The organism is Streptomyces flavochromogenes (assembly GCF_000717595.1).
GTDB lineage: Bacteria > Actinomycetota > Actinomycetes > Streptomycetales > Streptomycetaceae > Streptomyces > Streptomyces flavochromogenes.
In genome coordinates this window covers 222,961-279,676 of record NZ_JNZO01000012.1, presented here as the reverse complement: position 1 = coordinate 279,676, position 56,716 = coordinate 222,961, and the positions used below count along the sequence as shown (strand labels likewise).

Annotated in this window: 54 protein-coding genes, 4 tRNA genes and 1 pseudogene (2 of these 59 running past the window's edge); 34 read left to right on the top strand and 25 right to left on the bottom strand. The window is 70.6% G+C overall.

Going from position 1 to position 56,716, the window contains the following annotated elements; genetic code table 11:
- From IF00_RS0116655 to IF00_RS0116640, 4 genes are all read right to left on the bottom strand, one after another.
- Positions 1–1,568: the 5' portion of a 2-oxoacid:acceptor oxidoreductase subunit alpha gene (locus IF00_RS0116655; RefSeq protein WP_030318782.1), read on the bottom strand. Its footprint begins 370 nt before the window's first position; 1,568 of the gene's 1,938 nt are visible here — the first part of the coding sequence; its start codon is at positions 1,566–1,568; the stop codon falls past the left edge of the window.
- A gap of 350 nt (positions 1,569–1,918) precedes the next feature.
- Complete coding sequence (locus IF00_RS0116650) at positions 1,919–2,578, bottom strand: response regulator transcription factor (protein ID WP_030318780.1); 660 nt, start codon at positions 2,576–2,578, stop codon at positions 1,919–1,921.
- Between the two features lie 199 nt (positions 2,579–2,777).
- Complete coding sequence (locus IF00_RS0116645; protein ID WP_030318778.1) at positions 2,778–4,061, bottom strand: sensor histidine kinase; 1,284 nt, start codon at positions 4,059–4,061, stop codon at positions 2,778–2,780.
- Positions 4,062–4,419: 358 nt separating this feature from the next.
- Positions 4,420–5,613, bottom strand: coding sequence for a sensor histidine kinase (locus tag IF00_RS0116640; RefSeq protein ID WP_030318776.1), 1,194 nt, complete (start codon positions 5,611–5,613; stop codon positions 4,420–4,422).
- 301 nt (positions 5,614–5,914) lie between these two features.
- Between IF00_RS0116640 and IF00_RS0116635 the strand changes: the two genes are divergently transcribed.
- The 14 genes from IF00_RS0116635 to IF00_RS0116570 all read left to right on the top strand — a co-directional run bounded on the left by IF00_RS0116635 (position 5,915) and on the right by IF00_RS0116570 (position 19,085).
- Positions 5,915–6,325 (top strand): NADH-quinone oxidoreductase subunit A, encoded by a 411-nt coding sequence (locus tag IF00_RS0116635; RefSeq protein WP_030318775.1) that lies wholly within the window; start codon positions 5,915–5,917, stop codon positions 6,323–6,325.
- Positions 6,316–6,957 (top strand): NADH-quinone oxidoreductase subunit B, encoded by a 642-nt coding sequence (locus IF00_RS0116630; RefSeq protein ID WP_037638346.1) that lies wholly within the window; start codon positions 6,316–6,318, stop codon positions 6,955–6,957. The genes IF00_RS0116635 and IF00_RS0116630 overlap by 10 nt, the downstream gene beginning before the upstream one ends.
- Complete coding sequence (locus IF00_RS0116625) at positions 6,954–8,507, top strand: NADH-quinone oxidoreductase subunit C (protein ID WP_030318771.1); 1,554 nt, start codon at positions 6,954–6,956, stop codon at positions 8,505–8,507. The genes IF00_RS0116630 and IF00_RS0116625 overlap by 4 nt, the downstream gene beginning before the upstream one ends.
- A complete protein-coding gene (locus tag IF00_RS0116620) occupies positions 8,504–9,472 on the top strand; it encodes a complex I subunit 1/NuoH family protein (RefSeq protein ID WP_030318769.1) in 969 nt (322 codons plus the stop codon). The genes IF00_RS0116625 and IF00_RS0116620 overlap by 4 nt, the downstream gene beginning before the upstream one ends.
- A complete protein-coding gene (locus IF00_RS0116615) occupies positions 9,472–10,047 on the top strand; it encodes a NuoI/complex I 23 kDa subunit family protein (protein WP_030318768.1) in 576 nt (191 codons plus the stop codon). Before IF00_RS0116620 ends, IF00_RS0116615 begins: the two co-directional genes overlap by 1 nt.
- A gap of 20 nt (positions 10,048–10,067) precedes the next feature.
- Positions 10,068–10,640, top strand: a complete 573-nt coding sequence (locus IF00_RS0116610) for an NADH-quinone oxidoreductase subunit J family protein (RefSeq protein ID WP_051820313.1) — start codon at positions 10,068–10,070, stop codon at positions 10,638–10,640.
- Positions 10,640–11,029 (top strand): NADH-quinone oxidoreductase subunit NuoK, encoded by a 390-nt coding sequence (nuoK, locus tag IF00_RS0116605; protein ID WP_030318764.1) that lies wholly within the window; start codon positions 10,640–10,642, stop codon positions 11,027–11,029. Before IF00_RS0116610 ends, nuoK begins: the two co-directional genes overlap by 1 nt.
- The gene (locus tag IF00_RS0116600) at positions 11,026–13,017 is read left to right on the top strand and encodes an NADH-quinone oxidoreductase subunit 5 family protein (RefSeq protein WP_030318763.1); all 1,992 of its coding nucleotides are present in this window, start codon (positions 11,026–11,028) and stop codon (positions 13,015–13,017) included. The genes nuoK and IF00_RS0116600 overlap by 4 nt, the downstream gene beginning before the upstream one ends.
- Positions 13,018–13,044: 27 nt before the next feature.
- Positions 13,045–14,598: a complex I subunit 4 family protein gene (locus tag IF00_RS0116595; RefSeq protein WP_030318761.1), complete on the top strand. Its 1,554-nt coding sequence runs from the start codon at positions 13,045–13,047 to the stop codon at positions 14,596–14,598.
- Positions 14,595–16,133 (top strand): NADH-quinone oxidoreductase subunit N, encoded by a 1,539-nt coding sequence (locus IF00_RS0116590; RefSeq protein WP_030318760.1) that lies wholly within the window; start codon positions 14,595–14,597, stop codon positions 16,131–16,133. The genes IF00_RS0116595 and IF00_RS0116590 overlap by 4 nt, the downstream gene beginning before the upstream one ends.
- A 37-nt stretch (positions 16,134–16,170) precedes the next feature.
- Positions 16,171–16,626 (top strand): large conductance mechanosensitive channel protein MscL, encoded by a 456-nt coding sequence (locus IF00_RS0116585; RefSeq protein WP_030318758.1) that lies wholly within the window; start codon positions 16,171–16,173, stop codon positions 16,624–16,626.
- A gap of 186 nt (positions 16,627–16,812) precedes the next feature.
- On the top strand, positions 16,813–17,676 hold the full coding sequence (htpX, locus tag IF00_RS0116580) for a zinc metalloprotease HtpX (RefSeq protein WP_030318756.1): 864 nt from the start codon (positions 16,813–16,815) through the stop codon (positions 17,674–17,676).
- A complete protein-coding gene (locus IF00_RS0116575; RefSeq protein WP_030318754.1) occupies positions 17,673–18,071 on the top strand; it encodes a YccF domain-containing protein in 399 nt (132 codons plus the stop codon). Before htpX ends, IF00_RS0116575 begins: the two co-directional genes overlap by 4 nt.
- The gene (locus IF00_RS0116570) at positions 18,072–19,085 is read left to right on the top strand and encodes a hypothetical protein (RefSeq protein ID WP_030318753.1); all 1,014 of its coding nucleotides are present in this window, start codon (positions 18,072–18,074) and stop codon (positions 19,083–19,085) included.
- Here the strand turns inward: IF00_RS0116570 and IF00_RS0116565 are convergent.
- The 4 genes from IF00_RS0116565 to IF00_RS0116550 all read right to left on the bottom strand — a co-directional run bounded on the left by IF00_RS0116565 (position 19,051) and on the right by IF00_RS0116550 (position 22,063).
- A complete protein-coding gene (locus IF00_RS0116565) occupies positions 19,051–20,289 on the bottom strand; it encodes an APC family permease (RefSeq protein WP_030318751.1) in 1,239 nt (412 codons plus the stop codon). The two genes, IF00_RS0116570 and IF00_RS0116565, sit on opposite strands and share 35 nt — an antisense overlap.
- Before the next feature lie 60 nt (positions 20,290–20,349).
- Positions 20,350–20,973, bottom strand: a complete 624-nt coding sequence (locus IF00_RS0116560; protein ID WP_030318749.1) for an alpha-ketoglutarate-dependent dioxygenase AlkB family protein — start codon at positions 20,971–20,973, stop codon at positions 20,350–20,352.
- Complete coding sequence (locus IF00_RS0116555) at positions 20,970–21,467, bottom strand: methylated-DNA--[protein]-cysteine S-methyltransferase (RefSeq protein ID WP_030318747.1); 498 nt, start codon at positions 21,465–21,467, stop codon at positions 20,970–20,972. Before IF00_RS0116555 ends, IF00_RS0116560 begins: the two co-directional genes overlap by 4 nt.
- Positions 21,468–21,571: 104 nt before the next feature.
- On the bottom strand, positions 21,572–22,063 hold the full coding sequence (locus IF00_RS0116550) for a YajQ family cyclic di-GMP-binding protein (RefSeq protein WP_015035522.1): 492 nt from the start codon (positions 22,061–22,063) through the stop codon (positions 21,572–21,574).
- A gap of 170 nt (positions 22,064–22,233) precedes the next feature.
- On the opposite strand from IF00_RS0116550, the gene IF00_RS0116545 reads away from it, so the two are divergent.
- A tRNA-Tyr gene (locus tag IF00_RS0116545) sits at positions 22,234–22,315 on the top strand.
- 70 nt (positions 22,316–22,385) lie between these two features.
- Here IF00_RS0116545 and IF00_RS0116540 read toward each other — a convergent pair.
- Positions 22,386–23,042, bottom strand: coding sequence for an SDR family oxidoreductase (locus IF00_RS0116540; RefSeq protein ID WP_030318745.1), 657 nt, complete (start codon positions 23,040–23,042; stop codon positions 22,386–22,388).
- A 2-nt stretch (positions 23,043–23,044) separates the two neighbouring features.
- Positions 23,045–24,325 (bottom strand): amidohydrolase family protein, encoded by a 1,281-nt coding sequence (locus tag IF00_RS0116535; RefSeq protein WP_030318743.1) that lies wholly within the window; start codon positions 24,323–24,325, stop codon positions 23,045–23,047.
- Between the two features lie 207 nt (positions 24,326–24,532).
- Here IF00_RS0116535 and IF00_RS0116530 point away from each other — a divergent pair.
- The 9 genes and pseudogenes from IF00_RS0116530 (at position 24,533) to IF00_RS0116490 (ending at position 29,912) form a co-directional block, all read left to right on the top strand.
- Positions 24,533–24,605 (top strand) — tRNA-Thr (locus tag IF00_RS0116530).
- 43 nt (positions 24,606–24,648) lie between these two features.
- Positions 24,649–24,721: transfer RNA gene (locus IF00_RS0116525), tRNA-Met, on the top strand.
- Positions 24,722–24,807: 86 nt separating this feature from the next.
- A complete protein-coding gene (gene rpmG, locus IF00_RS0116520) occupies positions 24,808–24,972 on the top strand; it encodes a 50S ribosomal protein L33 (RefSeq protein ID WP_003956487.1) in 165 nt (54 codons plus the stop codon).
- A gap of 82 nt (positions 24,973–25,054) precedes the next feature.
- Positions 25,055–25,507 (top strand): MaoC family dehydratase N-terminal domain-containing protein, encoded by a 453-nt coding sequence (locus IF00_RS0116515; protein ID WP_030318741.1) that lies wholly within the window; start codon positions 25,055–25,057, stop codon positions 25,505–25,507.
- Positions 25,508–25,509: 2 nt separating this feature from the next.
- Positions 25,510–25,842: pseudogene (locus IF00_RS0116510) on the top strand (MaoC family dehydratase); the annotation flags it as partial.
- 70 nt (positions 25,843–25,912) lie between these two features.
- Positions 25,913–26,482: a TetR/AcrR family transcriptional regulator gene (locus IF00_RS0116505; protein ID WP_030318738.1), complete on the top strand. Its 570-nt coding sequence runs from the start codon at positions 25,913–25,915 to the stop codon at positions 26,480–26,482.
- 100 nt (positions 26,483–26,582) lie between these two features.
- Entirely contained in the window at positions 26,583–28,028 is a 1,446-nt protein-coding gene (locus tag IF00_RS0116500; protein WP_030318736.1) for an MFS transporter, read from the top strand.
- A gap of 70 nt (positions 28,029–28,098) precedes the next feature.
- Positions 28,099–29,157: a UDP-N-acetylmuramate dehydrogenase gene (locus tag IF00_RS0116495; RefSeq protein ID WP_030318734.1), complete on the top strand. Its 1,059-nt coding sequence runs from the start codon at positions 28,099–28,101 to the stop codon at positions 29,155–29,157.
- Between the two features lie 41 nt (positions 29,158–29,198).
- The gene (locus IF00_RS0116490) at positions 29,199–29,912 is read left to right on the top strand and encodes a hypothetical protein (RefSeq protein WP_030318732.1); all 714 of its coding nucleotides are present in this window, start codon (positions 29,199–29,201) and stop codon (positions 29,910–29,912) included.
- Here the strand turns inward: IF00_RS0116490 and IF00_RS0116485 are convergent.
- Positions 29,857–30,888, bottom strand: coding sequence for an adenosine deaminase (locus tag IF00_RS0116485; RefSeq protein WP_030318730.1), 1,032 nt, complete (start codon positions 30,886–30,888; stop codon positions 29,857–29,859). The genes IF00_RS0116490 and IF00_RS0116485 overlap by 56 nt on opposite strands.
- A 118-nt stretch (positions 30,889–31,006) precedes the next feature.
- Positions 31,007–32,233 (bottom strand): pyridoxal phosphate-dependent aminotransferase, encoded by a 1,227-nt coding sequence (locus IF00_RS0116480; RefSeq protein ID WP_030318728.1) that lies wholly within the window; start codon positions 32,231–32,233, stop codon positions 31,007–31,009.
- Between the two features lie 207 nt (positions 32,234–32,440).
- Here IF00_RS0116480 and IF00_RS0116475 point away from each other — a divergent pair.
- From IF00_RS0116475 to IF00_RS0116430, 10 genes are all read left to right on the top strand, one after another.
- Positions 32,441–32,513: transfer RNA gene (locus IF00_RS0116475), tRNA-Trp, on the top strand.
- Positions 32,514–32,616: 103 nt separating this feature from the next.
- Complete coding sequence (gene secE / locus IF00_RS0116470) at positions 32,617–32,904, top strand: preprotein translocase subunit SecE (RefSeq protein WP_030318724.1); 288 nt, start codon at positions 32,617–32,619, stop codon at positions 32,902–32,904.
- 44 nt (positions 32,905–32,948) lie between these two features.
- Entirely contained in the window at positions 32,949–33,845 is an 897-nt protein-coding gene (gene nusG, locus IF00_RS0116465; protein ID WP_030318722.1) for a transcription termination/antitermination protein NusG, read from the top strand.
- A 158-nt stretch (positions 33,846–34,003) separates the two neighbouring features.
- Complete coding sequence (rplK, locus tag IF00_RS0116460; protein ID WP_030318720.1) at positions 34,004–34,438, top strand: 50S ribosomal protein L11; 435 nt, start codon at positions 34,004–34,006, stop codon at positions 34,436–34,438.
- Positions 34,439–34,516: 78 nt separating this feature from the next.
- Positions 34,517–35,245: a 50S ribosomal protein L1 gene (gene rplA / locus IF00_RS0116455; protein ID WP_030318718.1), complete on the top strand. Its 729-nt coding sequence runs from the start codon at positions 34,517–34,519 to the stop codon at positions 35,243–35,245.
- A gap of 115 nt (positions 35,246–35,360) precedes the next feature.
- Complete coding sequence (locus IF00_RS0116450; protein WP_030318716.1) at positions 35,361–36,281, top strand: SCO4651 family lipoprotein; 921 nt, start codon at positions 35,361–35,363, stop codon at positions 36,279–36,281.
- A gap of 284 nt (positions 36,282–36,565) precedes the next feature.
- On the top strand, positions 36,566–37,096 hold the full coding sequence (rplJ, locus tag IF00_RS0116445) for a 50S ribosomal protein L10 (RefSeq protein WP_030318714.1): 531 nt from the start codon (positions 36,566–36,568) through the stop codon (positions 37,094–37,096).
- Positions 37,097–37,205: 109 nt separating this feature from the next.
- Positions 37,206–37,589, top strand: coding sequence for a 50S ribosomal protein L7/L12 (rplL, locus tag IF00_RS0116440; protein WP_030318713.1), 384 nt, complete (start codon positions 37,206–37,208; stop codon positions 37,587–37,589).
- Between the two features lie 549 nt (positions 37,590–38,138).
- Positions 38,139–41,621, top strand: coding sequence for a DNA-directed RNA polymerase subunit beta (gene rpoB, locus IF00_RS0116435; protein WP_030318711.1), 3,483 nt, complete (start codon positions 38,139–38,141; stop codon positions 41,619–41,621).
- A 107-nt stretch (positions 41,622–41,728) separates the two neighbouring features.
- Positions 41,729–45,628, top strand: coding sequence for a DNA-directed RNA polymerase subunit beta' (locus IF00_RS0116430; protein ID WP_030318709.1), 3,900 nt, complete (start codon positions 41,729–41,731; stop codon positions 45,626–45,628).
- Between the two features lie 66 nt (positions 45,629–45,694).
- On the opposite strand, the gene IF00_RS0116425 is transcribed toward IF00_RS0116430, so the two are convergent.
- The 13 genes from IF00_RS0116425 to IF00_RS0116365 form a co-directional block, all read right to left on the bottom strand.
- Entirely contained in the window at positions 45,695–45,958 is a 264-nt protein-coding gene (locus IF00_RS0116425; RefSeq protein WP_030318708.1) for a hypothetical protein, read from the bottom strand.
- Positions 45,945–46,211, bottom strand: a complete 267-nt coding sequence (locus IF00_RS0116420) for a hypothetical protein (protein WP_030318706.1) — start codon at positions 46,209–46,211, stop codon at positions 45,945–45,947. The genes IF00_RS0116425 and IF00_RS0116420 overlap by 14 nt, the downstream gene beginning before the upstream one ends.
- 24 nt (positions 46,212–46,235) lie before the next feature.
- Complete coding sequence (locus tag IF00_RS0116415; protein WP_030318703.1) at positions 46,236–47,147, bottom strand: peptidoglycan-binding protein; 912 nt, start codon at positions 47,145–47,147, stop codon at positions 46,236–46,238.
- A 74-nt stretch (positions 47,148–47,221) separates the two neighbouring features.
- Positions 47,222–47,626: a hypothetical protein gene (locus IF00_RS0116410; protein WP_030318702.1), complete on the bottom strand. Its 405-nt coding sequence runs from the start codon at positions 47,624–47,626 to the stop codon at positions 47,222–47,224.
- A 40-nt stretch (positions 47,627–47,666) separates the two neighbouring features.
- A complete protein-coding gene (locus IF00_RS0116405; protein ID WP_030318700.1) occupies positions 47,667–48,236 on the bottom strand; it encodes a hypothetical protein in 570 nt (189 codons plus the stop codon).
- On the bottom strand, positions 48,236–49,342 hold the full coding sequence (locus tag IF00_RS0116400) for a hypothetical protein (RefSeq protein ID WP_030318698.1): 1,107 nt from the start codon (positions 49,340–49,342) through the stop codon (positions 48,236–48,238). Before IF00_RS0116400 ends, IF00_RS0116405 begins: the two co-directional genes overlap by 1 nt.
- A gap of 14 nt (positions 49,343–49,356) precedes the next feature.
- Positions 49,357–50,493: a hypothetical protein gene (locus IF00_RS0116395; protein ID WP_030318696.1), complete on the bottom strand. Its 1,137-nt coding sequence runs from the start codon at positions 50,491–50,493 to the stop codon at positions 49,357–49,359.
- Between the two features lie 31 nt (positions 50,494–50,524).
- Positions 50,525–51,712 (bottom strand): hypothetical protein, encoded by a 1,188-nt coding sequence (locus IF00_RS0116390; RefSeq protein ID WP_030318694.1) that lies wholly within the window; start codon positions 51,710–51,712, stop codon positions 50,525–50,527.
- 44 nt (positions 51,713–51,756) lie between these two features.
- Positions 51,757–52,947 (bottom strand): hypothetical protein, encoded by a 1,191-nt coding sequence (locus IF00_RS0116385; protein WP_030318692.1) that lies wholly within the window; start codon positions 52,945–52,947, stop codon positions 51,757–51,759.
- Positions 52,948–53,063: 116 nt separating this feature from the next.
- Positions 53,064–53,987 (bottom strand): phage distal tail protein, encoded by a 924-nt coding sequence (locus IF00_RS0116380; protein WP_030318690.1) that lies wholly within the window; start codon positions 53,985–53,987, stop codon positions 53,064–53,066.
- A gap of 47 nt (positions 53,988–54,034) precedes the next feature.
- Positions 54,035–55,291 (bottom strand): phage tail family protein, encoded by a 1,257-nt coding sequence (locus IF00_RS0116375; RefSeq protein WP_030318689.1) that lies wholly within the window; start codon positions 55,289–55,291, stop codon positions 54,035–54,037.
- Positions 55,288–56,496 (bottom strand): phage tail protein, encoded by a 1,209-nt coding sequence (locus IF00_RS0116370; RefSeq protein WP_030318686.1) that lies wholly within the window; start codon positions 56,494–56,496, stop codon positions 55,288–55,290. Before IF00_RS0116370 ends, IF00_RS0116375 begins: the two co-directional genes overlap by 4 nt.
- Before the next feature lie 29 nt (positions 56,497–56,525).
- Positions 56,526–56,716, bottom strand: the end of a protein-coding gene (locus IF00_RS0116365) for a hypothetical protein (RefSeq protein WP_030318685.1). 724 nt of this gene lie beyond the right edge of the window; only the last 191 of its 915 coding nucleotides appear in the window; the start codon falls outside the window, past its right edge; it ends in the stop codon at positions 56,526–56,528.

The following is a 56,716-nucleotide window of genomic DNA, read 5'->3' as shown; positions in this document are numbered from 1 at the left end:
GTGCGGACCATGAACTCGTGGTTGGCGGGGTCGTACGAGATGTTCCCGGTGCCGTCCTGCTTCTCGATGCCGCCGATGCGGTGTTCGAGACCGGGGGTGCCGGGCACCGCCCACGGGCGGGCCAGGGTCTCCGGGTCGCGCTTGTACGGCCAGAAGACCTCGGTGCCGTCGGCCAGCTCGTGGTTCGGGCCGGTGGCGAACCGCGTCCGCAGGTCCGGGAGTTCGTCGACGTCCGGGATGCGCCAGGGCTCGGAGCCGTTGGCGAGGTAGCCGTCGGAGAGCAGGAAGACCGGCGTGCGGTACGTGAGGGCGATCCGGGCCGCCTCGATCGCCGCGTCGAAGCAGTCGGCGGGCGTCTTCGGGGCGACGATCGGGACCGGCGCCTCGCCGTTGCGGCCGTACATCGCCTGCAGCAGGTCGGCCTGCTCGGTCTTGGTGGGCAGCCCGGTGGACGGGCCGCCGCGCTGGATGTCGACGATCAGCAGCGGCAGCTCCAGGGAGACCGCGAGCCCGATCGTCTCCGACTTGAGCGCCACACCGGGGCCGGACGTGGTCGTCACGCCGAGCGCGCCGCCGAAGGCGGCCCCCAGGGCGGCGCCGATGCCGGCGATCTCGTCTTCCGCCTGGAAGGTGCGGACGCCGAAGTTCTTGTGCTTGCTGAGCTCGTGGAGGATGTCCGAGGCCGGGGTGATGGGGTACGAGCCCAGGTACAGCGGCAGGTCCGCCTGGCGTGAGGCGGCGACCAGGCCGTACGAGAGGGCCAGGTTCCCCGAGATGTTCCGGTACGTGCCGGTCGGGAAGGCCCTGGTCGCGGGGGCGACCTCGTACGAGACGGCGAAGTCCTCGGTGGTCTCGCCGAAGTTCCAGCCGGCCCGGAAGGCGGCGACGTTGGCCTCGGCGATCTGCGGCTTCTTCGCGAACTTCTGCCGCAGGAAGGTCTCGGTGCCCTCGGTCGGCCGGTGGTACATCCAGGAGAGCAGCCCGAGCGCGAACATGTTCTTGGAGCGCTCGGCCTCCTTCCGGGACAGGCCGAACTCCTTGAGCGCCTCGACGGTCAGCGTGGTCAGCGGCACGGGGTGGACCCGGTAGCCGTCCAGCGAACCGTCCTCCAGGGGCGAGGTCGCGTAGCCGACCTTGGCCATGGCGCGCTTGGCGAATTCGTCGGTGTTGACGATGATCTCGCCACCGCGCGGCACGTCCCCGATGTTGGCTTTGAGGGCGGCGGGGTTCATCGCGACCAGCACGTTCGGGGCGTCGCCCGGAGTCAGGATGTCGTGGTCGGCGAAGTGCAGCTGGAAGGACGAGACGCCCGGCAGGGTTCCGGCGGGTGCCCGGATCTCGGCCGGGAAGTTCGGCAGCGTGGAGAGGTCGTTCCCGAAGGACGCCGTCTCCGAGGTGAAGCGGTCACCTGTCAGCTGCATACCGTCACCGGAGTCACCCGCGAAGCGGATGATCACCCGATCGAGACGGCGCACTTCCTTCTCGGTGCCGTGGTGCGGCTTCGCCGGGGCGCTGCGCTGCTCCCCGAGCAATGCCTCACCGGCCTCGCTACTGACCTGGCTGGTCACTGAACTGGACCTCCCTCGCGGCAAGGGGACTCTCCGCCGGAGGCGGGAGAAGGCTCGGGATGCGGTCGGCCGATCACCGTCCGTCCCGAAGCCCACCCTACGACGGTAAGGAGGGCCCTCCCGGGACTTCTCACATCATGGACCTCTTTTTGAGACGCCCTCTTGCCCTGAATTGTCACATTCTGTCGCCACCCGGAGTGTTCCGGAAAGCCGGATTCCGCCTCATTCTTTGGACCTAGGGCCCCCTGGGGGCCTTCAACCGGCCGCCTTCCGGGTGGCGACCCGGGTCGTGACTCGGGTCGCGACTCCCGGAGGGCGGCTTTCACGCCATCTGACAGAGTGTCAGATGATCAGGATTTCAGATACGTCAACACCGCCAGTACCCGTCGGTGATCGCCGTCACTCGGTGAGAGTCCCAGCTTCAGGAAGATGTTGCTGATGTGCTTCTCCACCGCGCCGTCGCTCACGACCAGCGCCTTCGCGATCGCGGAGTTCGTCCGCCCCTCCGCCATCAGACCGAGGACCTCCCGCTCGCGCGGGGTCAGATTCGCGAGCACGTCCTGCTGACGGCTCCGGCCCAGCAGCTGCTGCACGACCTCGGGGTCCAGCGCCGTACCGCCGCCGGCCACCCGCACCACGGCGTCCACGAACTCCCGGACCTCCGCGACCCGGTCCTTCAGCAGATAGCCGACACCACGACTGGAACCGGCCAGAAGTTCGGTGGCGTACTGCTCCTCCACGTACTGCGACAGCACGAGCACACCGAGTCCCGGATGCTCCTTGCGCAGCCGCACGGCCGCGCGGACCCCCTCGTCCGTGTGCGTCGGGGGCATCCGCACGTCGGCGACGACGACATCGGGCAACGCGCCCTGCGCCGCGAGCCCGGCCACGGTCTCGACGAGCGCCTCACCGTCCCCCACACCGGCGACCACGTCATGCCCGAGATCGGTGAGAAGCCGGGTCAGTCCCTCCCGCAGCAACACGGAATCCTCCGCGATGACCACCCGCACGCGCCCGACCTCTTGATCCACACCCACGCCCAACAGCCCCCATGCCTTCTTGCCCGAGTACTTCCTGCGACTCGGCCAGCATCGCAGGGTCGCCTCGCGTTGTGCTCATTCCCGAGAGGAGAGCCCGCCGACGGCCCTCCCCGCAACAGGACGGCGCCCCGGGGCCCGAAGGCCACGGGGCGGCAAGCCCGGCGCGGTGTCACGCCCGCCAGGGCAGCTCCGCCGTCACCGTCGTGGGCCCGCCCTCCGGCGAATCCACCGCGAGCACTCCGTCCACCGCACCCACCCGCTCGGTGAGCGAGGACAGACTCCGCCCGGCCACGACGTGCGCCCCGCCCACCCCGTCGTCCCGCACCTGAAGCATCAGCCGGTCGCCCGTGCGCCACACGTCCACCCAGGCCCGCCGGGCCCGGGCGTGCGCCGTGACGTTCCGCAGCAGCTCCGAGACGGTGAAGTACGCGATGCCCTCGATCGCCGCGACCGGCCGCGCCGGCAGGTCGACGTCCACCGACACCGGAACCGCGCACCGCGAGGCCACCGCCGACAGCGCCGCGTCCAGACCCCGGTCGGTGAGGACGGCCGGGTGGATGCCCCGGGCGAGGTCCCGCAGCTCCTGGAGGGCGAGCTTCACCTCGCCGTGCGCCTCGTCGACGAGGACCGCCGCCGCCTGCGGATCCTGTGCGAGCTTCTCCTTCGCGAGCCCGAGATCCATGGCGAGCGCGGCGAGCCGGGCCTGCGCCCCGTCGTGCAGATCGCGTTCGATGCGCCGCAGGTCCGCCGCCGCGGTGTCGACGACCACGCCCCGGTCCGACTCCAGTTCGGTGACACGGGAGGCGAGCCGGGAGGGCCCGAGCAGCCCGGAGACCAGGAGGCGGTCGACGGCGACGAATCCGCGCAGGAGCCAGGGCCCGGTCATCACGAAGAGCAGCCCGACGAGGCTGGTGACGGCGATCTCGAAGGGGGAGTCGAGGTAGAGGTTGTGGGTCCCGTCGCCGTACAGCTGAATGCCGTCCTGCCCGACGTACGCCGGGAAGACCCACTGCCACAGCGGATACGTGAAGAGGCCCCAGCCCCAGGTCCAGAAGGCCACGGTCACGGAGAACGAGAAGATCGCCCACGGCATGTGCACGATCGCGTACAGCAGGTGCCGCCAGGACGCCCCGCTCTTCAGCATGGCACCCATCCAGGAGAAGGCCCCGCCGGTCCGGCCCCGCACGGGTTCGGGCGCCCGCACGTCGACATCGAGCAGGGCGCGCGCCCGGGCCCGTTCGACGGCCCCGAAGCCCCGGCACATGGCGAGGGCCCCGGCGAGGATCGGCACACCCAGGAAGGTGATGAGCAGCCCGGCGCCGGCCGAGACGAACGCGATGGAGAGCGCGAACCAGCAGACGCTCAGCGGCAGCCCGATCAGCACGTAGAGCAGCGCACGCCACGTGCGGCCCTCGAACGGCGCGCGGATCGCGGCGGGGAGGTGGGAGGCCATCGCTGGGGTCCTTCTCTGCTCGGGGAGGGGGCGGGCGGTACGTATCCCAGCGTTCCGCGCCGGGCCTCCCGGGACCATGAGGCGGGTGGGCGTCTGGGGGCGGGGGTTTTCCCTACCCCGGGGGTACGGGAGGGAGTGCGGCGGCCGAGCGAGCGGTGCTCCGCGGCCGGTGCGAGGCCCCGACGGGCGGGAGGCCGGATCGCGGTGGAGGGGCCGCCCGCGCCGGGCCGGCCAGGCCGGCGGGAGCGCACTCCCGGCGGCCCGGCGGCGGGCTCGACGCGACGGCCGGCCCGCGCACCCGGCTACCGACGCTCGGGTCCGCACCCCGTCCCTGGGCCCGCGGAGGCGGGCCGGGCCGTCACGCCCCCGGGCGCGACCGCCACGGCAGTTCCGCCGTCACCGTCGTCGGGCCACCCTCCGGGGAGTCCAGGACGAGCAGGCCGTCCACCGCCCCGAGCCGTTCCGCGAGACCCGCGAGACCCGTGCCGCCGTCGAAGCGGGCGCCGCCCGCCCCGTCGTCCCGCACCTGGAGCAGAAGCCGGTCCTTCGCGCGCCACACCTCCACGGACGCCGAACGCGCCCGCGCGTGCTTCGAGACGTTCTGGAGCAGCTCCGACACCGTGAAGTACGCGATGCCCTCGATCGCCTCCGCCGGCCGCTCCGACAGATCCACCGTGACCTTCACCGGCACCGTGCAGCGCGCCGACACCGACGAGAGCGCGGCGCTCAGCCCGCGGTCGGTGAGGACGGCCGGGTGGATGCCCCGGGCGAGGTCCCGCAGCTCCTGGAGCGCGAGCTTCACCTCGCCGTGCGCCTCGTCGACCATCGCCGCGGCCGTCTCGGGATCGTCGAGGAGCTTCTCCTTCGCGAGGCCGAGCCCCATCGCGAGCGCGACGAGCCGCGCCTGCGCCCCGTCGTGCAGGTCCCGCTCGATGCGCCGCAGGTCCGCCGCCGCGGTGTCGACGACGACACCCCGGTCCGACTCCAGCTCGGCGATCCGCCGCTCCAGTTCGTCGGAGGGGGAGAGGAGACCCCGCACCATGCCCCGGTCGGCGTTGGCCATGCCCCGGGACAGGAACGGCAGTACGGGCCAGAGAACGATGAGGGAGACGAGCGCGATCGTGAAGGTCACGATCCCCCAGGGCAGCCGGATCAGCCCGTACAGCTGAGTCCGCCAGGCCACCGGGTCCTTCAACGTGCTCCACAGCCAGCCGAAGAAGCCGCCGCGCGACGGCAGCGGGGACGGCTCGGCGATCTCGACCCCGAGCAGCGCCCGGGCCCGCGCCCGCTCCGACCGGCCGATGAGGCGCGCGCCGCCGAGCCCGAGGGCGAGCAGCGGGAGTCCGATCACGGTGACGGACAGGCCGACGCCGAGGAGCACGCTCACGACCGCGTAGACGAAACCGACCAGCGCGGTGAAGAGATTGGAGAGGAGGAAGGCGATCTCCTTCCAGGTCTCCTTCCCGTAGGCGGTGCGCTGGGGCGGACGCGGGCGAGGGGGCGAGGCGGAGGCGGCCCCGGAGGATGCGGCGGGATCAAGATCGGCGGTCATGTTCTCCAGCCTGCCGGTCGAGGGCCGCGCGACGCCATGGGGGAGGTGGGTGAGCGGCAGGGGGGATATCCCCACCAGGTCCGCAAGGAGGACTGCGCCGGGCCCGTACGACGACCGCACCAGCTCCCTGAGAGCACTGCATGAGGGCTGCACGAGGACTGTACGTGCACTGCATGAGTACGGCACGAAGCCTGTACGAGGACCGTGCTCACGCGACTGCTTACGGTCCCTTTAGCAGGGCCTAGACTCGCGAGCGTACAGAAGTGACTCATGAGACACCGAGACCGAGGGGCGGACGGACGTGCGGGAACAGACCGTTGTCGCGACCGGCGCGACGGGCGCGGCGGACTACTTCCAGACGTACTCCGTCGTCGGCCTGCTCGCCGTCGTCGGAGTGCTCTTCGTCGCCGTGGCGTTCGGCGCGGGCCGACTGCTGAGGCCTGTCGTGCCGACGCCCGAGAAGCTCCTCACCTACGAGTGCGGTGTCGACCCGGTGGGGGAGGGCTGGGCGCACACCCAGGTCCGCTACTACGTGTACGCCTTCCTCTACGTCATCTTCGCCGTCGACTCGATCTTCCTCTTCCCCTGGGCGACGGTCTTCGCCGCGCCCGGCTACGGCGCCACGACCCTGGTCGAGATGTTCGTCTTCCTCGGCTTCCTGGCCGTGGGGCTGCTCTACGCGTACAAGAAGGGCGTCCTGGCATGGACGTAACACCCCTGCCCACACCCCTGCCCGCTCCGAAGCTGGGGCCGCTGGCCCGCCTGGCCCCCGAGCCGATGAAGGTGGTCCTGAACTGGGGCCGCCGCTACAGCCTGTGGGTCTTCAACTTCGGGCTCGCGTGCTGCGCGATCGAGTTCATCGCCGCGTCGATGGCCCGGCACGACTTCATCCGGCTCGGCGTGATCCCGTTCGCGCCGGGCCCGCGCCAGGCCGACCTGATGATCGTCTCGGGCACGGTGACGGACAAGATGGCCCCGGCGGTGAAGCGGCTGTACGAGCAGATGCCGGAACCGAAGTACGTCATCTCCTTCGGCGCCTGCTCCAACTGCGGCGGCCCCTACTGGGACTCGTACTCGGTCACCAAGGGCGTCGACCAGATCATCCCGGTCGACGTGTACGTGCCGGGCTGTCCGCCGCGCCCCGAGGCGCTCCTCCAGGGCATCCTCAAGCTCCAGGAGAAGATCGCGCGGGAGAGCCTGGCCGAGCGGTACGCGACCACCGGCGGCGCGTCGGTCGCACAGCTGACGAGCCCGCTGGTGGAGCGTCCGTCGGCCGAGAACCCGTCGGCCGAGAACCCGTCGGCCGAGAACCCGTCGGCGGAGCGACCGGGAGCCGAGGCATGACGGCGTACGACTCCCTCCCCGACTCCGTGACGGAGGTCTTCGGCGAGGACGCGACGGCCGAGCAGGCGTACGACCTGCTGACCGTCGACGTCCCGCCGGGCGCGTGGATCACGGCGCTCGAAACGGCCCGGGACACGCTCGGGTGCACCTACTTCGACTGGCTGAGCGCGGTCGACGAGCCGGGCACCGGCTTCCGGGTCTGCGCGCACGTGGCCGCCGTGGGGGAGGGGCGTCCGCGCCGCCTCCTGATCAGGACGACGGTCCCGCACGACGCTCCCGTCCTGCCCACCGCGATCGGCGTGTACGCGGGCGCGGGCTGGCACGAGCGCGAGACCCACGAGATGTTCGGCGTGGACTTCACCGGCCACCCGCACCTGGTGCCCCTGCTGCTCCCGGAGAACTTCGAGGGCCACCCGCTGCGCAAGGACTTCGTCCTCGCGGCCCGGGTCGCGAAGGCGTGGCCGGGCGCGAAGGAGCCGGGCGAGGCGCACGAGGGCGGCCCGAAGCGCCGCCAGATGCTTCCCCCGGGCGTCCCGGACCCGAACGAATGGGGCCCCCTGAAGGGCCAGCTGCCCCCGGCCCCGGCGCGCCCGGCCCGAGCGGCGGCAGGCGACCGCCCGGCCCGCCGGACCCGCTCGGTGACCGAGGGCTCGGCGACCCCACCGGAAACCCCGACGGACACCACCCGCCCGCCGCGCAGGACCCGCTCGGTGGCGGACGGCTCCGCGAGCCAGGCGGCGTCGACCCCGGAGCCGACCGACACCCCCGCCGCGGGCGCCCCGCCGCGCCGGACCCGCTCGGTGGCGGACGGCTCGGCGAGCCAGGCGGCGCCCGAGTCGGCCGGTGCGACGGAGACTCCGCCCGCGGTGGCGCGCCCGCCGCGCCGGACCCGTTCGGCATCGGAGGGCTCGGCGAGCCAGGCGGCGCCGACCCCGGAGCCGTCGGCCGACACCCCGCCCGCGGCGGCGCGCCCGCCGCGCCGGACCCGCTCGGCCGCCGACGGTTCCGCGAGCCAGTCGACGCCGGACGGCCCCGCGCCGCGCGCGGAGGCCGCGCCCCCGCGTACCCGCAGCTCGGACGCTCCCTGGCACCACGCCCGCCCGGCCTTCGACAAGGAACCGACGCCTCCGCCGCCCCCGGCGGAGCCGGAGGCCCCGGCCGCGACGCCCGAACCCGAGGCGGAGCAGACGCCTGACCCCCAGTCGGCGCCCGCGCCCGAGGCCGAGCCGGCGCCCGCGCCCGAGGCCGCGCCTGCGTCCGGGCCCGAGCGTGCGCCCGAGGCCGCGCCTGTGTCCAAGCCGGAGACCCCGGCGGAGCCCGAGACCGTGCCCGAGCCGACGCCCGATCCCGAGCCGACGCCCGAGCCGACGCCCGAGCCCGAGACTCGGCCCGAGCCGACGCCCGCGCCCGGGGCCACCTCCGGCATCGAGTCCGGCGCCGCGCCCCAGGACGGCCCCACAGGTCCCGCAGGTCCCGCAGGTCCCACCAGTCCCACCGGCCCTAGCGGCCCCATCGACCCCACCACCCCCACCGGAGGCGATCCCGCGTGAACGACGTACACGACGTCGCCCTCCGGCTTCTCGTCGTCTTCGCCGTCTTCCTCGTCCTGCCGCTCGTCGTCGGCCAGACCGAGCACAAGGTCATGGCCCACATGCAGGGCCGCCTCGGCCCCATGTACGCCGGTGGTTTCCACGGCTGGGCGCAGCTCGTCGCCGACGGGGTGAAGTTCGCGCAGAAGGAGGACGTCGTCCCCAAGGACGCCGACCGGCGGGTCTTCCAGCTCGCGCCGGCCGTCGCCCTCCTCCCGTACCTCCTCGTCCTCGTCGCGATCCCGATCGGTCCGAGCGAGGGCGCCGTCGGGCAGGTCGTCGACGCCGGCATCTTCTTCGTGCTGGCCGTGATGGGCGTCGGCGTGCTCGGCAGTCTGATGGCCGGCTGGGCGTCCGCGAACAAGTTCTCGCTGCTCGGTGGGCTCCGTACCGCCGCCCAGCTCCTCGCGTACGAGCTCCCCATGCTCCTCGCCGCCGCCTCCGTCGCGATGGCCGCCGGCACCGTCTCCCTCCCCGGCATCCTCAACGCCTTCGAGTGGTGGTGGGTGCCCTGGCAGATCGTCGGTGCCCTCGTGTTCTTCGTGGCGGGTCTCGCCGAACTCCAGCGGCCGCCGTTCGACATGCCCGTCGCCGACTCGGAGATCATCTTCGGCGCGTACACCGAGTACACCGGTCTCCGTTTCGCGCTGTTCCTGCTCGCCGAGTACGCGGGCATCGTCGTCCTGTGCGGCCTCACCACCGTCCTGTTCCTCGGCGGCTGGCACGGCCCCTTCGGCGCCGACGGTCTCGGCTGGGTGTGGACCCTGCTCAAGACCGCCGTCCTCGCGTTCGTCGTGATCTGGCTGCGGGTCAGCTACCCGCGCCTCCGCGAGGACCAGCTCCAGAAGCTCGCCTGGACGACCCTCGTCCCGCTCGCGCTCGCGCAGATCGCGCTCACCGGCATCGTGAAGGTGGCGATCCAGTAATGGCCATTCCCGGATCCGGCCTCGCCAAGGGCCTCGCCGTCACCCTGCGCACGATGACGAGGAAGACCGTCACCGCGCAGTACCCGGACGTCCAGCCCGAGCTGCCGCCGCGGAGTCGCGGGGTCATCGGGCTGTTCGAGGAGAACTGCACGGTCTGCATGCTCTGCGCCCGTGAGTGCCCCGACTGGTGCATCTACATCGACTCCCACAAGGAGACGGTGCCGGCGGCCGCCCCCGGTGGCCGCGAGCGCAGCCGGAACGTCCTCGACCGCTTCGCCATCGACTTCTCCCTCTGCATGTACTGCGGTATCTGCATCGAGGTGTGCCCGTTCGACGCGCTGTTCTGGTCGCCCGAGTTCGAGTACGCGGAGACCGACATCCACGAGCTGACCCACGAGCGCGACAAGCTCCGCGAGTGGATGTGGACGGTTCCCGAACCGCCCGCCCTCGACCCGCGCGCGGAGGAGCCGAAGGAGATCGCGGCCGCCCGCAAGGCAGCGGAGAAGGCCGCAGCCGCAGCCGAGGCCGCAGCCGCAGCCGAGGCCGCAGCCCAGGCCGAGGGGGAGCAGCCGTGATCCTCGCCGCCGCTCAGCACATCGCCCAGCAAGCCGCCCAGCAGCCCGTGCTGAACCAGGAGACCCACGGCTTCCTCTCGCCCACCGGCGTCGAGATCGCCTTCCTCCTCGTCGGCCTCGTCACCCTGGGCGCCGCCCTCGTCACCGTCACCACCCGCCAGCTCGTCCACGCCGCGCTCTGGCTGGTCGTGGCGCTCGGTGGTCTCGCCGTCGAGTACCTGCTCCTGACGGCCGAGTTCATCGCCTGGGTCCAGGTCCTGATCTACGTCGGTTCCGTCGTCGTCCTCCTGCTCTTCGGGCTCATGCTCACCAAGGCCCCCATCGGCCACTCACCGGACGCCGACTCCCGCAACAGACCGGTGGCCGCCGCCGTCGCGCTCGCCGCCGCGGGCGCGCTCGTCTGGGTGGTCGTCGACGCGTTCCGTACGACCTGGATCGACCTCGACGGAGCCGTCCAGGGCTCCACCGAGGTGTCCGGCCAGATCCTCTTCCGGCACTGGGTGCTGCCGTTCGAGGCGCTGTCCGTGCTGCTGCTGGCCGCCCTGGTCGGTGCCATCGTGCTCTCCCGCAGAAAGAAGGAGGAGCAGCGCTGATGCACCTCGCCTACCCGGCCGTCCTCGCCGCCCTCCTCTTCGCCATCGGCGTGTACGGCGTCCTCGCCCGCCGCAACGCGATCCTGGTCCTGATGTCCGTCGAGCTGATGCTCAACGCCGTCAACCTCAACCTGGTCGCCTTCGACGTCTGGCTCCGCGACACCCTGCACGCCGGTCAGGCCCTCACCCTCTTCACCATCGCCATCGCCGCCGCGGAGATCGGCATCGGTCTCGCGATCGTCCTGACGGTCCACCGCAACAGGGGCACCTCGGACATCGACCGGCTCCGTGACACGGCGGAGCCGCCGCAGCCCTGGGACACCGCGACCGAGGACGGCGCGACCACCGACGACACGCCCACCGGCGAGAAGGCCGAGGCCACCGCGTGACCACGACGACCCTCGCCGTCCTCGTCCCCCTCCTTCCCTTCCTCGGCTCCGTCGCCGGACTCCTGCTCGGCCGCACCGCCCCCGGCTACGTCCGCCCGCTGGCCGTGCTGCCCACCGTCGCCGCCGCGGTCCTGGCCGTGGTCGTCGCCGTGCGGCAGGGCGGCGGGACGGCGATCGACGCCTCGACCCAGCTCACCCCCACCGGCTCGGTCCCCATCGACCTGTCCCTGTACATCGACGGCTTCGCGGCCCTCGTCGCCGTCCTCGTCGGCGTCGTCGCCACCTGTGTGCAGATCTACTCGACCGGCTACCTCCGCGAGGACCCGCGCTACCCCTCGTACGCCGCGCTCGTCTCCCTCTTCACCTCCGCGATGCTGCTCGTCGTCTACTCCGGCGACCTGATGGTGCTCCTGGTCGGCTGGGAGATCATGGGCATCTGCTCGTACTTCCTGGTCGGCCACTACTGGGAGACTCCGGAGGCGCGGGCCGCCTCCCTGAAGGCCTTCCTCGTCACCAAGCTCGGTGACGTCCCCTTCCTGATCGGTCTCTTCGCGCTCGCCACCGACGCCGGCACGTTCCAGATCAGGGGCGTCCTCGGCGCCGTCGCGCGTGGCGAGCTCGACCACCCCACCGTGATCGCGCTGCTGCTGCTCGCCGGTGTGGCCGGCAAGTCCGCCCAGTTCCCGCTGCACACCTGGCTCCCCGACGCCATGGCCGGCCCCACCCCCGTCTCCGCGCTCATCCACGCGGCGACGATGGTCGCCGCCGGTATCTACTTCACGGCCCGGCTGCTGCCCGTCTTCGCCGCCTCCGCCGCCGCGATGACGGTGCTCGCCGTGATGGCCGCGATCACGATGGTCGGCTCGGCGCTCGCCGCCCTCGCCCAGGACGACATCAAGCGGGTCCTCGCCTACTCGACGATCGGTCAGCTCGGCTACATGGCCGGCGCCCTGGCCGTCGGCGACCGCGGGTCCGCCGTCTTCCACCTCCTCTCGCACGGCGCCTTCAAGGCCCTGCTCTTCCTCGCCGCCGGCACCGTCATCCACGCCGCCGGCACGAACTCACTGACCGCCATGTCCCGCATGAGCGGCCTCGCGAAGCGCATCCCGGACGCGTACTGGACGATGACCGTCGCCCTGCTCGCGCTCGCCGCGATCCCGCCCTTCGCCGGCTTCTTCTCCAAGGAGGCCGTCCTGGTGGCCGCCGAGCACACCGCGCTCGGAGAGCGGACCGTCGCCCCCGCCGGGGCCGGCTGGACCGTCCTCGTCGCCGGGCTGCTGACCGCCTTCCTCACCGCCGCGTACGCGCTCCGCCTCTGGCTGCGGACCTTCCGCGGCCGGGGCGCGGAAGCCCCCGACCACGGTCGCCAGCCGATCGCCATGACGTCCGTCCTGTGGGTGCTCGCGATCCCCTCCCTGGGCTTCGGCCTGTCGGTCACGTACCTCGACGACTGGTTCGACGGGAACGACCTCACCCCGACCGTCACCACGGCCGTGCTCGGCACCGGCCTCGCCGCAGCCGGCGCCGTGATCACATACGCGCTCTGGCGCACCCTCGCCGCCAGGACCCCGGTGACGGCCGCCGCCCAGGCCCCCGCCCCGCACGTGGCCCACCCGGACGCCGACGCCGCTCTCGTCGAGGCCGAGGCGCTGCACCTGCCGCACCCCGCCGAGGACCCTGCCGACCCCGGCCGCGCCCTCCTCGGCCCGCTGCACGGTCCCGCCGCCGACGGCTTCCACCTGGACGCCGTCTACCGGACGGCGTTCGTCCGCCCCGTCCTCGCCGGCGCCTCCCTGGTCCGCTTCCTGGACCGCGAGGTCGTCGACACCTACGTCCGCGCCGCGGGCACCTCCGCCAAGGGGCTCGGCTGGCTCGTCCGCCGCGCCCAGACCGGCAACGTGCAGACCTACCTCAGCGCCCTGCTCGCCGGCTCCGTCGTCCTGGCGATCGTCGCCGTCGCCCTCGCCAACGCCGTCGCCGGAGCGTGAGCCGTGATCGATATCAGCGAATCCGTGATGCAGTTCCTTCTGGCGTCGATCGTCGCCGGACCGCTCCTCGGCGCGGCCGCCGCCCTGCTCCCCGCCCCGCCGGGACTGAAGGGGAAGTCCCCCGACCAGGCCGTGCTCCGCCACGGCGTCACCGTCACCGGTGTGATCCTGCTGGCCGCGGTCGTCCTCGCGCTCGGCTTCGACCACGACCAGCCGTCGAGGATGCAGGCCACCACGGACATCAGCTGGATCCCCGCACTCGACGTGCGGATCCACCTCGGCGTCGACGGCATCTCCCTCCCCCTCCTGGTCCTGACCGCGCTCCTGAGCTTCCTCTGCGCGCTGTACAGCTACTTCAAGATGCCTTCCGGCCCGTCCCCCAAGGGCTTCGTCGCGCTGCTCCTCGTCCTGGAGTCCGGCACCCTCGCCACCTTCGCCGTCCTCGACCTGGTCCTGTTCTTCCTGGCCTTCGAGATGGTCCTCATCCCGATGTACTTCCTCATCGCCCGCTGGGGAGGTGAGGGCAAGCAGGCCGCGGCCTGGAAGTTCATCCTCTACACGCTGCTCGGCTCCGTCGTCATGCTGCTCGGCCTGCTCCTCATCGGGGTGAAGGCGGGCACCTTCGACATGGTGGCACTGGCCGCTGACAACGGCCGTGGACTGACCACGTCCGTGCAGGTCATCGCCGTTCTCGCGATCGGCGTCGGGCTCGCCGTGAAGACCCCGATGTGGCCGCTGCACAGCTGGCTCCCGGACGCCCACACCGCCGCCCCGACGGTCGGCTCGGTCCTCCTCGCCGGCGTCCTGCTCAAGATGGGCACGTACGGCTTCGTCCGGATCGTCCTGCCGATCGCCCCCGACGGCATGCGGATCTTCGCCCCCTACCTCGCCGCCTTCGCCGTCGCCGGGATCATCTACGGATCGCTCGCCTGCCTCGCCCTCGCGCGGCCCGGCAACAAGGGCGACCTCAAGCGCCTCATCGCGTACTCCTCCGTCGGCCACATGGGCTTCGTGCTCCTCGGCATCGCCACCATGACCCCCACCGGGGTCAACGGCGCCCTCTTCGCCAACGTCGCCCACGGTCTCGTCACCGGCCTGCTCTTCTTCCTGGTCGGCGCGGTCAAGGACCGGTACGGCACCGCGGACCTCGACACCCTCGCCGGAGCCACCGGCGCCGCCCTCTACGGCCGCGCCCCGCGCCTCGGCGCCCTCCTCGCCTTCGCCGCCGTCGCCTCCCTCGGCCTGCCCGGCCTGGCCGGCTTCTGGGGCGAGATGCTGGCCCTGTTCGGCGCCTTCGAGCCCGCCGAGGGCCTCAGCCGCCCCGCCTTCCTCACCTTCATGGCGATCGGCGCCTTCGGCACCCTCCTCACCGCCGCGTACCTCCTGCTCGTCGTCCGCCGCGTCTGCATGGGCGGCCCCCGCCCCGCAGGGGAGACGCCGATCGCCGACGTCCAGGGGTACGAGTTCGCCGCCTGGACCCCGCTCGTCGCCCTCACCGTCCTCGCCGGACTCTGGCCCGCGGTCCTCCTCGGCCTCACCGACCCGGCCGTCCAGAAGCTCCTCGCCGGAGGCATCCGATGACCCCAGTGACGGCGTTCGCCAGCGAGTCGCTCGTCCAGTCCGTCGACTGGCTCACGATCGCGCCCCCCACCCTCACGGCCGTGGTCGCCCTCGTCGTGCTCGTCGCCGACCTGTTCGTCCCCGAGGAGCGCAAGCGGCTCCTCGGCTGGACGGCGATCGCCGGCCTCGTCGCCGCCCTCGCCCTCCTCGTCCCGCTGCGGGCCGGCGACCGCTCCACCTTCTGCCTCACCGCGGACACCCGGGCCGGGGCGTGCAGCTACACGGCCGACCACTTCACCCTGGTCATCCAGCTGCTGGTGCTCGGCGGCGCGCTCCTGACGGCGCTGCTCTCCGTCACCGAGACCCGCGAGAGGCTCCCGGCCGGCGAGTACTGGTTCCTGCTGCTCTCCTCGGCCGCCGGCGCCGCCCTGCTGCCCGCCTCACGGGACCTCGCGACCCTGGTCGTCGCCCTGGAGGTGGCCTCGCTGCCCGCCTTCGCGCTCGTCGGACTCAAGCGCGGCGACCGCATGTCCGGCGAGGCCGCGCTCAAGTTCTTCCTGTCCTCCGTGACCGCGACCGCCGTCACCCTGCTCGGCGTCAGTTTCGTGTACGCGGCGACCGGCACCCTCCACCTCACGGAGCTCGCCCAGTCCCTCGACGACGTCCCCGGCCGGCTCCAGACGCTCGCCGAGGCGGGCGTGGCCCTGACCCTCGTCGGCTTCGCCTTCAAGACGGCCGCCGTCCCCTTCCACTTCTGGGTGCCGGACACCTACGTCGGCGCCCCGCTGCCCGTCGCCGCCTACCTGTCGGTGGTCGGCAAGGCCGTCGGCTTCACCGGGCTCATCCTGGTGACGGTCGTCGCCTTCCCCTCGTACGCCGACGTGTGGGGCCCGGCGCTGGCCGCCCTCGCCGCGCTGACCATGACCGTCGGCAACGTCGCGGCCCTCCGCCAGGTGTCCACGCGCGCGTGGAGCGCGGTCCGGCTGCTCGCCTGGTCCTCCGTCGCCCAGGCCGGCTACCTGCTCGTGCCGATCGCGGCCGCCGCGTACTCCAGCGACGACCAGATCGGTGCCACCGTCGCGTACGCCCTGATGTACGCCGTGGTGAACCTCGGCGCGTTCGCCGTCGTCGCGCTCGTCGCCCGCCGGCACCCGGAGAACCGGATCGCGGACTACCGGGGCCTGTACGCGACGAGCCCCGCCGTCGCCCTCGCGCTCGCCTTCTTCCTCCTGAATCTGGCCGGTTTGCCCCCGGGTATCATCGGCCTCTTCGCCAAGGTGACCGTCTTCTCGGCGGCCGTCGACGCGGGCCTCGGCTGGCTGGCCGTGATCATGGGCGTCAACGTCGTGATCGGGCTGTACTACTACCTCCGCTGGACGGCACTGCTGTTCCGTACGCCGGAGGACGCGGTGCGGAACGCGCCTGCCGGGACCCCCGTCCCCCACACGGTCCCCGCGCCGATCACCCTGGCGATCGTGCTGACCGCCGCCGCCGGAGTCGTCCTGTCGGGCTACCCGCAGATCGCGCTCCGCTTCGCGGCGAACAGCCTGTTCTGACCCCCCACACGACGAAACACCAGGAGCGGGAAACACCGTGCTGAACGGATTCAAGGACTTCATACTTCGCGGGAACGTCATCTCGATGGCCATCGGTCTGGCCGTCGGCACCGCGTTCACGGCCGTCGTCACCGGCTTCAGCAAGGCCTTCATCACTCCCCTCATCGGTCTCGCGACCGGCTCCGTCGGCAACTTCAACGACGCTCAGTTCCACGTCGGCAAGACCGTCTTCCCCTACGGCCTCGCGATCTCCGCCGCCATAGCCTTCGCCATCACCGCCGCGGTCCTGTACTTCCTGATCGTCGCCCCGCTGGCGAAGGTCCAGGCGAGGTTCGCGAAGGAGGAGGCGGCCGACCCGAAGTCCGAGAAGCGCGACTGCCCCCGCTGCTTCACCGAGATCCCGGCCATCGCCTCCCGCTGCGCCCACTGCACCAGCGAGGTCGAGCCCGTCGCCACCACCCTGGAGAAGCTCGGGGTCCCGGCGGCCCGCTGACCGCCGCCCGACGTCCCGCCCCGCCGCTCACCCGAACGGCCCACACCCCGCCACCGGCGCCCCCGGTGCGGCCGGGGGAACCCGAACCTCCCGCCTGGCGTTGACCAGTACGGAAGGGTCCACTGGACGAGTGGATAGGACCACGAAGCAAAGGGTTCCCCTGCCGCACCACTTGGAGGGCGTACCGTGCACCGCCGGCACAACGGGCTGAGGACCGCCGTACTCCTCGGAGGGCTCTCGGCCCTCATCATCGTCATCGGCAGCTTCTTCGGCCGTACGGGGCTGATCGTCGCGCTCCTCGTGGCGCTCGGCACCAACGCGTACGCGTACTGGAACAGCGACAAGCTGGCCCTGCGGGCCATGCGCGCCCGTCCGGTCAGCGAGTTCGAGGCACCCGTGCTCTACCGGATGGTGCGGGAGCTCTCCACGCAGGCGCGTCAGCCCATGCCGCGGCTCTACATCTCGCCGACCCAGGCGCCCAACGCCTTCGCGACCGGCCGCAACCCGCGCAACGCCGCCGTGTGCTGCACCGAGGGCATCCTCGCGATCCTCGACGAGCGCGAGCTGCGCGGGGTCATCGGCCACGAGCTCAGCCATGTCTACAACCGGGACATCCTCATCTCCTCGGTCGCCGGAGCACTCGCCTCCGTGATCATGTTCCTGGTCAACTTCGCGTGGCTGATCCCGGTCGGCCGCTCCAGCGACGACGACGGACCGGGGATCCTCGGCTACCTCCTGATCCTCATCCTCGGCCCGATCGCCGCCTCGATCATCCAGCTGGCCATCTCCCGCTCCCGCGAGTACGAGGCCGACACCTCCGGAGCCCAGCTCACCGGCGACCCGCTCGCCCTGGCCAGCGCCCTGCGGAAGCTGGACGCCGGCACCAAACAGCTGCCCCTGCCCGCCGAGCCCCGGATCGAGACCGCGAGCCACATGATGATCGCGAACCCGTTCGGGCCCGGGAAGGGCGTGTCCAAGATGTTCTCCACCCACCCGCCGATGGCCGAGCGGATCGCTCGGCTCGAACAGATGGCAGGTCGACGCCCGTGAAGACGATCCTCAACATCATCTGGCTGATCCTCTGCGGATTCTGGATGTTCCTCGGCTACATGCTCGCGGGCGTCCTGCTCTGCATCACGATCATCGGCATCCCCTTCGGACTCGCCGCGTTCCGCATCGGTCTGTACGCGCTGTGGCCCTTCGGGCAGACGGTCGTGGACCGCCGGGACGCGGGCGCGCCCTCCTGCGTGGGCAACGTCCTGTGGCTGATCCTCGCCGGATGGTGGCTCGCCCTCGGCCACATCACCACCGGTATCGCCCTCTGCATCACGATCATCGGCATCCCGCTCGGCATCGCGAACTTCAAGATGATCCCGGTGTCGCTGCTGCCCCTCGGCAAGGAGATCGTCCCCACCGAACAGGCCTACGGCTACGTGGGCCGCTGAGTGCAGAACCCCCGCTACGCGCTCCTCTCCGGCTCGTACGCCGTCGCCCTCTGCAAGGACGTCGACGGCCTGTACGGGGAGCCCGTGCCGGCGCCGCGCGTGCGCTACGAGCTCCGCGGCTGCGAGCCGCGAGGGGAGCTCGCCAGGGCCGTCACCGAGGCGCTCGTGGAGGGCACGGCGCCGCTCGGCACGCTGGACGTCGAGGTTCCCGACGGCCTGTGGCGGCTCGAAGGGGTCCGCGTCCTCGGCGCGCGGGGAGACGCCGTGACCGTCGAGACGACGGGCGGCCCGCGCCGGCGGTCCCGCGGCTCGCAACCGGCCCGCTGCGCCAACCTGATACGGATCTCGCCCGAGCCGCCGCCGGAGGTCACGCACACCGAGGTCACCTTCCTCGGCTGCTCCCCGCGCGGGGCGCTGCGCGACGCGCTCGCCGCCGGGGAGGAGGAGTTCGGGACGGTCGACTACCGGGTCCTGGCCTGGGTGGGGGATCTGCACCACGGCGGCGAGGCGGGCCGCATCACCGGCTGGGACACCTCCGCCGGCCACCGCGGCCTGGTCGACCTGACCGTGGCCTTTCCCCGCGCGCGGCTCGTGCCGCCGCAGACCCGCGAGGTCTGGGACCTGTTCTTCGGCGGCAGGCCCGCCGAGCCCGGTACCTGGCGGCGGTTCACCGGCGCGGCGCGCGGCGAGTGGCTGCGGCAGGCCGCCCGTCGGCCGCACGGCGCCCCGGAGATCACCCCGGGGGCCACGTACGACCTCGACGGGACCGATGTCGTCGACGAGACCTCGTTCCGGTGCGCCCTCGGAGAGGCGGTGTACGGCCCGGGCCGCGGGCCCGGTGGCGAGGCCGGGGTGTTCGGGGAGGAGTGGGCCGGCGTCACGCTCGTCTGGCACCGGGCCGACGTGGCCCGCGCCTGTATGGGTGTCCAGCCGTGGCTCGGACACCGTCCCGCGACCTTCCTGGAGCTGACCGACGCCCTCAGGAAGGCGGGGGTACGGCTCGTCCTCGACTGATCGCCCACGCCACCACGCCCGCGGCGACCACTCCCGACCCCGCGAGGACGGCGCCGAGCGGCAGCGCGAAGGCGAGTGTCGCGCACCCGGCGAGCCCGAGCGCGGCGAGCGGCCGGCGTGCGGGTCCCAGGGTCCAGGCGGAGGCGTTCGCGATGCCGTAGTAGACGAGCACCCCGAAGGACGAGAAGCCGATCGCGCCCCGCACGTCCGCCGTCGCCGCGACGACGGCGACCACCGCGCCCACCGCGAGCTCCGCCCGGTGCGGTACCTGGAAGCGGGGGTGGACGGCCGCGAGCGCGGTCGGCAGACAGGCGTCCCTGGCCATCGCGAAGGTCGTACGGGAGACACCGAGGATCAGCGAGAGCAGCGAGCCGAGGGCGGCGACGGCCGCGCCCACCGCGACCACCGGCACCAGCCACGCGGCGCCCGCCGCCCGGGCGGTGTCCGTCAGTGGCGCGGGGGAGTCGGCGAGGGCCTCGGGGCCGAGGACGGTGAGCACGCTGACCGCGACGAGCGCGTAGACGGCGAGCGCGATGCCCAGTGCGAGGGGCACGGCCCGGGGGATCGTCCGGGCCGGGTCGCGGACCTCCTCGCCCAGCGTGGCGATGCGCGCGTACCCCGCGAATGCGAAGAAGAGCAAACCCGCGGCCTGTAGAACCCCGCCGGTGGTGAGCTCCGCGCCGAGGGGGAGCGGGTTCGTCCCGCCGGCCCCGAGGCCGACCGCGACGACCGCGGCGAGGACCGCGAGGACGAGCGCCACGATCACCCGTGTGAGCAGCGCCGAATTCTGAACTCCCCCGTAGTTGAGGGCGGTCAGGGCCACCACGGCGGCCACCGCCACGATGTGCGCGTGCTCCGGCCACACGTACGCGCCGACGGTCAGCGCCATCGCCGCGCAGGAGGCCGTCTTGCCGACCACGAACGCCCAGCCGGCGAGGTACCCCCACAGCGATCCGAGGCATTCGCGACCGTACACATAGGTGCCCCCCGAACGGGGGTAGCGGGCAGCGAGCCGGGCCGAGGCCATGGCATTGCAGTACGCGACGACGGCGGCGATCCCGAGCGCGAGAAGCAGTCCGCCCCCGGACCCGACGGCCGCCGCGGCGGGCCCGAGCGCGACGAAGATCCCGGCCCCGACCATGGCGCCGAGTCCGATCACGACCGCGTCGAAGACACCGAAGGCCCGGCGCAGCTCAGCACTCATGCGCCGCAGCCTAGAGGGTGCCCCGGCGGTCGGGCCGGGCTCGCGACGTCGACGACCCTCCTAGAGCCCGGTCTCCCGCAGGGTGATGTTGAGTCGCCCGGCAAGCCCGAGAGCGGGATCGGCCGTCCCCGGCCGGACCTTCGGCACCCCGTGGTGGACCCACCGCGAGGCCCCGCCGAACACGAACAGATCACCGGAGGCCAGCTCGACGTCCTGGTACGGCCGCCCCCGGTTCTCCTCGTTGCCGAAGCGGAACACGCACCGGTCCCCGAGGCTCAGCGACACCACCGGCGCACCCGAACGCTCCTCGCGGTCCTGGTGCATGCCCATCCGCGCCCCCGGCGCGTAGAAGTTCACGAGCGCGGTGTCGGGAGTGAACCCGCCGTCGTCCCCGTAGGCCTCGACGAGCGCCTCCCGGCCCAGGCCCACGAGCCAGTCGGGCAACGGAACCCCGACGGAGTCGAGATAGCGATACGGCACCCACTGCCGGCCCAGGCACAGCGACCGCACCGACATGACCCCGCCACCGGGCAGCACGGTCTGCCGGTACGGCACCGGCCCCCGCCCCCACTCCCGGCAGACGTCCACCAACTCCCGCTGACGCGCGAGCGGGAGCCACGCGGGCACGTGCACCGCGCCGGGCGCGACCGTGGCCCGCTCACGGGGAAACAGCCCCTCGGTCACACCGGGGCTCCCTCCAGGCCGAGGAGCCGCTCCTTGCGGTCGAGCCCCGCGGCGTACCCGCGCAGACTGCCGTCGGCTCCGATCACCCGGTGGCAGGGCCGCACCACCAGCAGCGGATTGCGCCCGATCGCGGTCCCCACGGCCCGTACACCGGCGCCCGGGGAGCCGACCCGTCGGGCGATCTCCCCGTACGAGACGGTCGTGCCGTACGGGATCTCCTCCAGGGCCCGCCAGACGCGCCGCTGGAACTCGGTCCCGGCGTCGCTGTCGAGCGGCAGGTCGAACCGGTCGCGCCGCCCGGCGAAGTACTCGCCGAGCTGCCCGGCGACCTCGGCGAAGGCCTCGGGAGCCCGGGTCCACCCGTCCTCGACCTCGACGGCGCCCTTCTGCCCCGGCAGGGACAGTGAGCGCAGCACGGCACGGCCCCCTTCGGCGAGCCGCCCGACAAGCAGCATCTCGCCCAGGGGGCCGTCGACGTACGCGTACACGGTCATGGCTGGTTCCTCTCCCCGCACGGGTCTTCCACGTCCAGTGTGCGGGGCCCGCCACACCTCGGGCTGGCGGTATTCGGACACGAGCCTCATGACCCGCTACGAGGTCAGCGGTAGTTCACGAACTGGATCGCGAAGTCGAAGTCCTTGCCCTTGAGCAGCGCCTGAACGGCCTGCAGGTCGTCCCGGCTCTTCGAGCTGACCCGCAGCTCGTCGCCCTGGACCTGCGCCTTGACGCCCTTGGGGCCCTCGTCGCGGATGGCCTTCGCGACCTTCTTGGCGTTCTCCTGGGAGATGCCCTCGGTGACCGACGCGAAGAGCTTGTACTCCTTGCCGGACAGCTGCGGCTCACCCTCGACGTCCAGCGACTTCAGCGAGATGCCCCGCTTGATCAGCTTGGTCTGGAAGATGTCGAGGATCGCCATGACGCGCTCCTCGCCGTTGGCCTGCATGAGGATCTTCTCGCCCGACCACGAGATCGAGGCGTTGGTTCCCTTGAAGTCGTAGCGCTGCGAGATCTCCTTCACGGCCTGGTTGAGGGCGTTGTCGACCTCCTGCCGCTCGACCTTGGACACGATGTCGAAACTGGAGTCGGCCATGACTCGTGGCTCCTTGCTCGGATGCTTGGGGTACAGCCCAAAGCCTAGGGGGTGAGCCACGGCCCGAACCGCTGATCAACCGGGTGGCGAACCACCCCCCGGGATCAGGTATTGTTTACGTCGTTGCCACGGAACACCGCCGAAAAGCGGCTCCACGGCAGCGATCTCATGGCGATGTGCCCGAGTGGCCAATGGGAGCGGACTGTAAATCCGTCGGCTTAGCCTACCCAGGTTCGAATCCTGGCGTCGCCACGCGAAACGGAAGGTCCCCGGTGCTTGCACCGGGGACCTTCCTTCGTTTCCGGGAGCGGTGCCCGGTCCGTCAGTTTCCGGCCACGTCCTTCACCGCGACCGCGAGCGGGGTCGAGCCCGAGATCAGTTCCAGGGTCAGACCGGCCGTCGCCGGGGTGTCCAGGAGTTCGGCGATCGTCGCCGCCACGTCGTCGCGGGGGACCGGGCCGCGGCCCGTGTGGGCCTCCATGCGGACCAGACCGGTGCCCGCGTCGTCCGTGAGGCTGCCGGGGCGCAGGATCGTCCAGTCCAGGGCCGTACGGGACCGGACCTCGTCGTCGGCCGCGCCCTTGGCGCGCAGGTAGACGTCGAAGACCCCGTCACCCGCGTGCGTGGCGTCCGCGCCCATCGACGAGACGACGATGTACCGGCGGACGCCCGCGCGTTCGGCCGCGTCCGCGAACAGGACCGCCGCCGCGCGGTCCACCGTGTCCTTGCGGTCCACGCCGCTGCCCGGGCCCGCGCCGGCCGCGAAGACGGCCGCGTCGGCGCCCTGGAGCACGGCGGCGACCATTTCCACCGATGCCGACTCCAGGTCGAGGACGACGGGCTCCGCCCCCACGTCCCGCAGGTCCCCGGCCTGTTCCGGTTTGCGGATGATCCCCGCGACCTCGTGCCCGTGCGCCGAGAGCAGCCTCTCCAGGCGCCGGGCGATCTGTCCGTGTCCTCCAGCGATGACGATGCGCATACTCACGACCGTACGACGGGACCGGCCGGAGGGCTTCCCGGCTCGGGCGGGCGCTCCGGGCGGGCCTGACGGGGCAGGTCGAGCGCCGCCGCCGAGTCGCAGTACTCGCGCACCGCGCTCGTCCGGGCCACCACCCGCCCCCGGTGCACCACGATCCGGCTGTACGCGAGGGACAGCACGCCCGACAGGCGCTCGCCGCGCACCGCGAGCAGCTCCGCCGGGAAGCCGGCCTCGACCCGCACCTCCGGCAGCCCCATCGCCGCCCGTGCCTCCGCGCTCACCGCCGCGTACGCCTCCTCCGCCGGCAGCCCGCCGAGAGAGGCGAGGAGGTACGCCGCCTCCAGCGGATCGCCGCGCCCCACCGGGTTGGCCACGTCCCGCATCGCCCCGCTGCCCGCCGCGAGCCGCACTCCGGCCGCCCGCAGCAGCCGTACCGGCGCCGCGCCGCGCAGCTCGGTACCCCCGCACCCGCCCTGGGGAAGGCACACCACCGTCACGCCGGCCGCCGCGAGCCCGTCCGCCGCCCGCCGTGCCGCGTCGGAGGGGAGTCGGCCGAGGCCCGCGCAGGGTCCGATCGTCACTCCGGGCCGGAGCCCGCCGGCCATCGCCGCGAGCCGGGCGAGCCGTGCCGGGTCCTCTCCGTCGGTGTGCAGGTCGACCGGCACGCCGTGCTCGGCCGCGACCTCCAGGACGGCCTCCACGTACCCCGCCGGGTCCGGGTCGAGGTCCGGGCAGCCGCCGGCCACCCCGGCGCCCATCTTCACCGCGTCGCGCAGCATCGCGAGACCGTCCGCGCCGGCCACCCCGGTGAGCAGCCTCGGCACCGCGACCGCGGTGAGGTCCACGAGGCCGCGCAGCGAGCGCCTGGCCTGGAGGACGGCTTCGAGCGGGCCGAGCCCGTGGACGTCGCCGATCCGTACGTGCGCGCGCTGCGCGGTCGCGCCGTGGCCGAGCTGGAGCAGCGCCGCCTCGGTGGCCCGGCGCTGCACCTCTTCGGGGGCGTACGAGACGGGCCCGGGGGAGTCGGCGGAGAGCGCGGTGTCGGAGTGGGCGTGGGGTTCGGCGGCGGCGGGCAGCAGCAGATAGCCGGCGAGGTCCACGCGCGCGCCCACCGCGGTGAGGCTGCCGGCCGTGCCGACCGCCTCGATCCGGCCGCCGACGAGCCGTACGTCCACGGTCCGCCCGTCGGTGAGCCGTGCGTGGGAGAGCAGGAGCGAGGTCGAGTCGGCCGTGGTGGCGGCCCCGTCCTCGGGCGGCTGGGGCTGCTTGCTTTCGGCTGACATCGGGGCTCCTCAAGGCTCCTCAAGATCAAGATCACGAAGCGTGGGGGAGAGCCTAGGGGCGCTCGGACCGAGCTTCGAGGAGGAGCGCAATAGTCGTACCGATGAGGCCACGAGTGGCGTACGGGACGCCTGGTGAGGACCGTCGCGGGGGCCTCGCGAAACGGATTTGGGTGATGGGCCGGAGACCGTGTAATGTCTTCCTCGCTCGCCCCAATAGCTCAGTCGGTAGAGCGTCTCCATGGTAAGGAGAAGGTCTACGGTTCGATTCCGTATTGGGGCTCTGGTGAGAAGGACCCGTCTTCGGGCGGGCTCCCGATCATCAAAGCGGTGTAGCTCAGTCGGTAGAGCAAGCGGCTCATAATCGCTGTGTCACCGGTTCAAGTCCGGTCACCGCTACACACGGTAGCCGATTGTGGGGTCGGTCCTTCGATCGGCTACTCTTTTATGCGTTCATCCGTCCCATCCGTCCAAGGAGCACTCACGTGGCTGCCACCGACGTCCGCCCGAAGATCACGCTGGCCTGCGTGGAGTGCAAGGAGCGGAACTACATCACCAAGAAGAACCGGCGTAACAACCCGGACCGTCTTGAGATGAAGAAGCACTGCCCCCGCTGCAACTCGCACACTGCACACCGCGAGACGCGCTAATCAGGCTCGTACACGAGGCCGTCCCCACTCGGGGGCGGCCTCGTGTCGTTTGTCGGCAACAAATCCAGGAGGTATCGAGTCCATGGCGCTCGACCAGTCCTTCGTGGGCCGGACCTATCCGCCCACCCCGGCCTACGAGGTCGGCCGCGAGAAGATCCGCGAGTTCGCCGAGGCGATCGGGGACGTGAATCCCGCCTATGTCGACCAGGAAGCGGCCAAGGAGCTCGGGCATCCCGATGTGATCGCTCCGCCGACCTTTGTGTTCGCCATCACGTTCAAGGCGGCCGGCGCGGTCATCGAGGACCCCCAGCTGGGTCTGGACTACAGCCGCGTCGTCCACGGCGACCAGAAGTTCGCCTACACGCGGCCGGTGCGTGCCGGGGACCGGCTCTCGGTGACCTCCACCATCGAGGCGATCAAGTCCCTCGCGGGCAACGACATCCTGGACATCCGCGGCGAGGTCCACGACGAGTCCGGCGAGCACGTCGTGACCGCCTGGACGAAGCTCGTCTCCCGCGCACCCGAGGGGGCCTGACCATGACCGCGAAGATCGCCTACGACGAGGTCGAGGTCGGCACCGAGCTGCCCGCGCAGACCTTTCCCGTGACGCGCGCCACACTCGTCCGGTACGCCGGCGCCTCCGGGGACTTCAACCCCATCCACTGGAACGAGAAGTTCGCGGTGGAGGTCGGCCTTCCCGACGTCATCGCCCACGGCATGTTCACCATGGCCGAGGCGATCCGCGTCGTCACCGACTGGGCCGGCGACCCCGCCGCCGTCGTCGAGTACGGCGTCCGCTTCACCAAGCCGGTCGTCGTCCCCAACGACGAGGTCGGTGCGCTGATCGAGGTCAGCGCCAAGGTCGCCGCCGGCGGCCGCGGAGAGCGGCCGCCCGCCTTTCCCCTTGCCTAGTTAGTGATTGAGCACTAACTTGGTGAGCATGGTCAGGATGAGTGCGGAGGAGCGGCGCGAGAGCGTCATTCGCGCGGCGATGAGCGAGTTCAGCCGCGGCGGGTACCACGGCACGTCCACCGAGGCGATCGCCAGGCGCGTCGGCGTCTCGCAGCCGTACCTCTTCCGGCTCTTCCCGGGCAAGAAGGCCATCTTCCTGGCCGCCTCCGAGCGCTGCATCAGCGACACGATCCGGGTCTTCGAGGAAGCCTCGGAGGGGTTGACCGGCCAGGAGGCCCTGCATGCCATGGCCGCCGCGTACACCCGGATCATCAGCGAGGATCCCGACCGGCTCCTCATGCAGATGCAGGTGTACGTGACCGTCGCCGCCGCCGAGGCGGCCGGTGACCACGAGTTCGGCGAGGCCGTGCGGGCCGGCTGGACGGCGCTCTGGGAGACCGTCCACCTCGCGCTCGGCGCGGACGCCGACGAGACCACGACCTTCCTGGCGTACGGGATGCTCATCAACACCCTCGTCGCCATGGGCTTCCCGTCCGAGCACCGGGTCTGGGAGGGGTTCTATCCCTCCGTCCGGCGCCCCGGCGGTCCGGAGAAGTAGCGCCGCCGCCCGCCTTCGCGTGGCACCCCCGTGCGTCCCCGCTCTTTCATGGGCGCGAAAGTTAGTCAGCAATAACTAACCTGAGATCTGAGGGGCAGTAATGAACCAGCCAGCAGCCCGCCGCGGTTCCGTCGCCTGGGCACTCGTCATCACCAGCGCCGCCGGCTTCATGGCGGCCCTCGACAACCTCGTCGTCACCACCGCCCTCCCCTCGATCCGCGAGGACCTCGGCGGAGCACTGCACGACCTCGAATGGACGGTGAGCGCGTACACCCTCACGTTCGCCGTCCTCCTCATGTTCGGCGCCGCCCTCGGCGACCGGTTCGGCCGCCGCCGCCTGTTCATCGTCGGACTCACCGTCTTCACCGGCGCCTCCGCCGCGGCCGCCCTCGCCCCCGGCATCGACGCGCTGATCGCCGCCCGCGCCGTCCAGGGCGTCGGCGCCGCGATCATGATGCCGCTCACGCTCACCCTGCTCACCGCGGCCGTCCCGGCCGCCAAGCGCGGGACGGCCTTCGGCATCTGGGGCGCCGTCCAGGGACTCGCCGTCGCCTCGGGCCCCCTCATCGGCGGCGTCCTCACCGAACACCTCTCCTGGCAGTGGATCTTCTGGCTGAACGTCCCGCTCGGCCTCGCCCTGCTGCCGCTCGCCCGGCTGCGTCTCGCCGAGTCGCACGGCACCGGCGCCCCCCTCGACATCACCGGCACGCTCCTCGCCAGCGGCGGCCTCTTCGGCATCGTGTACGGCCTGATCCGCGGCCCGATCGACGGCTGGACCTCCCTCACCGTCCTCACCGGACTGATCGCCGGCACCGCGCTCATCGGCGGATTCATCCGCCACGGCATACGCGCCAAGGCCCCGATGCTGCCCATGCGGCTCTTCCGCAACCGCGCGTTCGCCGGGATCAACGCGGCCAGCCTGCTGATGTTCCTCGGCATGTTCGGCTCGATCTTCCTGCTCAGCCAGTACATGCAGGGCGTCCTCGGCTACTCGCCCACCGAGGCCGGGCTGCGGATGCTGCCCTGGACCGGCATGCCGATGATCGTCGCGCCGCTCGCGGGCGCCCTCTCCGACCGCATCGGCGGCCGCCCGGTCGTCGCCGCGGGTCTCGCCCTGCAGGCGATCGGCCTCGCCTGGTTCGCGCTCGTCCTGACCCCCGACGCCTCGTACGCCGCCCAGCTCCCCGCCCTCGTCGTGAGCGGCATCGGCATGGCGCTGTACTTCGCACCGGCGGCCAACCTCGTGATGTCCAGCGTCCGCCCCTCAGAGCAGGGCATCGCGTCCGGCGCCAACAACGCGCTGCGCGAGGTCGGCGGCGCGCTCGGCGTCGCCGTGATGGCCTCGATCTTCGCCGCCCAGGGCGGCTACCAGTCCGGCCAGAGCTTCGTCGACGGCCTGCTGCCCGCGCTGTGGGTCGGCGCGGGGGCGGTGGCCCTCGGCGCGGTGGCGGTGCTGTTCGCGCCGTCGCGGCGCCAGGAGGCCCGGCGCAGGGCGGAGGCGGCGGCCGAGGCGGAGGCCGGGGAGAAGAACCTGATCGCCGCGTGAGCGGGCCCGCGCCGTCCCGGCCGGGAGACGAGACGTCTCCCGGCCGGGACGGCCCCGTACTCTTGAGCCCGTGCAGCCTCTTCTCGACGCCCCCCTCGCGCCCCTGACCACCTTCCGGCTCGGCGGTCCCGCGGCCCGGCTCGTCACCGCCACCACGGACGACGAGGTGGTCGCGGCCGTGCGCGAGGCCGACGCCACGGGGACGCCGCTGCTGATCATCGGAGGCGGGTCCAACCTCGTCATCGGCGACAAGGGCTTCGACGGCACCGCCCTGCGGATCGCGACCGAGGGCTTCGCCCTCGACGGGACGAGGCTGGAGCTCGCCGCCGGTGAGGTCTGGACCGACGCCGTCGCCCGCACCGTCGAGGCAGGGCTCGCCGGGATCGAGTGCCTGGCCGGCATCCCCGGCTCGGCCGGCGCGACCCCGATCCAGAACGTCGGCGCGTACGGGCAGGACGTCTCCGCCACCGTGACCGAGGTCGTCGCCTACGACCGGCGCGCCGAGGAGACCGTCACCCTCACCAACGCCGAGTGCGCCTTCTCGTACCGCCACAGCCTCTTCAAGGACCACCCCGACCGGTACGTGGTCCTGCGGGTCCGCTTCGAGCTGGAGGACGCGGACGGCCTGTCCGCGCCGATCAACTACCCGGAGACCGCACGCGCCCTCGGCGTCGGCGCCGGGGACCGGGTGCCGCTCACCCACGCCCGCGAGACCGTCCTGCGGCTGCGCGCCGGCAAGGGCATGGTCCTGGACCCCGCGGACCACGACACCTGGTCCGCGGGCTCCTTCTTCACCAACCCGATCCTCACGGCGGGGGAGTACGAGACCTTCCTCACGCGGGTGGCCGGGCGCCTCGGCGCGGACGTCACGCCGCCGGCCTTCCCCGCGGGCGACGACGGTGCCGTGAAGACCTCCGCCGCCTGGCTGATCGACAAGGCCGGATTCACCAAGGGGTACGGCTCCGGGCCCGCGCGGATCTCCACCAAGCACACGCTCGCGCTGACCAACAGGGGCGAGGCGACCACCGAGGACCTGCTCGCGCTGGCCCGTGAGGTCGTCGCCGGGGTCCACGAGGCCTTCGGGATCACGCTGGTCAACGAGCCCGTGACGGTCGGCGTCAGTCTCTAAAGCGTTTGTGCGGGACGCGCGCGGGGCCGCAGGCTGTCGAGATGCGTCTCAAGGCCCGGGAGTACCGGATCCGCGCGGGGGAGCGCGAGCACCGAGTCGTCCGGCCCTGGCCCCCGTTGCGGCACACCACGCTCAACTCGCCCCTCCACGACCGGTGGGGCTACCTCGTCGGCGACCACGACGGCCTCGCCCGGCTCGCCGCGCTCTTCTCCTTCGCCGCGTTCTCCCGGTACACGCTCGTCCAGGTCCCGCTGCGTGACAGCCTGCCGCGCGCCTACGCGCCGGGCACCCCCGTCGACCTCGTCCTCGCCCACCGGGACACCGGCGGCCTGCGTCCCTCCGCCTGGCCCGCGCTGCGCGGCCGGCTCCGCGACGGGCGGCCACTGACCCTCCGCACCGACGAGCGGCGCACCGCCGACCGCGCCGCCGCCTGGAAGGCGGCCCCCGAGCGGCTCGCAGGTCGGCTCCGGACCGCCGTGCACGCCCGCACGCTCTTCCTCTTCGGCGACCGGGACGTGCTCTGCGCCGCCGCCGGGGAGCTCGCCGTGGCGGCCGGACACGGGCCGCCGCACGAGCGGGCCCCCAAGGGCCACGACGTCCTGCTCGCCTCGCTGACGCCCTTCCTGGAGCAGCCCGCGCCCGGGTGGGACCTCACCGAGGTGGACATCGGGTTCCAGGCCCGGCCCCCGCTGCACCGCTTCACCCCACCGGGGCGGCCAGCCAGTCGTCGATCCCGGACAGCAGCTTCTCCCTGATGTCCTCCGGAGCCGCCGAGCCCCGTACCGACTGACGGGCCAGTTCCGCCAGTTCCGGGTCCGTGAAGTCGTGGTGCCTGCGGGCGATCTCGTACTGCGCCGCGAGACGGGAGCCGAAGAGCAGGGGGTCGTCCGCGCCGAGGGCCATCGGCACCCCCGCGTCGAAGAGCGTCCGCAGCGGGACGTCCTCGTGCTTCTCGTACACCCCGAGGGCCACATTGGAGGCCGGGCAGACCTCGCAGGTCACCCCCCGCTCCGCGAGCTTGCGCAGCAGTCGTGGGTCCTCGGCGGACCGGACTCCGTGGCCGACCCGGGACGCCCGCAGATCGTCCAGGCAGTCCCGCACGGACGCCGGACCCGTCAGTTCGCCGCCGTGCGGGGCAGCGAGCAGGCCGCCCTCGCGCGCGATGGCGAAGGCGCGGTCGAAGTCCCGCGCGAGGCCCCGCCGCTCGTCGTTGGAGAGCCCGAAGCCGACCACGCCCCGGTCCGCGAACCGCACCGCGAGCCGGGCGAGCGTCCGCGCCTCCAGGGGGTGCTTCATCCGGTTCGCCGCGACGAGCACCCGCATCCCGAGCCCGGTCTCCCGCGAGGCCGCCTCGACCGCGTCGAGGATGATCTCCAGGGCGGGGATCAGCCCGCCGAGGTGCGGGGCGTACGAGGTGGGGTCGACCTGGATCTCCAGCCAGCCCGAGCCGTCCCGGACGTCCTCCTGGGCGGCCTCGCGGACGAGCCGCTGGATGTCCTCGGGGGCGCGCAGGCAGGAGCGGGCGATGTCGTACAGCCGCTGGAAGCGGAACCAGCCGCGCTCGTCGGTCGCCCGCAGCTTCGGAGGCGTACCACTGCTCAGCGCCTCGGGAAGGTGCACGCCGTACTTGTCGGCCAGCTCGATCAGGGTGGTGGGCCGCATCGAACCGGTGAAGTGCAGGTGCAGATGGGCCTTGGGCAGCTGGGTGAGATCGCGGTAAACGTGCTCCATTGGCTGATCCTGCCGCACCCGAATGGACGAAGGCACCCCGTTTCCCCGATCGGGACCTTGCTAGAACGCAAAAACGGGCCCCCGGCTCCGAAGAACCGGGGGCCCGCGAGGAGTGCGATCAGTCCGTCGCCTCGGCGAGGAGCTTCTGCAGACGGGACACGCCCTCCACCAGGTCCTCGTCACCCAGCGCGTACGACAGGCGCAGGTAGCCCGGCGTGCCGAAGGCCTCGCCCGGGACGACCGCGACCTCGGCCTCGTCCAGGATCAGGGCGGCCAGCTCGACGGAGGTCTGCGGGCGCTTGCCGCGGATCTCCTTGCCGAGCAGGGCCTTCACCGAGGGGTACACGTAGAAGGCGCCCTCCGGGGTCGGGCACAGGACGCCCTCGATCTCGTTGAGCATCCGCACGATCGTCTGGCGGCGGCGGTCGAAGGCGCGCCCCATCTCCGCGACGGCGTCCAGGTTGCCCGAGACGGCGGCGAGGGCGGCGATCTGCGCGACGTTGCTCACGTTGGACGTGGCGTGCGACTGCAGGTTCGTCGCGGCCTTCACGACGTCCTTCGGGCCGATGATCCAGCCCACGCGCCAGCCGGTCATCGCGTACGTCTTCGCGACACCGTTGACGACGATGCACTTGTCGCGCAGCTCGGGCATGACCGACGGCAGGGAGACGGCGGACGCGCCGCCGTAGACCAGGTGCTCGTAGATCTCGTCCGTGAGGACCCAGAGACCGTTCTCGACGGCCCAGCGGCCGATCGCCTCGGTCTCGGCCTCGCTGTACACCGCCCCGGTCGGGTTGGACGGCGAGACGAAGAGGACGACCTTGGTCCGCTCCGTACGGGCCGCCTCCAGCTGCTCCACCGAGACCCGGTAGCCGGTGGTCTCGTCGGCCACGACCTCCACCGGGACACCGCCCGCGAGACGGATCGACTCCGGGTACGTCGTCCAGTACGGCGCCGGGACGATGACCTCGTCGCCCGGGTCGAGGATCGCGGCGAACGCCTCGTAGATCGCCTGCTTGCCGCCGTTGGTCACCAGGACCTGGGAGGCGTCGACCTCGTAACCGGAGTCGCGCAGCGTCTTGGCGGCGATGGCGGCCTTCAGCTCGGGCAGACCCCCGGCCGGCGTGTAGCGGTGGTACTTCGGGTTCTTGCAGGCCTCGATGGCCGCGTCGACGATGTAGTCCGGGGTCGGGAAGTCGGGCTCACCCGCGCCGAAACCGATCACCGGGCGCCCGGCGGCCTTGAGGGCCTTGGCCTTGGCGTCGACGGCGAGGGTGGCGGACTCGGAGATCGCACCGATCCGGGCGGAGACCCGACGCTCGGTGGGAGGGGTAGCAGCGCTCATACGGCCCATGGTCCCAGACCTCATCAAGGCCCGGCACACAGGTTTCACGGACCGGACAGGAACGGTCATTCCCGGTCGTACGCGCGTCCGACGGCAGGTCGGTCGTGGTTTCTGTTCGACGCGGGGCCCCCTGACCACGTATGCTCACTCCTCGTTGGCCCGCACCGACCACATCTCACGATGCGGTACGTTGAGGGGCACCAGCAAAGGGTCGTAGCTCAATTGGTAGAGCACCGGTCTCCAAAACCGGCGGTTGGGGGTTCAAGTCCCTCCGGCCCTGCTACACACACCGCCAGGTGTTGTGCGCATGTACGTACTTCATTGCACCGCCGTGCGGCTCCACCCGGGCGCGGCACGGCCGACCCGGAATCAGGTGAGAGATCGTGACGGACGCCGTAGGCTCCATCGACATGCCTGATGCCGATGACGAGGCCTCCGAGTCGAAGAAGAAGTCCCGCAAGGGCGGCAAGCGCGGAAAGAAGGGCCCCCTGGGCCGTCTCGCGCTGTTCTACCGGCAGATCGTCGCCGAGCTCCGCAAGGTCGTCTGGCCCACGCGCAGCCAGCTTTCGACGTACACCACCGTGGTGATTGTCTTCGTCGTCATCATGATCGGCCTTGTCACCGTGATTGACTATGGCTTCCAGGAAGCAGTCAAGTACGTCTTCGGCTGACTTTTTGTTCCACCCCATCTGTATCGCAGGAAGAAGCAGCCACCGTGTCTGACGCGAACCTGAACGACGCCTTCGAGTCCGAGTCCGTCGAGGACGAGCTGGACATCGTCGAGGCCGCCGACGAGGACCAGGCAGACGCTGCTGACGACGTTGCCGGCGAGGCCGCCGAGGAAGCCGCTCTCCAGGTCGAGGACGAGGACCAGGACGAGGCGGAGACCGACGAGGCCGCCGAGGCCGAGGGTGACGAGGACGACGAGGCCGTCGTCACCGAGGTCGAGGACGCCGAGGAAGAGGCCGAAGAGGAGGCCGAGCCGGCCGCCCCGGTCGACCCGGTCGCCGCGCTCCGCGAGGAGCTGCGCACCCTGCCCGGCGAGTGGTACGTCATCCACACCTACGCGGGCTACGAGAAGCGCGTGAAGGCCAACCTCGAGCAGCGTGCCGTCTCGCTCAACGTCGAGGACTTCATCTACCAGGCCGAGGTCCCCGAGGAAGAGATCGTCCAGATCAAGGGCGGCGAGCGGAAGAACGTCAAGCAGAACAAGCTTCCCGGCTACGTTCTCGTCCGCATGGACCTGACGAACGAGTCCTGGGGCGTCGTCCGCAACACCCCCGGCGTCACCGGCTTCGTGGGCAACGCCTACGACCCGTACCCGCTGACCCTGGACGAGATCGTCAAGATGCTCGCCCCGGAGGCCGAGGAGAAGGCCGCCCGCGAGGCCGCCGAGGCCGAGGGCAAGCCGGCTCCGGCCCGCAAGCTGGAGGTCCAGGTGCTGGACTTCGAGGTCGGCGACTCGGTCACCGTCACCGACGGCCCCTTCGCCACCCTCCAGGCGACCATCAACGAGATCAACCCCGACTCGAAGAAGGTCAAGGGACTCGTCGAGATCTTCGGTCGCGAGACCCCGGTCGAGCTCAGCTTCGACCAGATCCAGAAGAACTGATCTCACAAGTTTCCGACCAGGTCAGAGTGGCTCTTACAGCCGCTCTGACCTGCTCGGTTTTTGGCCGCGCGTCTATACCCGTTATCGTTGTGCGGTATGCCTCCATCCGGATGACCGGATGGCGGGCTGAACACTCTCACTAGGACCCGGAGAGAGCAATGCCTCCCAAGAAGAAGAAGGTCACGGGGCTTATCAAGCTCCAGATCAACGCTGGTGCGGCCAACCCGGCCCCGCCGGTCGGTCCCGCGCTGGGCCAGCACGGCGTCAACATCATGGAGTTCTGCAAGGCCTACAACGCCGCGACCGAGTCGCAGCGTGGCATGGTCGTGCCGGTGGAGATCACGGTCTACGAAGACCGCTCCTTCACCTTCATCACCAAGACTCCGCCGGCCGCCAAGCTGATCCTCAAGGCCGCTGGTGTGGACAAGGGCTCCGGCGAGCCGCACAAGACCAAGGTCGCCAAGCTCACGGCTGCCCAGGTCCGCGAGATCGCCACGGTCAAGCTCCCCGACCTGAACGCCAACGACCTGGACGCCGCGTCCAAGATCATCGCTGGCACCGCCCGTTCCATGGGCATCACGGTCGAGGGCTGATCACCCCCCTCGTGACCTAGTGGTAGGGCCAGCGCTGGTCCGCACCACGACTCCACACCTGAACCAACAGGAGAAGCAGTGAAGCGCAGCAAGACCCTCCGCGCAGCGGACGCCAAGATCGACAGCGAGAAGCTCTACGCTCCTCTCGAGGCCGTCCGTCTCGCCAAGGACACCTCCAGCACGAAGTTCGACGGCACCGTCGAGGTCGCCTTCCGCCTGGGCGTCGACCCGCGCAAGGCCGACCAGATGGTCCGTGGCACCGTGAACCTTCCGCACGGCACCGGCAAGACCGCCCGGGTCCTGGTCTTCGCGACCGGTGACCGTGCCGAGGCCGCGATCGCCGCGGGCGCCGACATCGTCGGCTCCGACGAGCTCATCGACGAGATCTCCAAGGGCAACCGCCTGAACGAGTTCGACGCCGTTGTGGCCACCCCGGACCTCATGGGCAAGGTCGGCCGCCTCGGCCGCGTCCTCGGCCCGCGTGGTCTCATGCCGAACCCCAAGGTCGGCACCGTCACCCCCGATGTCGCCAAGGCTGTCAACGACATCAAGGGCGGCAAGATCGAGTTCCGCGTCGACAAGCACTCGAACCTGCACTTCATCATCGGCAAGGTCTCCTTCGATGACACGAAGCTGGTCGAGAACTACGCCGCGGCCCTGGACGAGATCCTCCGTCTGAAGCCGTCCGCCGCGAAGGGTCGCTACATCAAGAAGGCGACCATCACGACGACGATGGGCCCCGGCATCCCGCTGGACTCGAACCGCACCCGCAACCTCCTCGTCGAGGAGGACCCGGCCGCGGTCTGAGCCCTTCCGGCTCACTGAGTGGTCAGTCGGCCCCGCACCTCTTCGGAGGTGCGGGGCCGACTTTTTGTTACGGTTCGAGGGACCGTACGAGGCTGCTCAAGGGGTGGGGGACCAGATGAACGTGTCCGTGTGGAAGCGCGCGGGTGTCGCCGTGACGGCCGTGGCCGTCGTCACCGGCGTCGCGGGGTGTCAGGACGGCGACGGGAAGGCCGCGGGCGCCGACGAGGCGCAGACGCAGAGCCTCGGCGACATCACGAAGGTGATCCGGACCGCGTACGAGAAGACCTCGGCCGCCAAGTCCGCGAAGATCCGGATGACGATGGACCTGCCGGCCGGCCTCGAGGGCGGCGGCACCATGGAGATGACCGGTGTCCAGGGCTGGGACCCGACCGTCATGGACATCACCGTCAAGGGCTCGATGCTGGGCGCGGCCGGCGCCGGCGGCCCGGACAGCATGCGCATGATCATGCTCGGCAACGTCATGTACATGGACGTGGGTGAGGCGCAGGCAGCCCAGACGGGCGGCAAGCGCTGGATGAAGCTCGACATGCAGGCCGCCGCGGAGGCCTCCGGCGACAAGGCCCTGTCGAAGTCGATGACCGGCGGCATGGAGAACATGAACCAGGACCCGGCCAAGCAGCTCGCCCTGCTCCTCGACTCGCCCAACCTCAAGCACCTCGGTGCCGAGAAGATCGACGGCGCCGAGACCCAGCACTACAAGGGCACGCTGACCCTGGAGCAGATGGTCGCCACCAACAAGTCCCTCGACGTGCTGTCCGAGAAGGACCGCGCGGACCTGGTCGAGAGCGTCAGGAAGTCCGGCATCACGGCGTACGACACCGAGGTCTGGGTCCGTGAGGACGGCTACCCGGCCCGTATGGACATCGGCATGAAGTCGGCGCAGGGCACCGTGAAGATGGGAATGCACTTCTCCGACTACGGCGCCAAGGCCGCTGTCCAGGCCCCGCCCGCCGAGGACACCGTCGACCTCTTCGAGATGCTGAAGCAGCTCGGCGCGGGGGGCGGTCAGGCCTGATCCGCACGGCGCGTCCGGGGGCGGTCAGGCCGGATTTGCCCCCGGGCGCGTCGGTCACGTACTCTTCCGAGGAAGCCAAAGACCGCTGGTCGTCACTGTGCCGTCAAGGTGCGGTGGCCGAAGGATTCGCTGCGACGCGAACGACCCGCGCAGGTGATTGTGGATGAGTTCCCGGATCTTCGTGATGCGGTTGAGCTGAGCCCCGAGCGCCTGCGCCCGGGGCGTTTTCGTTGTGGCAGTGCCTTCTGAGCGGTCCTCATCACCCGGAAGGAGGCCGACGCTCTATGGCAAGGCCCGACAAGGCTGCCGCGGTAGCCGAGCTTGAGGACAAGTTCCGCAGCTCGAACGCCGTCGTGCTGACCTCGTACACGGGGCTCACCGTGGCGCAGCTGAAGACGCTGCGTCGTTCGCTCGGTGAGAACGCCCAGTACGCCGTGGTGAAGAACACGCTGACCAAGATTGCGGCCAACCAGGCCGGCATCTCCGCGCTGGACGACCAGCTTGCTGGTTCGACCGCGGCCGCCTTCGTCACCGGTGACCCGGTGGAGTCGGCGAAGGCTCTGCGTGACTTCGCCAAGGAGAACCCGAACCTCGTCATCAAGGGCGGTGTCCTTGATGGCAAGGCGCTGTCCGCCGACGAGTTCAAGAAGCTCGCGGACCTCGAGTCCCGCGAGGTTCTGCTCAGCAAGCTGGCCGGCGCGTTCAAGGGCAAGCAGTCCCAGACTGCCTCGCTCCTGCAGGCGCTGCCGTCGAAGTTCGTCCGCACCGCGGAGGCGCTTCGCGTCAAGCTCGCCGAGCAGGGCGGTGCCGAGTAATTCGGCTCGCGTCATGATCTGTGCCGCCTAGGCGCAGGTCGTAGCGGGCCGTAACGCCCGCCTCTCTATACATCCGGCACCTGCCGAATTAGTGGAAGGATCGCCCATCATGGCGAAGCTCTCTCAGGACGACCTCCTCGCCCAGTTCGAGGAGATGACCCTCATCGAGCTCTCCGAGTTCGTGAAGGCCTTCGAGGAGAAGTTCGACGTCACCGCCGCCGCGGCCGTCGCCGTTGCCGGCCCCGCCGCGGGTGGCGCTGCCCCCGAGGCCGCCGAGGAGCAGGACGAGTTCGACGTCATCCTCGAGGGTGCCGGCGACAAGAAGATCCAGGTCATCAAGGTCGTGCGTGAGCTCACCTCCCTGGGCCTCAAGGAGGCCAAGGACCTCGTCGACGGCACCCCGAAGCCGGTCCTCGAGAAGGTCACGAAGGAGGCCGCCGAGAAGGCTGCCGAGTCCCTCAAGGCCGCCGGCGCCTCCGTCACGGTCAAGTAAGACCGTTTCGAGTCGCTGAATCTGACTCCTGCCCCCGTGTAACGCGGGGGCATCGAAAGGCGATCACCCTTCTGGGTGGTCGCCTTTCGGCGTTCCCCGGGAAGGGCGTGGCGGGGGGCCCGAGGGCCGCCGGGAGCGGAGTATGGTGATCTTCGCCGTGCGCCCCGCAGACCGGGGGGCCTTGACGAACCGCACGCAGCGCGCAATTCTCAGGACGCGTCGTCACAACGATCCGTTTCCGAGGCATGGATCGACGACTGAACGGGCAGTATCGAGGTGCGCCGCACGGCGCGAGGTACCGCGGAGTTGAGAGCAACGAGGGTCGCGAATTATTCGCCCTGGACATCAGTGAGCCGAGTGGCTACACTGACCCTTTGCGCTGCCTGTTAGCTGCCCCCTGCCCGTCACCAGGGGCATACCTTCGCATCCGCTCCTCGGACCGACCCCGTCTGACCTGGCTTTTTGGCCATATCAGGAAAAGTCTGCCGTGAAGCGATGCAGGGGACCGGTACGCGCGTAGTGAGTCCGAGCCCTCGGAAGGACCCCCTCTTGGCCGCCTCGCGCAACGCCTCGACCAATACGAACAACGGCGCAAGCACCGCCCCGCTGCGCATCTCCTTTGCAAAGATCAAGGAGCCCCTCGAGGTTCCGAACCTCCTCGCGCTGCAGACCGAGAGCTTTGACTGGCTGCTCGGCAACGCCGCCTGGAAGGCTCGCGTCGAGGCTGCCCTTGAGTCGGGACAGGACGTCCCCAGGAAGTCCGGTCTGGAAGAGATCTTCGAGGAGATCTCGCCGATCGAGGACTTCTCCGGGTCGATGTCGCTGACCTTCCGCGACCACCGCTTCGAGCCGCCGAAGAACTCGATCGACGAGTGCAAGGACCGTGACTTCACGTACGGCGCCCCGCTCTTCGTCACCGCCGAGTTCACCAACAACGAGACCGGCGAGATCAAGTCCCAGACGGTCTTCATGGGCGACTTCCCGCTCATGACGAACAAGGGCACCTTCGTCATCAACGGCACCGAGCGTGTCGTGGTGTCGCAGCTGGTCCGTTCGCCGGGTGTCTACTTCGACTCCTCCATCGACAAGACGTCCGACAAGGACATCTTCTCGGCCAAGATCATCCCGTCCCGGGGTGCCTGGCTGGAGATGGAGATCGACAAGCGCGACCTGGTCGGTGTCCGCATCGACCGCAAGCGCAAGCAGTCCGTCACCGTCCTCCTCAAGGCTCTCGGCTGGACCACCGAGCAGATCCTGCAGGAGTTCGGCGAGTACGAGTCCATGCGCGCCACCCTGGAGAAGGACCACACCCAGGGCCAGGACGACGCGCTGCTCGACATCTACCGCAAGCTGCGTCCGGGCGAGCCGCCGACCCGTGAGGCCGCTCAGACGCTGCTCGAGAACCTCTACTTCAACCCGAAGCGCTACGACCTCGCCAAGGTCGGCCGCTACAAGGTGAACAAGAAGCTCGGCGCGGACGAGCCGCTGGACGCCGGCGTGCTCACCACCGATGACGTCATCGCCACGATCAAGTACCTGGTCAAGCTCCACGCGGGCGAGACCGAGACGATCGGCGAGAACGGCAACGAGATCGTCGTCGAGACCGACGACATCGACCACTTCGGCAACCGTCGTCTGCGCAACGTCGGCGAGCTCATCCAGAACCAGGTCCGCACGGGTCTGGCTCGTATGGAGCGCGTCGTGCGTGAGCGCATGACCACCCAGGACGTCGAGGCGATCACGCCTCAGACCCTGATCAACATCCGGCCGGTCGTCGCCTCCATCAAGGAGTTCTTCGGCACCAGCCAGCTGTCGCAGTTCATGGACCAGAACAACCCGCTGTCGGGTCTGACGCACAAGCGTCGTCTCTCGGCGCTGGGCCCTGGTGGTCTGTCCCGTGAGCGGGCCGGCTTCGAGGTCCGAGACGTGCACCCGTCCCACTACGGACGCATGTGCCCGATCGAGACCCCCGAAGGCCCGAACATCGGTCTGATCGGTTCGCTCGCCTCGTACGGCCGCGTCAACGCGTTCGGCTTCATCGAGACGCCGTACCGCAAGGTCGTCGACGGCCAGGTCACCGACGAGGTCGACTACGTCACCGCCGACGAGGAGGACCGCTTCGTCATCGCGCAGGCCAACGCCGCGCTCAACGACGACCTGCAGTTCACCGAGCCCCGTGTCCTGGTGCGTAAGCGTGGCGGCGAGGTCGACTACGTCGAGCCGTCGGACGTGGACTACATGGACGTCTCGCCGCGCCAGATGGTGTCGGTCGCGACCGCCATGATCCCGTTCCTCGAGCACGACGACGCCAACCGTGCCCTCATGGGCGCGAACATGATGCGTCAGGCGGTGCCGCTGATTAAGTCGGAGGCCCCGCTCGTCGGCACCGGCATGGAGTACCGCTGTGCCACCGACGCCGGCGACGTGCTCAAGGCCGAGAAGGACGGTGTCGTCCAGGAGCTCTCCGCGGACTACGTCACCGTCGCCAACGACGACGGCACGTACATCACGTACCGCCTGCACAAGTTCTCGCGCTCGAACCAGGGCACCTCGGTCAACCAGAAGGTCGTCGTCGACGAGGGCGACCGCGTGATCGAGGGCCAGGTCCTCGCCGACGGTCCCGCCACCGAAGACGGCGAGATGGCGCTCGGCAAGAACCTGCTCGTGGCGTTCATGCCGTGGGAGGGTCACAACTACGAGGACGCGATCATCCTGTCGCAGCGCCTCGTGCAGGACGACGTCCTCTCCTCGATCCACATCGAGGAGCACGAGGTCGACGCCCGTGACACCAAGCTCGGCCCGGAGGAGATCACCCGGGACATCCCGAACGTCTCCGAGGAGGTCCTCGCGGACCTCGACGAGCGCGGCATCATCCGTATCGGTGCCGAGGTCGTCGCCGGCGACATCCTGGTCGGCAAGGTCACGCCCAAGGGTGAGACCGAGCTGACCCCGGAGGAGCGCCTGCTCCGCGCGATCTTCGGTGAGAAGGCCCGTGAGGTCCGTGACACCTCGCTGAAGGTGCCGCACGGCGAGATCGGCAAGATCATCGGCGTGCGCGTCTTCGACCGCGAGGAGGGCGACGAGCTTCCCCCGGGCGTGAACCAGCTGGTCCGCGTCTACGTCGCCCAGAAGCGCAAGATCACCGATGGTGACAAGCTCGCCGGCCGTCACGGCAACAAGGGCGTCATCTCGAAGATCCTGCCGATCGAGGACATGCCGTTCCTGGAGGACGGCACCCCGGTCGACATCATCCTCAACCCGCTGGGTGTCCCGTCCCGAATGAACCCGGGACAGGTCCTGGAGATCCACCTCGGCTGGCTCGCCAGCCGCGGCTGGGACGTCTCCGGCCTCGCGGACGAGTGGGCGCAGCGCCTCCAGGTGATCGGCGCCGACAAGGTCGCCCCCGGCACCAACGTCGCGACCCCGGTCTTCGACGGTGCGCGTGAGGACGAGCTCGCGGGTCTGCTGAACCACACCATCCCGAACCGCGACGGCGAGCGCATGGTGCTCCCGACCGGTAAGGCGAGGCTGTTCGACGGCCGCTCCGGCGAGCCGTTCCCGGACCCGATCTCCGTCGGGTACATGTACATCCTCAAGCTCCACCACCTGGTCGACGACAAGCTCCACGCCCGGTCGACCGGTCCGTACTCGATGATCACCCAGCAGCCGCTGGGTGGTAAGGCCCAGTTCGGTGGCCAGCGCTTCGGTGAGATGGAGGTGTGGGCGCTGGAGGCGTACGGCGCCGCTTACGCCCTCCAGGAGCTGCTGACGATCAAGTCCGACGACGTGACCGGCCGCGTGAAGGTCTACGAGGCCATCGTCAAGGGCGAGAACATCCCTGAGCCCGGCATCCCCGAGTCCTTCAAGGTGCTCATCAAGGAGATGCAGTCCCTGTGCCTCAACGTGGAGGTGCTGTCCTCGGACGGCATGTCCATCGAGATGCGCGACACCGACGAGGACGTCTTCCGCGCAGCGGAGGAGCTCGGCATCGACCTGTCCCGGCGCGAGCCGAGCAGCGTCGAAGAGGTCTGACGGGAGTTCGGTCGGGGGCTCGGCGTTTCACCGCTGAGTCCCCGGCCGGCCCCAGGACCCCCGTATCAGACCCCAAGCCTTACAACCCTGAGAGGGATTGACGCATAGTGCTCGACGTCAACTTCTTCGACGAGCTCCGGATCGGTCTGGCCACCGCTGACGACATCCGTCAGTGGAGCCACGGCGAGGTCAAGAAGCCGGAGACCATCAACTACCGCACGCTCAAGCCCGAGAAGGACGGACTCTTCTGCGAGAAGATCTTCGGTCCGACCCGGGACTGGGAGTGCTACTGCGGCAAGTACAAGCGTGTCCGCTTCAAGGGCATCATCTGTGAGCGGTGTGGCGTCGAGGTCACCCGCGCGAAGGTGCGCCGTGAGCGGATGGGCCACATCGAGCTCGCCGCTCCCGTCACCCACATCTGGTACTTCAAGGGCGTTCCGTCGCGTCTTGGCTACCTGCTCGACCTCGCCCCGAAGGACCTCGAGAAGGTCATCTACTTCGCGGCGTACATGATCACGTACGTCGACGACGAGCGTCGTACGCGTGACCTGCCCTCGCTGGAGGCGCACGTCTCCGTCGAGCGTCAGCAGATCGAGAACCGTCGCGACTCCGACCTGGAGGCCCGCGCCAAGAAGCTCGAGAACGACCTCGGCGAGCTCGAGGCCGAGGGCGCCAAGGCCGACGTGCGCCGCAAGGTGCGCGAGGGTGCCGAGCGCGAGATGAAGCAGCTGCGCGACCGCGCGCAGCGCGAGATCGACCGTCTGGACGAGGTCTGGTCGCGCTTCAAGAACCTCAAGGTCCAGGACCTGGAGGGCGACGAGCTCCTCTACCGCGAGCTGCGTGACCGCTTCGGCACGTACTTCGACGGTTCGATGGGTGCCGCGGCGCTGCAGAAGCGCCTGGAGTCCTTCGACCTGGAGGAGGAGGCCGAGCGCCTCCGCGAGATCATCCGTACCGGCAAGGGCCAGAAGAAGACCCGTGCGCTCAAGCGCCTCAAGGTCGTCTCCGCGTTCCTGCAGACCGCGAACAGCCCCAAGGGCATGGTTCTCGACTGCGTGCCGGTCATCCCGCCGGACCTGCGTCCGATGGTGCAGCTGGACGGTGGCCGCTTCGCGACCTCCGACCTGAACGACCTGTACCGCCGCGTGATCAACCGCAACAACCGTCTGAAGCGTCTGCTCGACCTCGGTGCCCCCGAGATCATCGTGAACAACGAGAAGCGGATGCTCCAGGAGGCGGTCGACGCCCTCTTCGACAACGGCCGTCGTGGTCGCCCGGTCACGGGCCCCGGCAACCGTCCGCTGAAGTCCCTCAGCGACATGCTGAAGGGTAAGCAGGGTCGATTCCGTCAGAACCTGCTCGGTAAGCGTGTGGACTACTCCGCGCGTTCCGTCATCGTCGTCGGTCCGCAGCTGAAGCTGCACCAGTGCGGTCTGCCGAAGGCCATGGCGCTGGAGCTCTTCAAGCCGTTCGTGATGAAGCGCCTGGTCGACCTGAACCACGCGCAGAACATCAAGAGCGCCAAGCGGATGGTCGAGCGCGGCCGCACGGTCGTGTACGACGTCCTCGAAGAGGTCATCGCCGAGCACCCGGTTCTGCTGAACCGTGCGCCCACGCTGCACCGCCTCGGCATCCAGGCCTTCGAGCCCCAGCTGGTCGAGGGCAAGGCCATCCAGATCCACCCGCTCGTCTGCACCGCGTTCAACGCGGACTTCGACGGTGACCAGATGGCCGTGCACCTGCCGCTCTCCGCGGAGGCGCAGGCCGAGGCCCGCATCCTGATGCTGTCCTCGAACAACATCCTGAAGCCGGCCGACGGCCGTCCGGTCACGATGCCGACCCAGGACATGGTCCTCGGTCTGTTCTTCCTGACCACCGACGGTGAGCTCCGTGACACCAAGGGCGAGGGCCGCGCGTTCGGCTCCACGGCCGAGGCGATCATGGCGTTCGACGCCGGCGAGCTCGCGCTGCAGTCGCAGATCGACATCCGCTTCCCCGTCGGCACCGTCGCTCCGCGTGGCTGGGTTCCCCCGGTCACCGAGGAGGGCGAGCCGGAGTGGCAGCAGGGTGACTCGTTCCGCCTGCGCACCTCGCTGGGCCGCGCGCTCTTCAACGAGCTGCTGCCCGAGGACTACCCGTTCGTCGACTACTCCGTCGGCAAGAAGCAGCTCTCCGAGATCGTCAACGACCTCGCCGAGCGCTACCCCAAGGTCATCGTGGCGGCGACGCTCGACAACCTGAAGGCGGCGGGCTTCTACTGGGCGACCCGTTCCGGTGTCACCGTGGCCATCTCCGACGTCGTCGTGCCCGAGGCCAAGAAGGCCATCGTCAAGGGCTACGAGGAGCAGGACGAGAAGGTCCAGAAGCAGTACGAGCGCGGTCTCATCACGAAGGAAGAGCGCACTCAGGAGCTCATCGCGATCTGGACCAAGGCGACCAACGAGGTTGCCGAGGCGATGAACGCGAACTTCCCGAAGACGAACCCCATCTTCATGATGGTTGACTCGGGCGCCCGAGGAAACATGATGCAGATGCGTCAGATCGCCGGTATGCGTGGTCTGGTGTCGAACGCCAAGAACGAGACGATCCCGCGTCCCATCAAGGCGTCCTTCCGTGAGGGCCTCACCGTTCTGGAGTACTTCATCTCCACGCACGGTGCCCGTAAGGGTCTGGCGGACACCGCCCTGCGTACCGCCGACTCGGGTTACCTGACCCGTCGTCTGGTGGACGTCTCGCAGGACGTGATCATCCGCGAGGAGGACTGCGGCACCGAGCGCGGTCTGAAGCTGCGGATCGCCGAGCGCGGCGCCGACGGTGTCCTGCGCAAGACGGACGACGTCGAGACCTCCGTGTACGCGCGGATGCTCGCCGAGGACGTCGTCGTCGAGGGCAAGGTCATCGCGCCTGCCAACGTCGACCTGGGTGACGTGCTCATCGACGCCCTCGTGGGCGCCGGTGTCGAGGAGGTCAAGACCCGCTCGGTCCTGACCTGTGAGTCCGCCGTCGGTACCTGTGCGTTCTGCTACGGCCGTTCGCTCGCCACCGGCAAGCTGGTCGACATCGGTGAGGCGGTCGGCATCATCGCCGCCCAGTCCATCGGTGAGCCCGGTACCCAGCTGACGATGCGTACCTTCCACACCGGTGGTGTGGCCGGTGACGACATCACCCAGGGTCTGCCCCGTGTCGTCGAGCTCTTCGAGGCTCGTCAGCCCAAGGGTGTCGCCCCGATCTCGGAGGCGGCCGGCCGCGTCCGTATCGAGGAGACCGAGAAGACCAAGAAGATCGTCGTCACCCCGGACGACGGCACCGACGAGACGGCGTTCCCGATCTCGAAGCGTGCCCGTCTGCTCGTGGGCGAGGGCGACCACGTCGAGGTGGGCCAGAAGCTCACCGTGGGTGCCACCAACCCGCACGACGTGCTGCGCATCCTGGGTCAGCGTGCGGTCCAGGTTCACCTGGTCGCCGAGGTCCAGAAGGTCTACAACTCGCAGGGCGTGTCGATCCACGACAAGCACATCGAGATCATCATCCGGCAGATGCTGCGCCGTGTGACGATCATCGAGTCCGGCGACGCGGAGCTGCTGCCGGGCGAGCTCGTCGAGCGCTCGAAGTTCGAGACCGAGAACCGTCGTGTGGTCACCGAGGGCGGTCACCCCGCCTCCGGCCGTCCGCAGCTGATGGGTATCACCAAGGCCTCGCTGGCGACGGAATCCTGGCTGTCGGCCGCCTCCTTCCAGGAGACGACCCGAGTCCTGACGGATGCGGCGATCAACGCCAAGTCCGACAGCCTCATCGGCCTCAAGGAGAACGTCATCATCGGTAAGCTCATCCCGGCCGGTACGGGTCTGTCCCGCTACCGCAACATCCGGGTCGAGCCGACCGAGGAGGCCAAGGCCGCGATGTACTCGGCCGTCGGCTACGACGACATCGACTACTCGCCGTTCGGCTCGGGCTCCGGCCAGGCCGTTCCGCTGGAGGACTACGACTACGGTCCGTACAACCAGTAAGTAGTGCGAAACCGAAGGGCGGTCACCCCCGTGGGGGTGGCCGCCCTTCGGCGTGTCCGGCCGCCCCTAGCGGGCGGCCAGCTCCCAGACGGCGACGAGCACACCGGCGCTCGCGGCCAGCGCGGCGATGCTGGTCAGCGGCCAGCGGGCGCGCTCCAGGTCGTCGAGGCGGGCCTCGTGGTCGGCGAGCTGCCGGTCGGTCTGGTCGCTGCGCTGGACGAGCAGTGCGAGCGAGCCGTCGACCCGGGCGAAGCCGGCCTCCAGGGTGCCGCGGAGCCGTTCCAGTTCGAGGGCGACGGCGACCGGGTCGTTCGGGTCAGGATCGGTCATCGGCACCGCCCTCGGCCGGGCTGCCGATCGGGCCGCGGGTGCCGCTGTCGGTGCGGAGCCAGGACGGGAGCAGGTTCTGTACGAGGTCCAGGGCCATCACCCGGGCCAGGCCGCCGGCGACGGCGAGCGCGCCGGCGACCCAGGGGAGGGTCGCGGGGATGCCGGAGGCGTCGACGATCGCGGGGAGCACGACGGCGATGCCGACGGCGGTCTGGAGGACGGTACGGGCCGTGCGCTGGGCGGCATCGGACATCGGGGGTCTCCTCTGGTGCGGTGATTACTTCGTGTACGGGACCTTCAGCGCGCTCCAGGACGCGGCGCCGGGAATGCCGTCGGCGTCGGAGCCGCGGAAGCCGAGCTTTCGCTGCCACTTCGCGTAGCTGAGCCGGTCGGCCTCGCTCCAGCGGGGGCCGGGGCCGACGGTGTACGCGGCGCAGCCCTCGGCGACGAGACGGCGGCCCATGGCCGTGATGACCGGGGAGCTCGTCTCCGTGCGGAAGAACGAGGTGCCCGGGAACGGCTGGAGGCGGGGGGCGGTGGGCTTTCCGCTGCCCGGGGCGGGCTTGGCGGGGGCCTTGGAGAGTCGGGTCTGGACGCGCTGCCGGAGGGTCGGCATGCCGAAGCCCTTGGGGTCGCTCTTCCAGTCGGACCACTCCAGGTGGCCGATGACGGATTTGGCGCCCCAGCCGTGGGCCCGGCAGAGGGCGGCGGAGACCCGTTCGATCGCGTCGAGCTGGGCGGCCGGCCAGGGGTCGGTGCCGTTGCCGAGGTTGATGCACTCGAAGCCGTAGAAGCGGGAGTTGCCGTCGACGGCGTTGTGGCTGCCCTGGTGTTCGCGCGGGGCGGGCGGCCGGGCCCCGTACGTCTCGGTGATCACGGCCTGGAGGACGGACGGGTCGCCGCCGCCGGCGTGGTTGGCGCGTCCGTTGGCGACGAGATGGACGGTGCCGTCCTTGGCGATGACGCCGTGGCACAGCGGTCCGGGCAGGCCCTCGTAGCCGTTGAAGCACATCTCGACGGAGGACGCGGTGCCGGAGCTGACGGTGTGGTGGATCATCACGCCGGTGACCGGGCCCCAGGCGCCGGTGTGGTTCCGGTTGTGGGAGCGCCAGCCGGGGTGTTCGACGACGGTGACGCCTTCGGCGCGGAGTGCGGCGAGGAGCCGGTCCGCGGGGAGGGGAGTGGCCATCGGTTGTCCTCCAGACATGCGAGAGCCCCGGCCGTCGGGGCGCGGGGCGGGGGTACGGGTGGGGCGCGCGGAGGTTACGGAGCGGGCTCCGGCGCGGGGGCGGGCTGCTCGGGTTCCGGCTGCGGGGCCCAGGTCGCGCAGAGCGCGGCGTAGGCGGAACGGCGGGCCTCGAAGTCGGCGAGCGCCGCGGCGACGGCCTGCTGGACGGCGGTCGGGTCGGGTACGGCGGGGACGCCGTCCGTCGCCTCGACGGTGGCCAGGCCGAAACCGCGCAGGACGGCGTCTCCCTGGCCGGTCCTGGCGAACTCCGCGCTGATGGCGACCGACGGGTACTGGCCGGTGAACGGGTCCCGTTCCAGGTGGTGGCCCAGGCCGTTGTCGTAGACGCGGATGGAGAGCGTGTGGCCGTTCTCGGTGACGGTGGCACGGCCGGCGTAGTCGATGACCACGCCCCAGGGCTGGGTGGGGTCGATGTTCATGGGGTGCTCCTCGATGGCCTCGTCGGCCGCGGTGGGAGGATCAGGTCTGGGTGCCGTACATGCTCACGGGCTGGGCGTAGACCGTGCCGGAGGCGCTGGTCACCACGGCGTGGATCTCGACGGTCATCACCTTGCCGAACTTGGTCGCCAGGTCGACCGGCAGCGGCCCCGTGTGGTCGAAGGTCTGTCCGGCGGCGACGGTCGGACCGAACTGCTGGCCGTCGACCATGACCTTCACCTGACCGGTCGCACCGCTGGACACCTTCGTGTACATCGCGAGGCGCATCCGCGGCTGCCAGACCGGGTTGAAGGACTGGGCGATGGCGGTGAAGGCCGTGCTGGTGGTGGACGGCCACTTCGCCTGGTTCAGGTGGTCCACCGGCGGCATCAGCTGCAGCCACGGCCGGGCGAGCCCGCCGGTCGCGACGTCGTCCGCGAAGATCTCGTGGTTGTGGTTGTCGAAGATCCGGAGGGCCGGCCTCGCGGTGGAGGGCGGGAAGGGACGGATCTCGTTGAAGGACGGGCGGGTGTTGACCGCTGTGGACAGGGCCTGGATCCGGCGCTCCATCTGGATCAGCCGGTCGATGATGTCCTCGGGCAGCAGGGCCATCAGGCCTCCTCGAGTGAGAGTTCGGCGGTGTCGGGGCGGCCCCGCTCGGCGGGCCGGACCTTGACGCCGACGATGCGGTAGCGGGAGTCGAGACCCGCCGGGTGCCACTCGTCGGTGATGCGGATGCGGGCGGTGCGGCCGAGGAGCGCCGGGGGCACGATCCCGCCGAGCCGGATGCTGATCTCGGGGATCTGCACGGAGCCGGACGCCGTGTCGACGGCTGCCTGGGCCAGCGAGTCCAGCGTGCTCTTGTCCCCGATGTCGTTGTGGTCCGACGACAGGTCCAGCTGCGGCCAGAGGTCGGGGAGCGGCTTCTTCGGCTCGGCGAGGGAGGACAGGGCCGGCCGGGACTCGGTGCCCGCGTTGCTGTTGGTCGAGGCGCCGCGGGCCAGGGCCTGGGTGCCGCCGCGGGTGGCGTCGTCGGGGATGGAGTACGACAGGATCGTGCCGGGCCGGTCGAAGAGCATGTCGGTGGCGCCGGTCCGGATCTTCGGCGAGCCGAGCCGGAGCTGGCGGATCCGCCGGCCGTCCTCCGGGGACCGGTAGACGAGGATCTGGTACTCGAAGCCGTTCTCCTGGGCGCCGAGCTGGTCGAGTGCCTCCTGGTAGACGGTCTCGTCGCCGAACCGCCACGACGCCGTCCGCAGGACGGAGGAGTCCTCCAGGGGGTCGCCGGTGTCGATGGAGCTGTGGCCCAGGCCGGCCGAGAGCGTGTCCCACAGGTGGCGGGCGATGCGGAACTGGTCGGTCGGCTCGGTGAACTCGATGAGCGTGCGGATGCGTCGTCGGCTCGCGTAGGAGTCGAAGGTGGAGGCCTGGATGCCCAGGGTCACCACGCCGCGGTCGCTGCCCTGCAGGTTGGTGGTCCAGACGATGCCGCCCCACCACAGGTCCCCGCCGCGTTCCAGGTAGACCGCGGTACGGCCCGGCTTGATCTTGTGGGCCCGTTCGGCGATGGCACGGTCGGGGATGGGGACGGTGCCGGACAGGGAGCCCGCCCGGCCGATGTAGTCCTCGAACGAGACGTCCCGCAGCGGCAGGATGTCGAGGGTCAGGTCGGTCATGAGGTCGCAGAAGATCGCCCGGTAGGGCGTGTCGAGTGCCATGGGACAGCCCTCCTTTACAGGACGTAGGTGGCGGAGACGCGTACGTGGCGGCCCGCGACGAGAGAGCCGTTGGAGGACCAGGTGCGCAGGTTGACCTGGCCGTTGGTCCAGAAGTTGGCGCCGCCGTTGCCGATGCCGTCGCAGGCGGAGGCCTCGCAGTCGATGGCGGGGCGCCACCCGGCGGGCAGGGTGCACAGCGCTTCGTCGGTGATGTGGCCGGTGGCGGAGGCGGTGATGTCGGCGCCGCTGCGGGTGACGGAGAGGAGGACGGTCGCCACGCCCCGGCTGCGCCGGGCGGAGAAGCTCACGACCGTCCAGCCGGCCAGCGCGGTCGCTCCGACGGTGGTGGTCTCCACCTCCACCGGCGGCTGGTAGTTCACCCACGAGGTGCCGTTCCAGCGCTGCAGGCTGCCCTGGTTGTCGCGGAACTGACCCGGGTAGCTGCCGGTGGAGACGGCACCGCTCGGGGCGATGCCGCCGAGCTCCTTCGGGTACGCGACCCAGCCGGTGCCGTTCCAGCGCTGGAGGAAGTGGGCGTTGTCGTTGTCCTGGTACTGGCCCGGGTAGGAGCCGGGCACACCGGCGTTGTTGTAGACGGGCAGGATGCCGCCCACGCCGACGAGGGTGGTGCGCAGATCGGTCACGGCCCCCGTGGTCCAGGCGATGCCGCCGGTGCCGGCCGAGGCCCCGGCCTGCACCCTGACCGAGAAGAGGGGGAGGGAGAGCGGCGGCGCGTCCGGGGCGGACGGCTGCGCCTTCGGCTGGCCCTTGACGATCTCCAGTGCTGCTTCGCTTCTGGTCAGGCTGTCGAACTCGTCGTCGTACACGCGCAGGACGACGAGGTCGACGCGCGGGTTGAGGGGGTCGCCGTCGCCGAAGGTGAGGACGGTGTCCGCGTCGAGGGTGACGGGGTACGCGCCCTGGGCGTTCGGGCCCTGGACGACGGCGCGCCCGGCGTAGACGGTCGCGCTCATGGGGCCGCTGCCGCTCAGCCAGAGGCCGCCGACGCGGAACGTGCCGTCGGCCGTGCCGGGCAGGACACCGGAGCGCGAGGCGAGTGGGCTGACCGGGGTGGTGGCGCCCAGGGCGGTGAGGCGGGTGGTGACACGGGTCTGCCCGGTCGGCGAGAGCCAGCCGCTGCGCAGTGCCATGGTTTCTCCTGTCGGGTGGGTGGATCCGGGACTACGGCAGCGGGTCGACCTTGATGAACGTGTTGTCGAAGCCGGCCTTGAGGCCGAGGGTGTTGGTGACGATCTTGAAGAAGGCCGTGAGCGTGTAGGTGGTGCCCGGCGTCAGGCCCGACAGGCGGCGCGCGCCGGAGGCCGAGATGAAGTCGGTGCTGGCCGCGATCACCGCGTAGTCGTCGTCGAGGTCGTTGACGACCGTGGTGCCCTGGGTGAGGCGGAGCGCCATGTACGCGTAGTGGTCGTCGCGGGACCGCATCTTGCAGCCGAAGCCGACGGCGACGGCCTTCGACGGCGGGGCGACGAAGTTGACCGTGAGCGGGTTCGTGGCCCGCCCCGCGAGTGTCGAGGTGTACGTCGTCGCCGCGGTGTCTCCGAAGTCGCCGTTGTCGACGAAGTACGGCCCGGGCACGGCCGGGGTCCACGCCGCACCGTTCCAGCGCTGGAGCTGGCCGCCCACCGAGTCGCGGTACTGGCCGGTGTAGCTGGCCGGCGTGGTGGAGGCGGACGCCGGGATGATGCCGCCGAGCGCCGCCGGGTACGACACCCAGGCGCCGCCGTCCCAGCGCTGGAGCGCGCCGCCCGCGTCCTGGTACTGACCCGGGTAGGCGCCGGGTAGGACCGGGCCCTCGACCGGGAGGATGCCGCCGAGGGCGACGACCGGGGTGCGCAGGTCCTTGAGCGCGGCGTTCCACGGGATGCCGCCGTTGCCCGCGCTGGCGCCGGCCGGGACGGCCACCTCGTACAGGGGGAGGCAGCGCGGCGGGACGACCGGGACCTTCGGGTCCTGCTCCGGCGTGCCCTGGATGATCTCGATCGTGGCCTCGGTGCGCTCACCGCCGTCGTAGAGCTTGTCGTGGACCCTCAGGACGAGCAGGTCGATCCGGCCGTACAGGGCGTTGCCCGGTGCGAAGGTCACGACCTCCGAGGCCGGCAGGGTCACCGGGTAGACGCCCTGGGAGATCTCGCCCTGGATGACGGCCCGGCCCTCGGAGACCGTCGCCGACATGGCGGCGGAGCCGTAGGTCCAGAAGCCGGACAGGCGGTACAGGCCGTCGTACGAGCCGGGCAGGACGCCCGAGCGGACCTGGACGGGGTTGGTCAGGGTGGTGACACCGGTCTGGGTGAGGCGGGTGTCCTCGCGGGTCTGGCCGGTCTCGGCGACCCAGCTGCTGCGCAGGTTCATGGGGTTTCTCCGTTCGGGGAAGGTCGCAAGGGGGGGAGCGGGGGTCAGGCCTTGATCCACTCGGCGTTGAGGTTGCAGGAGTAGCCCGAGCCGCCGAGCGTCTTCACGGCCGCCGTGTGGGTCTGGTAGGCGGCGAGCTGGACGGTGCTGCCCGTGGTGAGCTTGATCAGGCCCTGTCCGCCGACCGCGATGGCGCCGCCTCCGGCCGGCGTCAGCCAGGTGCAGCGGTTCACGCCCACGCCGTTGACGAGGATCCGGGCGCCGCGCATGCCGTTAGCGGAGTCGCCGGACCAGATGACGTGGCCGGAGATCCGGTACCAGCCGGCCCGGGGCGCGGTGTAGGTGGTGGTGCCGTTCCAGCCCGTGGAGTCGTCGACGTCGACGCTCTGGAGGGTGACCGGGGTCCACACGTTGGGGGAGACGGTCTGCTGCACCGTCTGCGAGGCGCTGAACAGGACCGTGGCCCTGCCCTCGACGTACTGCCAGCCCGTGCCGTCCCAGCGCTGGAGCACACCCGCGTTGTCCCGGTACTGGCCGGGGTAACTCCCGGTGGTGACCGTGCCGCTGGGGGCGATGCCGCCGATGGTCTTCGGGTACGAGACCCAGGTCTCGCCGTCCCAGCGCTGGAGGAGGCTCGCGGCGTCCCGGTACTGGCCCGTGTACGCGCCCTTGAAACCGCTGGTCGGCAGGATGCCGCCGAGCGCGACGACCGGCCAGTGCTGCGTGGTGACCGCGCCGTCGGTCCAGGCGATGCCGCCGGTGCCGGCCGACGTGCCCTTCAGCACACGGACCGTGTAGAGCGGGAGCGTGCTGCCCGGGCCGCTCGGCGGGGTGACCGGGCTGGCCGAGGCCTCGCCCTTGATCACGCGTATGACGGCCTCGGTGGTACCGGTCCGGTCGTAGGCGTCGTCCACGACGGCCAGCTCGATCAGGTCGATCCGGTCGTACTGGGGGTCGCCGTCCGTGAACGTGAAGGTCTCCGGAGCGGTGGCGGCCACGAGATAGGCGCCCTGGGCGGTGTCGTTGCCCTGGACGATCGCCCGGCCGGTGCCGATGGTGCACTGCATGGGCAGGTTGCCGGTCAGGACGAAGCCGCCCGGCACGATCCCCGCCCGCGAACGCAGGGGGGTCTCCGCGGCGCTCTGGCCGCTGGGGGTGAGCAGGGCTGCGAGGGTCAGACGGGTGTCCTCGCGGGTCTGGCCGGTGGGCTGGAGCCAAGCGGCGCGTACGGTCATGGGGGTCACCTCTCCGGAAGGGGGCGGGGCGGGCGGTGGGCGGGGGAACGGCCGACCGCCGGCGCCACGGGGGCGGCCGGCGGTCGGGTGGAGAGCGGGCGGTCAGCGTGTCCCGGTCACCATTCGGCGCTGCGCCAGCGCACGGTCATCAGCGCGTCCTCGGTGCCCTCCTCGGGCCGGAAGGACAGGTCGGTGCGACCGGGGTCGAGCACGAACAGCTCCTCCGGGGTGGAGTCGGCCATCGCGGTGTGCAGGCGGGAGGCGGAGTTGTTGAGCATGACGGTGCCCGCCCGCGTGTCGACCGTGAGCTCGTCGCCGGCGGCCAGGTCGATCGCGTACCGCAGCCGTCGCCTGCTGACCCGCTCGGTGACGGTCGGCATGGAGCACGGGCCGCGGAAGACGATCACCGGGTGGGCCGGGGCCGAACCGGTGTTCTCGACGACGGCGTCGCCCGTGCTCTTCGCCTCGCCCCAGCTGAGCGGCCAGGTCAGCGGCCAGACAAGGCCGGACTCCGGCTGCGGGGGAGTGGTCGTGGCGATCTGCTCGTTGACGACGTAGCGGCGCGGGTCGGCGGCGAGCCACTGGACCGACATGCGCGAGCTGCCCTGCGTGGCGAAGCCCTGGTCGGCGGGGACCACGCGCTGCGCGATCCGGGCGCGCACGGCGAGCAGCTCGCCGTGCAGCCGGACGGTGAGCCACCGCTCCTCGTCGAGGAGGGCGAGGGACTGCCGCAGCGCGCGGACGGCCCCGGCCGTGCCGTCGTACTCCGGCATCAGCACGATCGTGCCGCCGACCTTGCGCGGCTTGGCGTACCGGGCGCCCGGCCAGGCGCCGTGGGAGGTGGGACGGTCGGCGTCGGCGGAGTCGTACTCGGGCAGGTCCTCCCAGCCCGACAGGCCGGACTTGTCGACGGCGAACGGGGTGCCGGGGCCTATGAGGAGCCCGGCCCACTGCATCTGCCCGTCCTGGGTGATGAGGGAGCCGGGCGCGAGGTCGGCGGTGTAGTTGTTTCCGGCGTACGGGGTCGTGGTCTCGGCCATGGGGCCGTCACCTCACTTGGGATGGGTCGGCGGTGGGCGGTCCGCGATCAGCGGTGGGCGGTCGCGAGGAAGAGCAGGTCCTCGGCGGTCGACCGGGGGCCGGCGCCGGGCTCCTCGTGGAAGTCCCGGACGCGGTGCGGCGTCGGCAGCGGTTCCGTGAGGGCCGGGACGCGACGGTTCTCCAGCTGGGAGAGCGAGTCGATGCGGTAGTCGTCCGCGTGTCCGGGGGAGACGATGCCGCCCTCGGCGAGCATGGGCAGCTTGTCGAGTTCGACGCCGAACTTCTTGCCGGTCAGGGGGATCTCGAAGCTGAGCTTGTTGAGCCCGTCGATGATCCAGTTGGCGAAGGCGATGAGACCGTTGATCGGTCCCTTGACGACGCCGAGCACCGTGTTCAGCGCGCCCTCGATCAGATCGCCGATGCCGCGCAGAGCCCTGCTCACCGCGTCCTTGGCGGTGCGGAAGAAACCCGGGATCCTGTCGGTGATCCAGTCGGCGACCGGCCGTACGGCGTTCTTGATGCCGCCGATCGTGCGGGAGGCGATACCGCGCAGCGCGTTCGAGGCGGAGCGGACGGCGGAGCCGATTCCGGAGATCCCGCCGATGGCCGCTCCGACGATCCTGAGCGCGGTCTTGAAGACGGTCAGATAGGCCTTGGCGTAGGTGCCGATGGCCTGGCCGAGGGCCTTCATGAACGGCTGGATGAACTTCCAGACCGCCTGGAACGCCTTCAGCGCCTGCTGGAGGACCTGCTTGATGATCCGCTGGCCGGTCTGGGAGTTGACGGCCAGTTCGATCAGGTACGCCGCGATGGGCACGATCAGGCCGACGACGAAGCCGAGCGGGTTGGCCCGCATGGCGACGTTGACGCCTGTCATGGCGACCGACGCGATGGTCATGACGGTGCCGAAGGTGCCCATCATGGTCGAGATGACGTCCGTGACGGGCAGCAGCGGCAGGAGCATGCCGAGGACGGCCCCGGCGCCGGTCCCGATCCTGCGGGCGGCGGTACGGGCCCTGCCGGCGGCGGCGCCGATCCGCTTGACGCCCGCGGGGGCGCTGGAGCGGCGGATCCTGGTCATGGCGGTGGCGGCGCCGGAGGCGTTCTGGCCGAGGGCGCGGAGGGGGGCGCCGGCGGTACGGGCGACGGTGGCGACGGCGCCGACACCGCCCGCCGCCCGCTGGACGTTCTGCCGCAGGTTCTTCAGCGCGTCGTTCGCTCCGCCGAGGCCCTGCCGCAGGTTGCGCATCGGCGCGACGGCCACGCGGAAGTTCGGCGCGGCGCGCACGGCTATGGCACTCATGCCCTGGCTCCACGCGCCTTCACGAGGTACATGAGCGCGTCGGCGGTGGCGTGCGGATCACTGTTCCGGGCGGCGTGGTAGTGCTCGATGTGGAGCCCGGCGCCTGCGCCGGCCGCCTGCGGTCCCTGCGCCGCGCGGGCCCGGCGGGCGGTCTGGGCGAGCAGCCGGTCCAGCTTGGAGAGCGGGAGGACGGCCTCGGCCTCGCCGGCCTCGGCGAGGATCGCCGGGACGCCGCCGGAGCGGGGCATCACGACACCACCGGTGGCGAGCATGGGGATGGTCGGCAGGTTGACGCCGAAGGTCTTGCCGCCGACGACCGGGACCCAGCCGGGGACGCTGACCTTGACGCGGTTGAGGCTGCCGATCATCGAGTTGATGAGGCCGATGACGGCGTTGATCGGGCCCTTCACGCCGCTCTTGATGCCGTCGAACGCCCGGGACGCGATGTCCTTGAGGCCGTTCCAGATGGACGACATCTTGTCCTTGACGGCGCTGAACGCCTTCGGGATCGCGGTCTTGATCCAGTTGACCACCGGCGTGATGACGGCCTTGATGCCGTTCCAGACCGAGCTGATCACGGACTTGATGGCCTTCATGACCGTGGTGATGACCGTCTTCCAGATCTTCACGTAGGTCTTGATGACGGTGGCGACGGCCTTGACGACGGTGGAGATGGCCTTCTTGATGCCGTTCCAGACCGTCTTGATCAGGTCGCCGGCCTTCTTCATGATCGGCCCGACGGCCTTCATGACGGAGCTGATCACCGACTTGATGGCACTGAACGCCTTCTTCAGGACGTTCTGCATCGTCTTCGAACGCGTCGCCATGTCGACGATGGTCTCGATGAGCGGCATGAAGAGTTCGAGCAGCCGGACGAGGAAGTTGCCCTTCATGGACCGGTTGAGCTTGTCCTGGCCCTTCGAGGCTTTGCCGGCGCCCGACTCGTACCTGCCGAGTTTGGTGCCGGCCGACTGGGCGGTGTCGCCGGCCTTCTTCATGGCGCGCTCGGCCTGCTCGGACGCGGTCTTGAGGTTCTTGAGCTGGCTGGTGGAACCCTGGGCGTTGGTCCGCAGGGTCTTGAGCTGACCGGACGCCGACCGTCCGGCGTCGCCCACCTTCTTGACCGAGGAACCGGCGCCGGATGCCTGCGACTTGAGGGCGCGCAGGGAGTCCGAAGCCTTCTTGGCGGAACTGACGAGAGACATGGGTTACCTCCTTTCTGGGTGGGGGAGGGTCAGCCGGTGGCGCCGGCGATGACGCTGTCGAGGGACTCGATCGTGCCCCTGAGGCCGTTGAACTTGTCGCGCAAGGTCTGGGTCTCGTTGGCGAGGTCGTTCATCTTCCTGGCCACGCCCGCCAGCTCCGCCTCCTTGGGGATCTTGGTCGGCTGGTACTCGGCCACGGCCTTGTTGAGCTTTTCGTAGC

Bases quoted from the DNA above. Each gene is read 5' to 3' on its own strand.
- rplK (WP_030318720.1), top strand. From the start codon at position 34,004: ATGCCTCCCAAGAAGAAGAAGGTCACGGGGCTTATCAAGCTCCAGATC.
- IF00_RS0116490 (WP_030318732.1), top strand. From the start codon at position 29,199: ATGCGTCTCAAGGCCCGGGAGTACCGGATCCGCGCGGGGGAGCGCGAG.
- IF00_RS0116535 (WP_030318743.1), bottom strand. From the start codon at position 24,325: ATGTCAGCCGAAAGCAAGCAGCCCCAGCCGCCCGAGGACGGGGCCGCC.
- IF00_RS0116555 (WP_030318747.1), bottom strand. From the start codon at position 21,467: ATGACCGTGTACGCGTACGTCGACGGCCCCCTGGGCGAGATGCTGCTT.
- rplJ (WP_030318714.1), top strand. From the start codon at position 36,566: ATGGCAAGGCCCGACAAGGCTGCCGCGGTAGCCGAGCTTGAGGACAAG.
- IF00_RS0116625 (WP_030318771.1), top strand. From the start codon at position 6,954: ATGACGGCGTACGACTCCCTCCCCGACTCCGTGACGGAGGTCTTCGGC.
- IF00_RS0116405 (WP_030318700.1), bottom strand. From the start codon at position 48,236: ATGGCCCTGCTGCCCGAGGACATCATCGACCGGCTGATCCAGATGGAG.
- IF00_RS0116390 (WP_030318694.1), bottom strand. From the start codon at position 51,712: ATGAACCTGCGCAGCAGCTGGGTCGCCGAGACCGGCCAGACCCGCGAG.
- IF00_RS0116400 (WP_030318698.1), bottom strand. From the start codon at position 49,342: ATGGCACTCGACACGCCCTACCGGGCGATCTTCTGCGACCTCATGACC.
- IF00_RS0116540 (WP_030318745.1), bottom strand. From the start codon at position 23,042: ATGCGCATCGTCATCGCTGGAGGACACGGACAGATCGCCCGGCGCCTG.
- IF00_RS0116385 (WP_030318692.1), bottom strand. From the start codon at position 52,947: ATGACCGTACGCGCCGCTTGGCTCCAGCCCACCGGCCAGACCCGCGAG.
- IF00_RS0116375 (WP_030318689.1), bottom strand. From the start codon at position 55,291: ATGAGTGCCATAGCCGTGCGCGCCGCGCCGAACTTCCGCGTGGCCGTC.
- IF00_RS0116485 (WP_030318730.1), bottom strand. From the start codon at position 30,888: ATGGAGCACGTTTACCGCGATCTCACCCAGCTGCCCAAGGCCCATCTG.
- rplL (WP_030318713.1), top strand. From the start codon at position 37,206: ATGGCGAAGCTCTCTCAGGACGACCTCCTCGCCCAGTTCGAGGAGATG.
- IF00_RS0116380 (WP_030318690.1), bottom strand. From the start codon at position 53,987: ATGGCCGAGACCACGACCCCGTACGCCGGAAACAACTACACCGCCGAC.
- IF00_RS0116410 (WP_030318702.1), bottom strand. From the start codon at position 47,626: ATGAACATCGACCCCACCCAGCCCTGGGGCGTGGTCATCGACTACGCC.
- IF00_RS0116640 (WP_030318776.1), bottom strand. From the start codon at position 5,613: ATGACCGCCGATCTTGATCCCGCCGCATCCTCCGGGGCCGCCTCCGCC.
- IF00_RS0116615 (WP_030318768.1), top strand. From the start codon at position 9,472: ATGGCCATTCCCGGATCCGGCCTCGCCAAGGGCCTCGCCGTCACCCTG.
- IF00_RS0116505 (WP_030318738.1), top strand. From the start codon at position 25,913: ATGGTCAGGATGAGTGCGGAGGAGCGGCGCGAGAGCGTCATTCGCGCG.
- IF00_RS0116450 (WP_030318716.1), top strand. From the start codon at position 35,361: ATGAACGTGTCCGTGTGGAAGCGCGCGGGTGTCGCCGTGACGGCCGTG.
- IF00_RS0116480 (WP_030318728.1), bottom strand. From the start codon at position 32,233: ATGAGCGCTGCTACCCCTCCCACCGAGCGTCGGGTCTCCGCCCGGATC.
- IF00_RS0116630 (WP_037638346.1), top strand. From the start codon at position 6,316: ATGGACGTAACACCCCTGCCCACACCCCTGCCCGCTCCGAAGCTGGGG.
- IF00_RS0116645 (WP_030318778.1), bottom strand. From the start codon at position 4,061: ATGGCCTCCCACCTCCCCGCCGCGATCCGCGCGCCGTTCGAGGGCCGC.
- nuoK (WP_030318764.1), top strand. From the start codon at position 10,640: ATGCACCTCGCCTACCCGGCCGTCCTCGCCGCCCTCCTCTTCGCCATC.
- IF00_RS0116590 (WP_030318760.1), top strand. From the start codon at position 14,595: ATGACCCCAGTGACGGCGTTCGCCAGCGAGTCGCTCGTCCAGTCCGTC.
- IF00_RS0116515 (WP_030318741.1), top strand. From the start codon at position 25,055: ATGGCGCTCGACCAGTCCTTCGTGGGCCGGACCTATCCGCCCACCCCG.
- IF00_RS0116415 (WP_030318703.1), bottom strand. From the start codon at position 47,147: ATGGCCACTCCCCTCCCCGCGGACCGGCTCCTCGCCGCACTCCGCGCC.
- IF00_RS0116425 (WP_030318708.1), bottom strand. From the start codon at position 45,958: ATGACCGATCCTGACCCGAACGACCCGGTCGCCGTCGCCCTCGAACTG.
- IF00_RS0116370 (WP_030318686.1), bottom strand. From the start codon at position 56,496: ATGTCTCTCGTCAGTTCCGCCAAGAAGGCTTCGGACTCCCTGCGCGCC.
- IF00_RS0116420 (WP_030318706.1), bottom strand. From the start codon at position 46,211: ATGTCCGATGCCGCCCAGCGCACGGCCCGTACCGTCCTCCAGACCGCC.
- IF00_RS0116565 (WP_030318751.1), bottom strand. From the start codon at position 20,289: ATGAGTGCTGAGCTGCGCCGGGCCTTCGGTGTCTTCGACGCGGTCGTG.
- IF00_RS0116550 (WP_015035522.1), bottom strand. From the start codon at position 22,063: ATGGCCGACTCCAGTTTCGACATCGTGTCCAAGGTCGAGCGGCAGGAG.
- IF00_RS0116395 (WP_030318696.1), bottom strand. From the start codon at position 50,493: ATGGCACTGCGCAGCGGCTGGCTCTCGCCGACCGGGCAGACCCGTGTC.
- IF00_RS0116500 (WP_030318736.1), top strand. From the start codon at position 26,583: ATGAACCAGCCAGCAGCCCGCCGCGGTTCCGTCGCCTGGGCACTCGTC.
- IF00_RS0116595 (WP_030318761.1), top strand. From the start codon at position 13,045: ATGCAGTTCCTTCTGGCGTCGATCGTCGCCGGACCGCTCCTCGGCGCG.